Genomic DNA, 57,105 nt, shown 5'->3' on the forward strand with positions numbered 1-57,105 from the left:
TTCCGAAGAAGACAAGATCACGGTATCGCGCGCTCGTCGCATCCAGCAGTTCCTGTCGCAGAACACTTACATGGCCAAGAAGTTCACGGGCGTGGAGGGTTCGACGGTTCCGCTGAAAGACACCATCGAGTCGTTCTCGGCGATCGCCAATGGCGACTTCGACCATGTTGCAGAGCAGGCCTTCTTCAACGTCGGCGGCATCAATGACGTCGAAGAGAAGTGGGCCCAGATCGAGAAAGAGAACGGCTAGTCGTGGCTTCGCCGCTTACCGTGAGTGTCGTCTCGGCCGACCAAGAAGTGTGGTCGGGCGAGGCCACAATGGTCATCGCGAAGACCGTCGAGGGCGAGATCGGCATCCTGGCCGGTCACGAACCTCTGCTGGCCATCCTGGCCGAGGGTGAAGTTCGGGTGACTCAAGACTCCGGCACCCGCATCACGGCCCAGGCCGATGACGGATTTCTCTCCGTCGAGAACAACACCATCACCATCGTGGCGCGCAACGCGGCTCTCGTTTAGCGCAAGCGGGTAGTCGACCTCGTGCTCATCCTCCTCCCGCCGTCCGAGACGAAGCGGGAGGGGGGTGAGGGTCCGCGGCTGGATCTGACCCGATTACGGTTTCCGACGTTGGCGCCGACCCGGCGGCGGATCATCCGCGAGCTTCGATCACTTTCTCGCGACGAGGAAGCGACCCTGAGAGCGCTGAAGATCAGCGCACGACAGAGATCCGAAGTGACGCGCAATCGTCGCGTGACGACATCCCCGACGATGCCGGCTATCGACAGGTACACCGGTGTCGTCTTCGATGCCCTCGATTCCCTGAGCCTGCCGCCCGACGCCCGGCGGTTCGCCGCTTCCCACCTCGTGATCCAGTCGGCGCTTCTCGGCCCCATCGGAGCCATGGATCCTATTCCGGCTTACCGGCTGTCGCACGACTCCAAACTGCCGGGCATTCACCTCGCGAAGACGTGGGCGCAGGTCATGCCCAGCGACATAGGTTCGGCCGGCGATCTCGTGCTTGATTTCAGGTCGGAGGCCTACGTTGCGCTTTCGCCCCTGGCAGCGGGCACGAATTCCTGGTTTCTCCGTGTGGTGACAGAGGCTGAAGACGGCAGTGTGCGGGCGCTCAATCACTTCAACAAGAAGTCCAAAGGGCTCCTGACGCGCGCACTGCTGCTTCATGGCCGCGATCTGACCTCCGTCGACGAGGTATTCGCGGTGGCGGCAACGGCGGGACAGCGTATGGAACTCGGCGAACCGGGAGAAATTCGACTCTTCACGTCAGGGTCCTGAAAAAGGGTTCCTTCGCTGCCCGAGCCGAGCCGTGCTGCCGTGTGCCGCTAGTCTTGCTGCATGATCGCGACCTATGACTCCGACGGCTCCGCGACCGGCACCGCTGCCGGCCTCCTCTTCACTCTCATCTTTTCTGCCTTCTATGTGGTGCTCGTCGCAGCCGTCTATGTGATCGGTTCGTGGTTTCTCAGCAAGATCTTCGTGAAGGCAGGCGAGCCGGCCTGGAAAGGCTGGGTGCCGGTCTACAACTCCTGGACCTTCCTCGAGCTCGGTGGACAGGCCGGTTGGTGGGCCCTCGTCGCCGTCGTTCCCTTCGTCGGCATCGCGTCGAGCGTCTTCATCTGCCTCGCCGCGTACAACATCGGTCTGAGGTTCGCCAAGACCGGCGTGTGGGTCGTGCTCTACATTCTCGTGCCCTACGTCTGGTGGGGAATCGTCGCTTTCGACCGCTCCGTGTGGAATCCCCAGCCCATGGCGGGCATATTCGTCGCACCCGACTGGGCGCGACCCACCAGCGCCGCGCTGCGCTACGTTCCCCAAGCCCGGCCCGTCTACGCGCCATCGCAGCCCGGCGGCCCGCAGAACTCGTCGTACTGAGTCACAGTTTCGCCTCAGCCTCCAGCTCGTCTCCCCGAGCGCAGCCGATGGCATGGTCGTTGACCAGCCCTGCCGCCTGCATCAGGGCATGCATTGTCGTCGGGCCCACGAAAGTGAGTCCGAGGCCGCGCAGTGCCTTGCTGAGTTCGGTCGATGCGTCGGTGGCGGTGAGCACCTCGTCGACGGTTCGGGGACGACCGTGCTTCGTCGGGGCGTGGCTCCAGATCAGGCGATCGAGGGCACCCGGATCGCCGGCAACCAACTGGTCGATGGTTCTGGCGTTCGAAATCGTGGCCCGGATCTTCTGGCGATTTCGGATGATCGAGGGATCGCGGGCGAGGTCTTCGGCTGTGGCGAGATCGAATCGAGCGACGCGTGCGATCGCGAAGTCGTCGAATGCTGAACGGAACGCGGGTCGGCGTCGCAAAATGGTGATCCACGAGAGTCCTGCCTGAAATCCTTCCAGTGCGATCGTCTCGAAGAGCGCCTGGTCACCGTGCAGGGGAGCGCCCCATTCCTCGTCGTGATAGCGGCGGTATTCAGGGTCATCGGAGACCCAGCCGCAGCGCGGAATGCCGTCATCTCCGGTCGTGAGCAGTTCTCGTGTCATGTTTCGACAGTATCGCCGCGCAGTGCGGGGCTGACGACGGTGGCAGGAGCCGTGCATGCTCTGCGCACATCGGCGGCGGTGGGGGAATGTGCGGAAGCTTCTCCCTCACAGCGTCGAAAGGAGGCGCGCTTGTCCCCAGAACCGCGGCTGAGGGCACGGGTGGACGATGAACAGAACGATCCTGTCGTGCATGACTTCTTTGGTTAAAGCGAAAAGGCCCGCCGACTTCTTGGTCGCCCTGCCTCGCATTCTGGGGTATACCCCCACGAACAGCATCGTCGTCCAGACCTTTCAGAACAGGCGTACGGCCGCCTCACTGAGAGTCGATCTTCCCGCAGAATCCGAACAGGCGGAACCGCGGGCCATCGCGGATGCCGTCATCAGGCTCATCAGCCGGGTACCTCGCGTCGATGCCGTTCTCGTGGCGGTCTATACCGACGAGGCCTGGTCTGCGCGGGACAGGCCGCCGCGGCCGGTACTCGTCGAGGCGATCGTCACGCGGATGGCGTCGGCCGGACTCGGCATCGTCGACGCGATGTGCTGTTCGGGTCGCGCCTGGGCGTCATACCTCGACGCAGAGCACGGGGTGTTCGACGACCAAGAGACGATGAGAATCGAGTCGGAACTCGATCGCGTGGGGGCGCCGCGTGATGTCGTGGGCGTCGCCCAGGGTGCGCCGCCGATATCGACGGGGCCGGTCGGGCTACGCGACGAGGTGGCCGCGGCGTCGGCCGCAATCACCCACGATGCCCACGACCGGGAGAGGCTCTGGACGTGGTCGACGGCCTCCGTGCTGTGGACGGACGCGCTCGAATCCACACCCTCCGACATTCCCCCGCAAGCGGTCGCTGCCCTGCTCTGGAGCATCAGGGACAAGGGGGTCCGTGACTGCGTGCTGATGTTGATGGCCTGGGGAAACGACGCCGGCGACCGTGCCGCCGTCGACACGCAGACGCTGCAGGCTGGTGCGGCCGTGCCCGCCGGGTCCATCCTCGAAACATTCGTCGGCGAGGGAAGGATCAGCCCGGACGGATTGCGAGTGGAGGGGGCCGTGCGACTTCTGCGGCGCCTCGTGTCGCTCTCTGCGAGACCGTGGCAGCTGGCGCCCCTCACGATGCTCGCGTGGTTCGAGTGGGCTCGCGGACAGGGCTCCGCTGCGGGAGACTACCTCGACGAGGCGCTGTCGATCGGGCCCGGCTATGAACTGGCCCGTCTCTTCGAACAGCTGGTCGGCATGGGGCGGGTCCCCGATTGGGTAGGCAGGACGCCCGCGTGATCACGGGCAGCAGAGCACCGTTCTCGAGCGGTTCGTGTGTGCGGCGCCGTCGAACTTCTTACGATTAGGCTCGACGTGTGGCAGCAGAACGCAACAACCCGGGCAGGGTCGTGTACGTGGCGGCCTCGTCGCGGGGCGCCCGCACAGTGGTCGTCGCCCCCGGGCTGGTCGCCGTAATTGCAGGCGAATGCCCGCCAGCCGTGCTGTCGCGGCTGTGGGGCGAGATGTCGAGCGTCGCTTCGTCGTTCGAGCGGGTCGTTCAGGTCATACCGTCGCTCGGCGCCGACGCGGTGGCCTCGTTCGCGGTGGCCGCGGTGGAGTCGGAGCATTCGGCGACTCGCATCGTGTCGGTCGTCGCTCGTGGCGATTCGTTCGTCGATGTGCACACGGAGGATGCTGCGCCCCGGCGCTTCTCCTCGCAGGGTCTCCAGCCGTGGCACCTGGCCTCGTTCTCCGGCGTGACCGGCCTGCGCATCGGTGGGGGAGCGCGACCGAGCGCCCTCGCCGACGTGCTCACCGTCTCGGGAACGGAGCTGCCCCTGGTGCTCGGTGCGGCATCCGCCGATTCGGTCGTGTGGATGCTCGACGAAAGTTCTACGATCGTCGACCCTGTGGCGATGCGCGCGAATCCGCGAGGGCACACCGTTGATGCCGAGCGAGATGACAGCGAGATCACGCTCGAGCGTGCCCCCGAGAGGCGTCGACCTCGTCACGGCGGCTCACCCGAGAATCTTCGTGCAGCACCTGTGGCTGCGCCCCGCCTGCGCCCCTGCCGCGTCAGAATCGGATCGCATGCGCCGTTCGAACTGCACGTGCCCGTCTACATCGGGCGGCGCCCTCGGGGGCCCCGTCAGCTCGGAAGCGATCAAGTGATTCTCGTCGAAGTGCCGTCGCCCACGCGCGAGGTCTCCGCGTCGCACCTCCACATCGTGCAACGAGGTCGAGAGGTGGTGGTGACCGACCTGAAGTCCACGAACGGCACGGCAGTCACCCTGCCCGGGTCGCCTCGGATAAAGTTGCAGCAGGGGGATTCGATCGTTCTTCCCCCGTACAGCAGGGTCGAAATCGGCGACGGCAATGTCATCGAGGTACTTCCTGCAGCAGATTGACCGAGCCGAACGCCCCGCGCACCGTCGCAGGCGCCCGTTCCTGTTCCGCACGTCGAGGAGAAGAGCCCCGTGACCCAGATCGGTGACAGCGCCGCCCATGTGAGCGTTGTGCTTCCCGGCGGCGCAGACACGACCCTGACCTTGACCTGGTCGTTTCTGTCAGATCGGGGTAACAAACGCGCCGTCAACGAGGACAGCGTCGTCGCGAACCCTCCGCTGTTCGCGGTGGCCGACGGCATGGGCGGCCACTCCGCCGGCGACATCGCCAGCGCCGCGGTCGTGACCCGCCTCGGAGACATCACGGGCAGGGCCTACGTCGATGCGGACACGATCGATCACGCGCTCGAATCGGCTCTCGCCGACATAGACCGCGTGGGCGACGAAAGCGTCCTCGGCACGGGCACGACCGTCACAGGGGTCGCGCTCACCATCGTCGACGACGAAGCGCAGTGGGCGGTTTTCAATATCGGTGACTCCCGGGTCTATGTTTTCGCCGACGATGTGCTCGATCAGGTCACGACCGATCATTCCGTGGTTCAGGAGATGGTGGCCGCCGGTCTCATCACCCGGGAGCAGGCCGACGTTCACCCCGACAGCAACGTGATCACCCGCGCCGTCGGTTTTCATGAAAAGCCGGTGCCCGACTACTCGCTCATTCCGGTGGAGCCGGGCCAGCGCATCCTCGTCTGCTCCGACGGACTGACGAAGGAGTTGACCGACCACGGCATCCGGCACTACCTCGCAACCGCAGAATCGGCCGAGCTGGCTGCGAGCGAGCTCGTGGCGGCTTCGCTGGCGAACGGCGGCAGAGACAACGTGACCGTACTCGTGCTCGACGTGACCCTGGCGGTCGACGAGATCGAGTCGACTCGACCGAGCGTGCCCACGCCGTGAGCTCCGTGAGATGCAAGACCTGCGGCACCGTCCTTCCTGATGGCGCGATGTTCTGTGGGGAATGCGGCAGTTCCGTGCTCGCCGCGTCTGCGTTGAGCGACACCCAGCACGTGACGCCGTTGCCCGGTCCCGGTTTAGGCGCCGTTTCCGGTCGTCGCGAGGCGGCCGCACCTCCCGCTCGTACGGCAGCGAGCACGGCCGAGGCGCGGGCGAGCTTTCGGCTGGTGTTCAGTACCGGTGAGAGCGTCGTCATTCGAGGACCGGGCTTGATAGGTCGGAATCCGGTGCCCGCCCTGAACGAGCCTCAGCTCGAGATCGTACGAATCGTAGACCCGCAGCTGAGCGTGTCGAAGACTCATCTCGAGTTCGGTATCGAAGACGGCCTGTTCTGGATCAGCGACAGGAACTCCGGCAACGGCACATCCATTTTCGCGTCGAATGACGAACCGGTGGACGCGCTGCCGGGCGAACGGTATGGAGTGGCACGAGGCACGCGCATCCGCATCGGCGAGCAGCACTTCGACATATTCTGAGACTGAGGGTACCTGCGCTCCACAGGAGCTGTTTTGCAGAACCTGTCCACGGATACGGTCCAGTTCGACCCCCTGGGCGTGTGCGAAGGGTCTACTCGGTGCATGCACATGTCTCGACGTCGCTCGACCCGCTCCCGTGACGAGTCCTTGCCGGGTGAAAAACGAGACGATGGCACGGTCGATGTCGAGGTCTCTGTCGACATCTCTGGCGACGATCCGATTGCCACGGACCCTGTCGTCGTCCCCCGCAGGGCCGATCCGCCTCCGAGGCCTCACTTTCCCCTTCTGGGGTCGCTTGCACCGCTCGGCGTTGCCGTCATCGTCTGGTTCGTTCTGCATTCGCCGCTCGCTCTCGTGTTCGCACTGCTCTCGCCGGTTCTGGCCGTAGCGAGTCTCTTTGACGGCAAGGTCAGCGGCCGACGGGCCAGGCGGCGAAACGACGCGGACTTCGTGAGGAGACGCCGCACCTTCACGCGGCGGGTCGAGGCGCTTCACACACGCGAGATCGAGGCGCTCGCGCAGCAGGCCCCGTCCGCGCGGTCGATTTTCGAACGACAGGTCAATGCTTTTACGGCCACGGCGGCAGGGCAGCCGTTGGTCCGCCTCGGCCGAGGTCCGGTGATCAGCGGCATCCGGGTGGAGGGGGTAGCCGACGACGACAATGACGAAACGCGCCGGTTGCGTGCCGACGCGCGTGTGCTGAGGATGGCGCCGGTGCTCGCCCCAGCTCCCGCACGAATCGCGGTCGTCGGGGCGTGGCCGCTCGTCGACGCGCTGGCTCGCGGATACGCAGTGCAACTGGCCGCGGCGATCTCGCCCGACGCAGGGGTATTCCTGGCGAATGCGGAGTCGAAGACCGGGCGCTCCCGCGAATGGGAATGGGCCGAATTTCTTCCTCACTCCGGTGTCGACGCGGTGCAACTCGGAGCGCTCGACGGAGCTCGAAGACCGTTGAGTTCGACGTTCGTCGTGGTCGCAGAATCACTCGACTCCGTGCCGGCCGAGGCGACCGTCGTCATCGCCGTCGAATCCGCCGCCAGGGCCATAGTGCTTCGCCACGCTCGACGCTCGACGCCGTTTCGCATAGAGGGTGAATTCGTCTCGGTCGATCAGGCGGAGGCGCTGTGCGAGAGACTCGCACGGCAGACGAGGAGGGCAGCCCGTGAGGTCTACGAGCTGCCATCGCGGCTCTCGATGTCGGAGCTCGAGAAGCTCTCGGGGCAGCCGGTTGGAGGCGAACGCGTGATGCCGTCGTCGAGCCTCGGGGCGGCGATCGGAGTCGGCGAGAACGGAGAGGTCTTCAGACTCGATCTCGTCGAACAGGGGCCGCACGCGGTGGTCGCAGGCACCACGGGAAGCGGTAAGAGCGAGCTTCTCGTCACGTGGGTGAGCGCCCTGGCGCGCTCCTATGACGCATCGGTGTTCACTGTTCTGCTGGTGGACTTCAAGGGAGGTGCCGCGTTCGACCCTCTGACCGCACTCGACCAGTGTGTCGGACTCATCACCGATCTCGATCCGGGCGGGGCCAAGCGAGCCCTCTCGAGCCTCAGGGCCGAGATCCGATGGCGGGAAAGGATACTCCGCGAGTCGGGAGCACGAGACATCTCCGATGCGCGTCTGGAGGACCGTCTGCCTCGCCTCGTGATAGTCGTCGACGAGTTCGCCGCCATGCTGTCGGAGTTCCCGCAACTGCACGACGTGTTCGCCGACATCGCGGCACGAGGTCGTTCGCTGGGGATGCACCTCGTGCTCTGCACGCAGAGGCCGTCCGGTGTCGTCCGAGACTCCTTGCTCGCCAATTGCGAACTCCGACTGTCGCTTCGCGTGAACAATGCGGCCGACTCGACCGCCATCATCGGAAGTCCCGCGGCCTCGATGCTCTCGCCGGCGCATCGGGGTCGCTGCCTCGTCTCCATCGGCGGGCGGACGCCGGTCAGTGTTCAGATAGCACACACGGATGCCGCGGGAATCGACTCGTCGATGTCGACCGTTACGAGCATCCGAACCCCGTGGTTGCCCGCTCTGTCGCAGGACATCATGCTCGCCGACGTGCCCTCGCCGCCCTCGGGCTTCGCGATCGGGCTGCTCGACCTACCCGACGAGCAGCGACAGCCACCGGCTGCGTACGATCCCGGTGAGCACGGATCTCTGCTGGTTCTCGGCTCGTCGCGGTCGGGTAAGTCGACGCTTCTGACCACGATCGCACACCAGGCGCCGTCGGTGATCACCATCGGCTCGGGGGTCGAAGAGCTGTGGGACTCGGTGCGTGATGTCGTCGCCCTGTGCCGTCGACGTCAGGCGGAGGGAGGGTCGCAGCGGCCGGTCATCGTTCTCATCGACGACCTCGATGCGACGTTGAGATATTTCGAGTCCGAGTATCAGACAGAGCTGGTCTCCGAGCTGACCACGATCCTGAGAGACGGCCATTCGTGCAGCATCACGCTCGTCGCCACGGCCCAGCGATTGGCCGCGCCCCTGACCGCGCTGGCCCCCTTGTTTTCCGAACGCATCCTTCTGAGGTTCGCGAGTCGCCAGGAGTACATCGTCGCCGAAGGCACGGGGAGCCACCACGACCCCCGCCTTCCTCCGGGGGCCGGGCATTGGAGGGGTGCGCGGCTGCAGGTTGCGAGAACGCCGCCCCTGTCGCCGACGCGAATGCCGTCTCCGACGCGGATGGCGCCGCCGTCGCGCCACTCCCGGGATGGTCGTCGACAGCCGCCGCTCCTCCTGCTGGTCGTCGCCTCCCGACCCTCGCTGTACCTCGACCGACAGACGGAGGCTGTTCCGCCGGAGGTCAGGCTCGTCGACGTCGGCGATCGTGCTGCCGTGTCGACCTTTTCACCTGAGACCGATCAGTCGACATGGCTCGTCGGCACGCCGGACGCCTGGGTCGCCGCCTACACCACGTTCGCGGGGCTCCGAAGCCGGATCCCCGTGTACTTCGACGGGTGCACTCTCAGCGATTTTCGCTCGCTGACCCGTCGTCGCGACCTGCCTCCGCCCATGGAGCGCGGTAGAAGCGTGCAATGGCTGCTCACCCCCGATGGCGCGGTCAGCAGATTCGATCTCAGGCGGTGACCCTGATTCGTCCGACGGAAACTCCACCGCCGAGCACCGCGAGGTCGAACCGGCCGAGCAGCGTGTCGACGTCACTGCGGGCGACGGCGCCGGCGCGAACGAGCAGTTCGAGCGCCACGATCGCGGCGGCGCGCAGGCCGCCATCGAGAATCTTCAGTGCGACGGCCACCCCGGATCGGGTCGACATGACCATCACTCCCTCGGCGCCGAGCTTAGCGAAGAGCTGGAGTTCGTCGATGACCAGGGTGTTCTGCTCGTTCGGGGAATCGATCGCCCAGCCGTTCGCGAGCACCGATTCGACGAGCCATGCCGAATCGGCCGTCGCGCCCCGCGCGATGTGAGACACGCCCCGTGCGAGCGCGCGCAAGGAGATCGCGTGCACGGGAGCACCGCACCCGTCGACGCCGGAGGCGGCAATTCCGTCACCGGTCTCCCGCTCTATGACCTCGCGGACGCGCAGCTGCATGGGGTGGGCTGGGTCGAGGTAATCGGTCGTGCTCCAGCCCTGCTGAACGCACGCGAGCAGCATCGCGGCGTGCTTGCCGGAGCAGTTCATATAGATGGGCTGCGCACCACCGCCCGCCCGGATCACGTCATCGCGGGCCGCGCGGTCGCCGGGCCAATCCGGGGGGCAACCGAGGGCCGACTCGTCGAGGGAGGCCAGCCGCAGGATGTCTCGCACGACCTCGACATGGCGAGGCGTTCCGTGATGGCTCGCCATGGAGAGCGCGGTCTGCAGGGGGGTGAGGCGCACACCGGTCTCGCGGACAGCCAGCGCTTGAAACGGCTTGAGGCTCGACCGGGGAAAAACGGGTGCGTTGGCGTCGCCGAGCTCACTCAGCACGTCACCCGAGGGGCCGACGACGACGGCGGCGCCGATGTGACGCGATTCGACGAAGCCGCTGCGCTCGAGAACCGCCAGCTCGACGGCAGCATCGATCGTCACGGCGCCCAGGGGCGCGGCGGGCGCGGCGGCCGCGGATTCCCCGTCGGACGCGGCAGCCGTCATCGGAGGGTAGCCATCGCGTCGTCGATAACCCCGAGGGCGTCGGCGAGGAGTTCGTCGGAGATGGCGAGACTGGGGAGGAAGCGCACGATGTTGCCATAGGTTCCCGCGTTCAGAACCAGAACGCCCTGGGATGCGGCGTAGGACACGATCGCGTCGACAGCTGCGGGGTTGGGCTCCTTCGTCGTCGAACCCGTGCCGGGCTGCACCAGTTCGATCGCGATCATCGCCCCGATGCCCCGGATGTCGCCGATGATGTCGTACGTGGAGGCCAGGGCCTCGAGACCCGTAAGGAGGGTCTGACCGATTCGTGTCGCCTCGGCGAGGAGACCGTCGCTCTCTATCTGCTCGAAGACGGCGACGGCCGCCGCCGCGGCGACGGGGTTGCCGCCGAACGTTCCGCCCAGGCCGCCCGGGAGGGCGGAATCCATGATCTCGGCTCGTCCGGTAACGCCCGCGAGGGGGAGCCCGCCCGCAATGCCCTTGGCACTCAGGACCATATCGGGAACCAGGCCGAAATGCTCGCTGGCGAAGTAGGCGCCGGTGCGGGCCATTCCGCTCTGGATCTCGTCGGCGATGAAGACGACGCCGTTCTCTGTGCACCACTGCTGCAACGCGGGCAGGTAGCCGTCGGCGGGAACGACGAATCCGCCCTCACCCTGGATCGGTTCGACTACGAGGCAGGCGAGGTCGTAGGCGCCGACCGTCTTCTCGAGGTAGCCGATGGTGCGGAGAGCGGCTTCTGCACCGGTGAGGCCGTCGTGGTACGGGTAGGAGTTCGGTGCGCGGTAGACGTCGCCCGCGAACGGTCCGAATCCGGTGGAGTACGGAGCCGCCTTGAAGTTCATGGCCATGGTCAGATTGGTGCGACCGTGGTAGGCGTGTTCGAGAACGGCCACTCCCGTGCGCCGCGTGTATTTACGCGCGATCTTGACCGCGTTCTCGACGGCCTCGGCGCCGGAGTTGACGAGCACCGTCTTCTTGGCGAAGTCGCCCGGAGTGTGCTGGGCGAGGAGCTCGGCGACCCGCACGTACTCTTCATACGGCGTGACGGTGAAGAGCGTGTGTGTGACCTTTCCGAGCTGCGCGGTCGCGGCCTCGATCACGCGGGCAGAGGTGTGACCGACCGTGGTGACCCCGATGCCCGCGCCGAGGTCGATGAACTGGTTGCCATCGGCATCCACGAGGATCGCGCCGTTCGCCCGCTCGATGTAGATGGGCAGGGCGGTGCCGACCCCCACCGGCACGACGGCCAGGCGTCGCTCGTGCAGCGCGACGCTGTGCGGACCGGGGATCGCCGTGACGACCTTGCGCTCTTGGGCGACGGTGTACGAGGAATTCAGCGTGTCAGTCATGATGAGATCGAGTTTACCGTCGCCTCCGACCGCTGCCCCGTTAGGCTGATCGAGTGAAAGCGCAGCATTCCTACACCGTGACCGTAGAGTGGCTTGGAAATCGAGGCACGGGCACGAGTGGCTACCGCGACTACGGTCGTGAGCACCTCATCGGAGCAGAAAGAAAGCAGGCGATCGAGGGCAGCGCCGACCATACGTTCCACGGCGATAGAGACCGGTGGAATCCGGAGGAGATGCTGCTGGCCGCGCTCAGCCAGTGCCACATGCTCTCGTACCTGCACGTAGCGGTGCTGCACGGCGTCGTGGTGACGGGATACACCGACGAGGCGACCGCAAGCCTCGCTCTCGACCGCACGGGTGGGGGACGCTTCACCTCGGCGACGCTGCACCCGAGAGTCGAACTCGCCGATCCGACGCAGGCCGAGCTGGCCAGATCGCTGCACGGCGAGGCGAGCGAGAAGTGCTTCATCGCGAACTCGGTCAACTTTCCCGTGCTGCACGAGCCCGTTCTCGGATGACGACCCGGCACGTCTGGGTGCGAAGGGAGCCGATACCGGCGCCCGACGCGCTTGAACGCGCCGTCGCATCCGTCGCCGGCGTGCCGAGTGACAGAGTCGTGCTCGACTCGCGCTGCGACGACTGCGGCCGGCCGCACGGCAAACCCCGCGTGGTCGTGCCACGAGCGCGCGATGGATCGGAGATCGTCGTGAGCAAGACCTCGGCGGCGGGCATCATCGTCACCGCCGTCTCGATCGACGCCCGCGGTGACGATCTCGGCGTCGACCTCGAATCACTCGTGCAGGTCTCGCGGACGCGCGTCGACGAGGTGGCCTTCGCGGATGCAGAACGCGACCTCATCGACGATGAGCCCGACCAGACCCGCACCCTGCTGCGCACCCGCCTGTGGTCGCGCAAGGAGGCCTATCTCAAGGCGACCGGGCGCGGTCTGCGCCTCGACCTGACGACCGTCGACCTCGCATCCGGCATCGTGCCCGGCGCGGTCATCGTCGACGTGCCCCTAGACGACCCGTCCCTGGTGCTCACCGTCGTGATGCTCGGTCATGAGCCCGTCGCCGCCCTGCTCATCGACTAGCACCCGCCACACGAGGCGCGCTCAGCTCGGCAGCACCGGCAGGCGCTTTGTGAAGAGCCAGCTCTCGAAGAGGTCGTCGAGGTCGACGGCGCTGCGTTCGCGGGCGTGCAGGTAGAAACCCTCTGTCGTGACGTTGCCGTAGCGGTTCTCGGTGGCCCAGGAACTGAGAAGTTCGAAGAAGGCGTCGTCTCCGATGGTCGTGCGCAGCGCGTGAAGGGTCAGGGCGCCCCGCTTGTAGACCCGGTCGTCGAACATCAATTCGGGGCCGGGATCGCCGATCGCGAGGTCTTGTGCGAGATGCGACAACCTGCCCCAGTGCTGGTGCGCGAGCCTGTCTGCCGTCGGCCCGCCTGCCTCTTCCGACCACAGCCATTCGGCGTAGCAGGCGAAACCCTCGTGCAGCCAGATGTCCTTCCACGTCGTCGCGGTGAGGCTGTTGCCGAACCACGAATGCGCGAGCTCGTGGGCGATGAGCCTCTCGGAGCGCCCGAGCCCGTCGATGTGGTTCTTGCCGAAGACGGCGAACCCGTGCGCTTCGACGGGGATCTCGAGGTTGTCGTCGGTGACGACCACCGAATACTCGCCGAAGGGGTACGGGCCGAACGATCGCTCGAAGAGGGCGAGCATGCGGTGCTGGTCGGCGAAGTCCTTTTCGGCGCGAGCCATGAGGTCGATCGGCGCGAAGACGCTCTGCGCCACCGGCAGACGGGCGAGCACGACCTCGCGGTAGGCCCCGATCTGGATGCTGGCCGAGTAGCTGGCCATCGGCTCGACGGTCTCGAACGTCGACGTCGTGCGGCTCGCCCGTCGCACCCGGGAGATCAGGCGGCCGTTCGCCAGGACCGAGTACGACGACTCCGCAGTGATGCGGATGCGATAGGAGGCCTTGTCGCTCGGATGGTCGTTGCAGGGAAACCAGCTCGGCGCGCCCGAGGGCTGCGATGCGACGAGCACACCGTCGCTGAGTTCCTCCCACCCGAGTTGGCCCCAGACGCTCCGCACGGGGCGAGGCGACCCGCCGTAGCGCACGGTCACGACGAACTGGTCGCCTGCCCCGATGGTGCGGGCAGGGGTGATGGTGAGTTTGCGCGCGGATTCGACGAGCTTCGAGGGTGCGATGCCGTCGACGCTCACGCGGGTTGCGACGAGGCCGCAGAAGTCGACACTGAAACGGCTCAACTCGTGCGTCGCCGTGGCCGTGATGACGGCGGTGGCGGCCAGCCGGTTGTTCGCGACCTTGTAGTCGAGGTCGAGGTCGTAGTGCGAGACCGTGTAGCCACCGTTGCCGCTGTACGGAACGTAGGTGTCGCCTATGGTCAGAGACCCGTGACTGGGGTGGGAGCGTGAGTGCGGCATGGGGTCGCTCAAGTATTCCACGGGGCGATGGGGTTGCCGGTCCACCGGCTGGCGACCGGAACGGTCTCGCCGCGCATCACGAGCGATGCTGGTCCCACCGTTGCGCCGTGGTCGATTCGCCCCGCGGGCAAGATGACGCTGTGCGGGCCGAGGGTCGCTCCGGATGCGATCACGACTGTATCGAGCGACATCACGCGGTCGTGAAACAGGTGCGTCTGCACGACGCAGCCGCGGTTCACGCTCGATCCGTCGCCGAGTTGCACGAGATCGGCCTCGGGAAGCCAGTAGGTCTCGATCCACGCTCCGTGGCCGATGCGGGCGCCGAGCGACGCCAGCCACAGCGCGAGGGCGGGCGTGCCCGTCGCGGCGCGGGCGAACCACGGTGCCGCCACCATCTCGACAAACGTGTCCGACACCTCGTTGCGCCAGATGAACGACGACCACAGCGGATGTTCGGTGGCCCGGATTCGGCCGACGATCGTCCACTTGGCGACGGTTGTGACGACTGCCGCGACCGCGCCTGCCGCAAGCATGACCAGGCCCGACAGCGCGATCGTCCAACCCAGGCCGAGCTGGATGTGGAGCAACTCGAGTGCGAGGAGGACGCCCAGGCCGATTGCACCGGTGATCATGACGGGCACGAGCCGGCACAGCTCCCACAGGGCGCGTGCCACCCTCAGCGACGTCGGCGGTTCGTAGGTTCGGCTCTCGTCGAATTCGGCGACGGCACGGCGCAGTCGAACCGGCGGGTTGCCGAGCCACGACGACCCGGACTTGGCCTTGCGCGGCGTCGCCGACAGTACGGCGACGAGCCCGTTCTTCGGAACGGTGCGGCCGGGGCCGGTCATTCCACTGTTGCCGAGGAACGCCCTCCGGCCGATCTTCGCCTCGTCGATGCGCATCCAGCCGCCGCCGAGCTCGTACGACGCGACCATCGTGTCGTCGGCGAGGAAGGCATGGTCGCCGATGGTGGTCATGGCGGGAAGGAGCAGCACCGTCGACGCCTCGACGTTCGTGCCCACCGTGGCGCCCAGGAGCCGGAGCCATACCGGGGTGACCAGGCTCGCATAGAGCGGAAAAAGGAGGGTGCGCGACTGGTCGAGCAGGCGCTCGGTGGCCCAGACCTGCCAGCCCACGCGCGATCGCACAGGGTAGTGACCCGGCGCGAGCCCCATGCCGAGAAGGCGAACGCTCACGACGACGAGCGCCGCGAAGATCAGGCCCGCGGCCACCGTCGCGAAGGGAACCGATGCCAGGGCCCTCAGGGCGAGTTCACCGAGCGAGGCCGAACCGCGCACCATCGCGCCGGTGACCAGGGCGCCGACGGCGAGCGCGACCAGGGGCAGCAGAGACAACAGCACCGAGCCGGCCCCGTAGGCGACGACCCAGACGGATGCGCGCGGCGGCCGCTCGGCGGGCCAGCCCGGGCGGGCCTTGCCCATGCGCTCGGCTGGGGAGCCGGCCCAGCGTTCGCCCCCGGGGACGCGGCCGAAGACCGACGAGCCCGCGGCGATCTCTGCGCCCCGGCCGACCCGAGCGCCCGGCAGCAGGGTGCTTCGAGAGCCGATCGTCGCATCCGCACCGATGGTGACCGTGCCGACGCGCAGAACGTCGCCGTCGATCCAGTAGCCCGACAGGTCGACCTCCGGCTCGATCGCGGCCCGCGCGCCGAGTGTGAGCATTCCCGTGACCGGCGGCAGCGAGTGCAGGTCGACGCCCTCGCCGACCGTCGCGCCCAGCGCCCGCGCGTAGTAGGAGATCCAGGGTGCACCCGCGAGGCTGGCGGCCCCGACGAGTGCGGCGACCTGTTCCGCCAGCCAGAGGCGCAGGTGCACCCGGCCGCCTCGGGGATAGGCGCCGGGTGCGACGCCACGCAAGAGGAGACGCGCGGCGACGACGGAGACGGCCATGCGACCAAGGGGTGTCACGAAAACAAGGAATGCGCCGACGAGCCACCACCACGAGACGGAGGGAAGCCAGTCGATGCCGGCGATGCCGCTGAGGAGCGCGTTGGCGGCGAGCAGGTAGACGCTCCAGCGGGCGCCGACGATGAGGTGGAGCGGAATGCCGAGCAGAGTCTGTGCCCACTGCATGGAGCGCGGTGTGGGGACGACCGTGCGCGGCTCCGTGGCAGCGCTCGGAACCCGTGCGTCGAGTTCGGTCGCCAGCGCGCCGATGCGCGGATGGTCGTAGATGTCGGAAACGCGCGCCTCGGGAAAGCGCGAGCGGATCATGCTCGTGAGCTGGGCGGCGGCCAGGCTGCCGCCGCCGGCCGCGAAGAAGTCGTCGCGTTCGTCGGTGACGGTGCTGCCGAGAACGTCGGCCCATAAGCCGGCCAGCCATCCGGCGGTCTCGCCGAGCTGGGCCGCCGTGGCCGCAGGGCCGGCACCATCTGCGGATGCGAGGGGCCAGGGAAGCGCCGACCTGTCGAGTTTGCCGGAGATGCGGGTCGGAATGGACTCGATGACGGCGAGGGCGGGAACCAGGGCGGCCGGCAGCTCTTCGCGGAGCCGCGTCACGGCTGCGGCGCGGTCGAAGTCGCGCTCAGAGATCGTCGCCTCGAGAGCGAGATAGCCGACGAGAACCTGATTGCCCGCGGCCGTTGTCTGCACCACGGCGGCCGCCCCGGCGACGCCGGACAGGGCCTGCAACGCCGCCTCGATCTCGCCGAGCTCGATGCGCCGGCCGCCCAGCTTGACCTGGTCGTCGGCACGGCCCTGGAAGACGAGTCCCGCACGCTCGAAGCGCACCAGGTCTCCGCTGCGGTAGGCGCGGGGCCAGCCGAGGCTGGGCAGCGCCGCGTACTTCTCGGCGTCTTTCGCCGGGTCGAGGTAGCGGGCGAGGCCCACGCCGCCGATGATGAGCTCGCCGACCTCGCCCTCGCCGACCGGGTTCCCGGCCGCGTCGACGACGGCGAGATCCCAGCCGTCGAGAGGGAGCCCGATGCGAACGGGCGTCGATCCGTCGAGAAGGGCGCCGCAAGCGACGACGGTCGCCTCCGTCGGTCCGTAGGTGTTCCACAGTTCACGCGCCGGTGTGGCCAGTCGCGTCGCGAGCTCGGGCGGGCAGGCCTCGCCCCCGAAGATGAGCAGGCGTACGTTCTCGAGCGACTCCGCAGGCCAGAGTCCCGCCAGGGTGGGAACCGTCGAGACGACCGTGATGCCGTGGGCGATGAGCCACGGCCCGAGGTCGGCGCCCGAACGCACGAGGGAGCGGGGCGCGGGCACGAGGCACGCTCCGTGCCGCCAGGCGAGCCACATCTCCTCGCACGACGCGTCGAAGGCCACCGAGAGCCCCGCGAGCACCCGGTCGCCCTGGTCGAGCGGCTCGCTCTGCAGGAACATCCGGGCCTCTGCGTCGACGAACGCGGCGGCAGACCGATGGGTGACCGCGACCCCCTTGGGAACACCTGTCGAGCCCGAGGTGAAGATGATCCACGCGTCGTCGTCGGGGGTGGGCGAGCCGACGGTGGTGATGGTGCCCGTGCCCGTGCCCGTGCCCGTGCGCACCGGCTCGACTGCCACGCTCGCGCGCGAATCGAGGCGCCGGGTGCCGTCGGCCGAGGTGCGCGGCACGATCGCCCCGTCGGCGCCGATGAAGCCCACGACATCCGCCTCGCCGAACACGAGCTCCGCCCGCTCGTCGGGGTCGTCGGCATCGACCGGAACGTAGGCTGCGCCGAGCGCCAGCACGGCGAGGATCGAGATGTAGAGGGTGCGATCGCCTGACGGGATGCGGATGCCCACCCTGTCGCCGCGCCGCACGCCGGCGATCGAGAGTGCCACGGCGGCCTGCGACACGAGTCGCACCAGCCCGCGGTAGCTGATCGATCCGTTCGCGTCGGCGAGCGCGGCCGATTCCGGATGCCTGGCGGCCGAGTCGCGCAGGATGTCGACGAGGGTTCGCGGGGGCGGTGTTCGTTCGCTGCCCAGAAGGAGTCCGCGGCCAGCGAGGGAGTCGGTCACGGAAGTCTCCTGGGGTTTCGATCGCCGCATGCCCACGCGGCGATCGAACTCTAGGGTTTCGAGGTGGACGAGAGGTTAACGAGCTCGGCGGTAACGGAATCGCCCGCCGTGCAGTTAGCTAGGGATGTGTCCACACCACCCACCCCCGTTGTGCAGCGACTCGTCTTGATCGTCGCCGTGCTCTCCGCCTTCGTGGCGTTCCTCGACGGTACCGTCATCACGGTTGCCCTGCCCGCCATGACGCGCGAACTCGGCGGCGGGATCGTGACCCAGCAGTGGGTGATGGACGCCTACCTCATCACCCTCGGCTCGATCATCCTGCTGGCCGGCTCCCTGTCCGATGCATTCGGGCGCAAGAAGGTGCTGTTCTGGGGCGTGGTGGGGTTCGGCGTCGCGTCACTGATCTGCGCTGTCGCGCCGACGGCCGGCGTGCTCATCGGGGCGCGGGCGCTCCAGGGCGTCGCGGGCGCGCTTCTGGTTCCGAGCTCGCTCGCACTCATCCTCTCGACCTTCTCCGGCCCCGCGCAGGCGAAGGCGATCGGGTCGTGGACCGCCTGGACGAGCACGGCGTTCCTCGCCGGCCCGCTCATCGGCGGCCTCCTGGTCGACCTCGCCTCGTGGCGCCTCGTGTTCGCCATCAACGTCGTGCCGATTGCCGTGACGCTCTTCTTTCTCGCCCGACTTCCGCATGATCGGCCTGCTGCGGTCGGCGCGCGTGTCGACGTGCTCGGGGCCGTGCTCGGCATCGTGGGACTCGGCCTTCCGGTCTTCGCCCTCATCGAGCAGTCCAATTTCGGGTGGACGAGCCCGGTCATCGTGATATCCGCAGTGGTCGGAATCGTGTCGTTCGTGCTCTTCATCCTGCACGAGCGACGAACGACGCAGCCGATGATGCCGCTCTCGCTTTTTCGCGTGCGCAACTTCTCCGTGGGCAATGTCTCGACGCTCTTCATCTACGGCGCCCTGTCGCTCGGTACGTTTCTTCTGGCCGTCTTCCTGCAGCAGGTGGCCGGATACTCGGCCACGCTGGCTGGCCTGAGCATGCTGCCGACGACCATCATCAGCATCGCCCTCTCGACGCAGGTCGGTCGGCTGGCAGGCAGACACGGTTCCCGACTCTTCATGTTCGTCGGTCCGATCATCGGCGGCATCGGCTTCTTCCTGCTATTGCGCATCTCCTCTTCTGCCGACTACTGGAGCGAGGTCTTTCCCGGCATCGTCGTATTCGGCCTGGGCCTGACGATCACCGTCGCGCCGCTGACGTCGGCCATCCTGGGCTCGATCGAGCAGGCTCGGGCGGGCATCGCGTCGGCCGTGAACAACGCCGTCTCGCGCGTGGCAGGTCTTGTCGCAGTGGCGGCCGCGGGTCTCATCGTGGGTTCGAACCTGGATGTCGCCGGCTTCCACCGGGCGGCGATCGTCACGGGCGTGCTCCTGGTCGCGGGAGGCATCATCTCGGGGATCGGCATCGTCAATCCGCGCCGGTCGGATCTGAGTGAGAAGGCGCCGACGACCCCTCCCAGCCGCTGAACAGGAAGATGTTGCGCAGATAGTCCAGACTGGATGCAGATCGTTCACTCTTTTTCGCGCGCCACGTGCCGCGCGTTCTCGTCATCTTCCGTCATTCTGTGAGGCCCACCCGTGCGCAAACTTCCCGTCATCTTCGCCGTCTCGGCGCTCGCCCTGACCCTCGCGGGCTGCGCGGGCTCGCCGTCGCCCAGTTCGACGCCCGACGGCGGCGCGACCGCGGCGCCCCAGGCCGAGGCCGGATCGTGCACCGAGACGCCGAGCGGTGACGCCTCGGACTCGGTCGAGGTGACCGGAGACGCCGGCTCGATCGCGTCGGCGACGTTCGATTCGCCCGTCGACATCGATGCGACCGAGCGCACCGTGCTCTCTGAGGGCGACGGCGAGAAGGCGAACATCGGCGACTTCGGAATTCTCAACTTCACCCTGTTCAACGGCACGTCGGGCGACGAGGTCTTCTCGACCTACGACGAGGGGTCTGCCTCGCTCAGCATGGTCGTCGACGCCACCCAGTTTCTTCCGGGCCTCGTCAAGGGTGTCGAGTGCCTGACCGGCGGGTCGCGGATCGCCGTCGCCGTTCCGGCATCCGAGGGATTCGCCGAAGCCGGCAATCCCGCGCTCGGGATCGCGGCCACCGACCCGCTCGTCTTCGTCGTCGACCTCGGACAGGTGCTCTCGGTGAGCGACCCCGACCAGCTCAAGGCGAACGGCGCCGTACAGCCCGTCGTCGACGGGGTGCCGACCGTCGCCGATGCCGAAGACGGCACCCCGACCGTCACGATCCCCGACACGGCTCCGCCGGCCGAGCTCACCATCACCGTGCTCAAGAAGGGCGACGGCAAGGTCGTCGAGGCCGGGCAGCCCTCCGTGGTGCAGTACCAGGGCAGCGTCTGGGGAACGAAGACCGTTTTCGACCAGAGCTGGGGCAAGACGCCGTTCGCTGTTCAGCCCGGCGGAACGGTCGAGGGCTTCGAAGCGGCGATCTCCGGCCAGACCGTAGGATCCCAGGTCATCGTCTCCATCCCGCCGGCGCAGGGCTACGGAGATGCGGGCCAGCCCGACGCCGGCATCTCCGGCACGGACACCCTGGTCTTCGTGATCGACATCCTCGCCGGCTAGGCAGGGGCGCAGGTGCGAGGATGAGTACGTGAAACGCGTAGTCATCCTCGGTTCTACCGGCTCGATCGGTATTCAGGCCCTCGACGTCGTCCGCTCCAATCCGGAACGGTTCGACGTGGTCGGCCTCGGCGCCGGGCGAAATCGAACGTTGCTCGGCGAGCAGGCTACGGAGTTCGGCGTTGCGGATACCGCGCTGGGCGCCGATGAGGCATCGCAGCTCGTGAGAGACGTCGATGCCGATGTGGTGCTGAACGGCATCACCGGCTCGGTCGGCCTCGGCCCCAGCGTCGCGACGCTGAAGGCCGGGCGCGTGCTCGCCCTGGCCAACAAGGAGAGCCTCATCGTCGGCGGCGAGCTGCTGAAGGCCCTCGCCGAACCCGGTCAGATCGTTCCCGTCGACTCCGAGCACTCCGCGATCGCCCAGGCGTTGCGTTCCGGCACACCGGAGGAGGTGGAGCGGCTGGTTCTCACCGCGAGTGGCGGTCCGTTCCGGGGGCGCAGCCGCGAGTCGCTCGTGGATGTCACGCCGCGTGAGGCCCTCGCGCATCCGACCTGGGACATGGGACTGGTCATCACGACCAACTCGGCCACGCTGGTGAACAAGGGGCTCGAGGTGATCGAGGCGCACCTGCTGTTCGACGTGGCCTACGGCCGCATCGACGTGACGGTTCATCCCCAGTCGATCATCCACTCGATGGTCGAGTTCATCGACGGCTCCACAATCGCCCAGGCCTCGCCGCCCGACATGAGGCTTCCCATCTCGCTCGGCCTCGACTGGCCGAACCGCGTGCGCGGAGTCGGTCGTCCGCTCGACTGGGCGACCTCGCAGACGTGGACCTTCGAGCCGCTCGACTCGGTGGCCTTTCCGGCCGTCGACCTGGCGAAAGAGGTCGGGCGTGCCGGGGGCAGCTACCCGGCCGTCTTCAATGCGGCCAACGAGCAGGCGGTCGCGGCGTTCCACGCCGGTACCATCGGATTCCTCGACATCGTCGACACCATCCGCAGCGTCGTCGAACAGCACGACGCATCCGGCGAGATCACCCTCGAGTCGCTCGCCGCAGCTGAAGAGTGGGCCAGGCGCACGGCCGATTCACTTCTCGCGCGATGACCGCGCGCACTGATTCCGCGGGTTGACCGTGCGGGCGGACTGTCGGGTGCAGCACGGCCGGCGTTCAGCCAAAGGCCAGCGGGCACCTCACAGCGCGCTGTAACGTGTGCACGTGGATACGGTTCTGCAGTTCATTCTCGGCGTGCTCGTCATCGTCGTGGGCCTCGCCGTCTCCATCGGCCTGCACGAAATCGGGCACCTCGTGCCCGCGAAGCTCTTCGGGGTCAAGGTCACGCAGTACATGATCGGCTTCGGTCCGACACTGTGGTCGCGCCGTCGCGGCGAGACGGAGTACGGGCTGAAGGCCATTCCCATGGGCGGCTACATCTCGATGATCGGCATGTTTCCGCCCGCCAAGGCCGGCGGGCCGGTGCGCACCGCCAGCACCGGATTCTTCAACACCCTGGTGCAGGATGCGCGCGACGTGAGCGCCGAGACGATCGGCGACGACGACGCGCGGTCGTTCTACCGGCTGCCGGTGTGGAAGCGCATCATCATCATGGCCGGTGGTCCCGCCATGAACTTCGTCATCGCTATCGTGGTCTTCGCCGTGGTGCTGTGCGGATTCGGCATGTCCACGACCACCATCGGGTCGATCAGCCAGTGCGTGCTCCCCGCCACCAGCGAGCGGCAGACGTGCGAGGCATCAGACACCCCCGGGCCCGGCGTGACGGCCGGCTTCGAAGAGGGAGACATCATCACCGCGATCGACGGCGTCTCGGTGTCCAGTTGGGACGAGTCGACCGCGATCATCCAGAAATCGCCCGATAAGACACTGAGCGTCGACGTGCAGCGGGCTGGCCAGAAGAAGACGCTCACGGTGGTGCCGCTGCTCGCGGAGCGCTACGAGCAGGATGTCTCGGGCAACACAGTGCTCGGCGACGACGGCCAGGCGATCACCCAGAAGGTCGGCTTCGTGGGCATCGGACCGAAGCAGGAGCTCATCCGGCAGAGCCCGGCTGCCGTGCTGCCGTTCATGGGTGAGAACATCGCCAACGTCGTGAACCTCATCGTGCACCTGCCCCAGCGGCTCGTCGACGTGGCGAACGCCGCCTTCGGGCCGGGGGAGCGCGACCCCGACGGCCCCATCAGTGTTGTCGGGGTCGGACGTGCCGCCGGGGAGATCGCCAGCATCGAGCAGGTGCCGCTCGGCTCGAAGGTGGCCAGCCTGCTCGGGCTCGTCGGTTCACTCAACGTGGCCCTCGGTGTCATCAACCTCGTGCCATTGATGCCGCTCGACGGCGGTCACATAGCCGGAGCGCTGTGGGAGGGCATCCGTCGCGGATTCGCCACGCTGTTCAAGAGGCGCGATCCCGGCCCCGTCGACACCGCGCGGCTCATGCCGCTGACCTTCGGGGTCGTCATCGTTCTGGGCGCCATGAGCGCACTGCTCATCTACGCCGACATCGTCAAACCGATCAACCTCTTCGGCTGATTGCGCCGGGCACCGGGCGGGTACTCCCGGGGGAGTACCCCGTGATGCCGCGCCCGGCCGACGCGCCCCGCGGCGAGCGCTCGCTAGCATCGAGAGCATGACCCTGCCGCGTGCGCCCCACGAGCCCCCTGAATGGGGTCGAAACGAATGGGGCGGGCCGGCGGGGCGCCCGGGCTGGGGCGGGCGGGCGGGCGATGCACATCGTCATCTCCACGGCCCGCGTTCCGGATGGCGGGGAGCCTACGGGGTCGGCCCGCGGGGCCCCTTCCTTCCCCCGCAGGCCCGGCTCTGGTTGCCGGTGATCGTCTCGCTCGTCGCCCAGCTCACGATTGTCGCCACGCAGCTCGCGACCTCGCCCGATTCAGGCTCGTCGCCCCTGATCGCGTTCGATTTTCTCTGTGCGATGCTCGGCCCGGTCGCCCTGATCTGTGCTCGCAGGTTCGCAGGCCCCACGGTCGCCGCAGTGAGCGCCATCGCGGTAGCCGACGTGCTGGTCGATTCCTCGATCGTCTCCGCGTACATCGCGGTGTTGTTCGCCGCAGCCCTCGCGGTTGTGCGCGGCGCGGGTGTGTGGGCGGTGGCCTCCGTGACCACGGGCTGGGTCGCCGGGTTCGTGGGAGCCGGCCTTCTCGGCATCCGCTGGGAGCCGGTGCCCGTGGTTTTGCTGACAGCCGGGATCGTCATAGCCCTCGGATTCGGCTCATCGATCCGGACCCGGCGCGAGCGCTTCGCTCAGCTGCGGAGTCTTCAGAGCCGACGTCGGGTCGACGCAGCACAGCAGGAGCGGGTGCGAATCGCCCGCGAGCTGCACGACGTGCTCGCCCACTCGTTATCGTCGATCAACGTGCAGGCGGGAGTCGGACTGCACCTTCTCGAGTCGCAGCCCGACAAGGCCGGCGAGGCGCTGGCCAGTATCAAGGCGACCAGCAAGCAGGCGCTCGACGAGGTTCGTGACGTGCTCGGAATCCTGCGGGGCGACGCGACGAGCGAGCCGCAGGCTCCGCGGATTCCCGAGGCCGACCTCGGCAGTCTGCCCCGGTTGGTCGAGAACATCCGCTCAGCCGAGCTCGAGGTCGAGTTCGACTCGCGTCTTGCCACGGCGCCATCGGCGGCCGTGCAGCTCGCCCTCTACCGTATCGCCCAGGAGGGCCTCACGAATATCGTTCGGCACTCCGGCGCGACGATCGCCCGCGTCGAGTTGCGCGAGACCGACGACGGCGTCGTGCTTCGCGTGACCGACAATGGCCGGGGAGTGGCCGTCGATGTCGGCGCCGTCGCCGGCAAGGGCCTGCTCGGCATGCGCGAGCGCGCCGAGCTGCTCGGGGGTCATCTCGAGGCCGTCACCGTCTCGCCGCACGGGTTCGCCATCACTGCCACGATTCCCCGTTCGGCGAGATCCACCCCGAAGTCGGCACCCCCCACATGATCAGAGTCGTCATCGCCGATGACCAGCAGCTCATCCGCGCCGGGTTCTCGGCTCTCCTCGCGAGCGAGGCCGACATCGACGTCGTCGGCGAGGCCGCCACGGGCTCCGAGGCCGTCGACCTCGTGGCGCGACTGCGCCCGGATGTCGTGCTCATGGACATCCGAATGCCTGACGGCGACGGCATCTGGGCAACCGGGCAGATCGTGGCAGACCCCCTGAACGCGGCGACGCACATCGTCATCGTCACGACCTTCGAAATCGACGAGTACGTCGTCGACGCCATCCGCGCGGGTGCGTCGGGTTTTCTCGTGAAGGACACCGAGCCGGTGGAACTGATCCGGGCGGTGCGCGTCGTCGCGCGAGGCGATGCGCTGCTGTCGCCGGGTGTGACGAAGAGGCTTCTCGAGCGGGTCTCCGGCGGCCTGTCGGCGGTCCTCGACACCCGCGCCCTTTCGGTGCTCACAGACCGGGAGCGCGAGGTGCTCACTCTGGTCGGCCACGGGCTGACGAACGAGGAGATCGCGACGAAACTGTTCCTCAGCCCCTTCACGGCCAAGACGCATGTGTCGAGGATCATGCAGAAACTCGGCGCCAGGGACCGTGTTCAACTGGTCGTCACCGCCTACGAGACCCACCTGGTGCGCACGGGGTGGAACGCCGGGTAGCACGGCCCCGGCCTCGCCCCTTCTGGCGACGCCTACACTGAAGAGGTGGCTGCTATCAATTTGGGAATGCCGAAAGTGCCTGAAACCCTCGCACCTCGGCGCAAGTCCCGTCAGATCAAAGTCGGCAAGGTACTCGTAGGCGGTGACGCTCCCGTCAGCGTGCAGTCGATGACGACCACGCCGACACCGAACATCAACGCGACCCTTCAGCAGATCGCCGAGCTCACAGCATCCGGATGCGACATCGTTCGCGTCGCCGTGCCGAGCCGCGACGACGCCGAGGCCCTTCCGATCATCGCGAAGAAGAGCCAGATCCCGGTGATCGCCGACATTCACTTTCAGCCGAACTACGTGTACGCCGCAATCGACGCGGGCTGCGCGGCCGTGCGGGTCAATCCCGGAAACATCCGCAAGTTCGACGACCAGGTCGGCAAGATCGCGGCCGCCGCGAAGGCGGCAGACGTATCGATCCGCATCGGCGTCAACGCGGGTTCGCTCGAACCGAGCATCCTGCAGAAATACGGAAAGGCGACCCCGGAGGCCCTCGTCGAGAGCGCCGTCTGGGAGGCGAGCCTCTTCGAGGAGCACGACTTTCACGACTTCAAGATCTCGGTCAAGCACAACGACCCGATCATCATGGTCAAGGCCTACAGACTTCTCGCAGAGCGGGGCGACTGGCCCCTTCACCTCGGCGTGACCGAGGCCGGGCCCGAGTTCCAAGGAACGATCAAGAGCGCGACGGCCTTCGGCATCCTCCTCTCCGAGGGAATCGGAGACACCATCCGCGTGTCGCTGTCGGCACCGCCCGCCCAGGAGATCAAGGTGGGACTGCAGATTCTGCAGTCCCTCAACCTGCGGGAGCGCAAGCTCGAGATCGTCTCGTGCCCCAGCTGCGGGCGCGCACAGGTCGACGTCTACAAGCTCGCCAACGATGTGACCGACGGCCTCGAGGGCATGACCGTGCCCCTTCGCGTCGCCGTCATGGGCTGCGTCGTGAACGGACCGGGCGAGGCCCGCGAGGCCGACCTGGGCGTCGCATCCGGCAACGGAAAAGGTCAGATCTTCGTCAAGGGCGAGGTCATCAAGACCGTGCCCGAGGCCGACATCGTGGCCACGCTCATCGAAGAGGCGAACCGCCTGGCCGCAGAGATGCCGCCTGCCGACACCTCAACGGGCAGCCCCGTCGTCACCGTCGGGGCCCGATGAGGCTGAAGCCTCTGTCGCCCGCCGAGATGGAGAGGGCCGGCACGATCGTGCACGCCATCGAGTCGTCGTACTCGGCCACGGTCGTGGGGCAGGTGACGCTGCGTCGTGCCCTTCTGGTGGCGCTCGTCGCGGGCGGTCATGTGCTGCTCGAGAGTGTTCCCGGGCTCGCGAAGACGACAGCGGCCACGACGCTGGCCCGGGCCATCCACGCGCAGTTCACGCGCATCCAATGCACCCCCGACCTGCTGCCGAGCGACATCACGGGCACCCAGGTGTACAACGCCCGTACCAGCACGTTCGAGACCCAGCTCGGGCCGGTCCATTCCAACTTCGTGCTTCTCGACGAGGTCAACCGATCGAGCGCCAAGACGCAGAGCGCGATGCTCGAGGCCATGCAGGAGCGTCAAACGACCATCGGCGGCACGGTGTACCCGCTGCCGGAGCCGTTTCTCGTGATGGCGACGCAGAATCCCATCGAGCAGGAGGGCACGTACCAGCTGCCCGAGGCGCAGATGGACAGGTTTCTGCTGAAGGAGATCATCGACTACCCCACGATAGAGGAGGAGCTCGAAGTGCTGCGACGCCTCGATGCCGGGGTCTTCGACGCGGCGAGCCAGCACGAGGGGTCGGTCTCGCTCGACGACGTGCTCTTCGTGCAGGATGCCGCCTCGCGGGTCTACGTCGACGACGCGATCCGCAACTACATCGTCTCGATCGTCTACGTGACCCGCAATCCCCTCAACTACATCGGCGAAGAACTCGCCGGCTACGTCGAATACGGCGCGAGCCCCCGGGGCACGATCGCATTCATGCAGGCCGCGCGTGCGCTCGCCCTGCTGTCGGGCCGGGCACACGTCGTGCCCGACGACGTCAAGGCCATCCGCCACGCCGTGCTGCGACACCGGGTGATACTGAACTTCGAGGCCGACGCGGAGGGCGTGCGAGCCGAGGCCGTCATCGACGCGGTCTTCGCGTCTGTGCATACGCCCTGAGCCCGATGGACAGCCTCCTCGTGCGGATCAAGTCGCGGATGTTCATCCACGCGCATCGCAAGGCGCTGCACCTGCTCGACGGAGAGTACGGCTCGCTCGTCACCGGGCGCAGCATGGACTTCGAAGACCTGCGCAGCTACGTGGCAGGTGACGAGGTGCGCGACATCGACTGGAAGGCGACGGCCCGGCACGGCTCCACGCTGGTCAGGCGCTACACCGCACTTCGCCGCCAGACCGTTCACTTCGTGCTCGACACGGGTCGAAATCTGGCCGCTCACGCGGCCGATGGCGAGCCGAAGAGCGAAGTCGCGCTCACGGTCGTCGGCGTTCTCGGCTACCTCGCGGTGCGTCACGGCGACGACGTGTCACTGATCGCAGGCGACTCCGAACGCACCGTCAGGCTGCCGGCCCGCTCGAGCGAGAATCACCTCGAACGCGTTCTGCGGTCGATCGACTCGGCTCACGGGCTCGACGCGCCTCCCAGTGACCTCGACCGCACGCTGCGACTGGTAGCCCGCACCGTGCGCCGGCGGGCCATCGTCGTCGTGGTCACCGACGACGCGGTTCTGGGGCCACAACAGACGAAGCTCGTGCGCAGGCTGCGCGCCCAGCATGAACTGGTCTGGGTCACCGTGGGTGATCTGGATCCGCTCCGGCTCGCCGGGGCCGTCGCCGTCGACGACGGCTGGGCGGTTCCCGAGGCGCTCCGCGCAAACCGTCGCCTCACGGCAGAGCTGACCCGCTCGATCGACGACGGGATCCGGCAGCGGCAGTCGATGTTCGACGACCTCGGCGTCTCGCATCGCCGCATCGGGCGGGTCGACGATGTGATGCCGTCGCTTCTGCACCTGTTGAAGGCACGCTCGAATGCCTGACACCGAACTCGTACCTCCGATCGGCTACGGCTATGGCTGGCTCGTCATCGGCATCTTGATCGTCGTGCTCGTCATCGCCACGATCCTGCTGATCCTCGTGGTGCGAGCGCGCGGTCGCGACGCGTCGCCGCAGCCGATGCGGACCGGGGGCCTGGCCGGCGTGAAGGCCGAGTACCACGAGAGGGTGAGCGGGATCGAGGCGGAGTACGTCGCCGGCAGACTGTCGGTGCGCGCGGCGCATCAGCGCCTGAGCGCCGTCGTCCGAGGTTTCGGCCAGGCCGTCAGCGGTATCGACGCCCCGATGATGACCCTCACCGAACTGCAGGGCACAGCGTTGCCGACGGTCACAGCCGCGGTCGCCGAGTACTACCCGGCGTCGTTCGAGTCGGCGGATCGCAGTGAGATCTCGTCTGCCGTAGTACAGGCGAGGCAGGTGATCGAATCGTGGGGCTAGCCAACGCCTGGATCCTTCTCGGGCTCGTACCCGTCATCGCCGCCGTCGTGGTTCTGCCCCGGGTGCTCCGACGACGACGGCGAACGGATGCCGCGGTTCCGGTCGCGCACATCGGTCGGCTCACGCGCCTGCCGGGCTTCGTCGCGGCCGTGACGAGGATGCGATTGACCACGACCGCCGCCATCGTGCTGGTCGGCATCCTTGGGGCCACGGCGGCCCTTCTCGCCGCCCGCCCCATCGTCACATCGACCGAGAAGCCCGCCACGTTCACCCGCGACGTCGTGCTCTGCCTCGACGTCTCCGGGTCGATGACCGACGTCGACATCGACGTGCTCGCCCGATTCACCGAACTCTCCGAGGGATTCGAGGGCGAGCGTCTCGCGCTCGTCATCTTCAATTCCTCCGCGGCCCAGGTCTTTCCGCTCACCGACGACTACGACTACATCGCCCAGCAACTCGAGGCGGTGCGCTCGAGCCTCGACGGCACGGGAGAGTTCAGCGATGCGTTCGGCGGAACGCTGACGGGCGAGGGAGCGTCGCTCATCGGCGACGGGCTCGCCTCGTGCGTGCTCGCGTTCGATCGAACAGGCGAGCAGCGGTCGCGCTCCGTCGTGCTGGCCACCGACAACGACATCAACGGCACTCCGATCATGACCGTCGACGAGGCCGGCGCGTTCGCGGCGTCACGCGACGTGCGGGTCTACGGCATCGACCCGAGCGTGGCGAAGGCGGGCGACTCCGACGATTCGGCAGAGTTTCAGCGGGTCGTCGACTCGACCGGGGGCGAGTACTTCGTGCTCGAGTCGGCCGACACGGTGCCGACGATCGTCGACAGCATCGAGGCCACCGAAGCCGCCCTCGTCGACGAGAAACCAAAAGTCGTCGTCACCGACCAGCCCACGCTGCTGGCGGTGCTCGCCACTGTGCTTCTCGGCGGGCTTCTCGTGCTCGTCTGGAGGGCCCGGCTGTGAGCCTCTCTCCCGTTCTTCCGCTGCCTCTGCTCATCGCCGTGTTCTCCGTGCTCGCGGCCTTCGTAGTCTGGCAACTCGTGCTGCGCGAGAATCGGCCCCGACGGTTGTCGTGGTCGCTGCGGGGCGCGATGGTCGTTCTCGTGCTGGTGATCGCCTTTCGCCCGGGAGTTCCGGGCTACGGCGGTGCCGAGGCGACGACGGAGACCGACGTGTTCTTCGTCGTGGACACCACCACGAGCATCGTGGCAGAGGACTACGCCGGCGAGAGGCCGCGACTCGACGGCGTGAAAAGCGACATCGCCGACCTGGTCGAGTCGTACCCGGGTGCGAAGTTCGCCCTGCTGACATTCGACAGCTCGGCGGTCCTCCGAGTGCCGCTCACCTCCGACGCGACCGCCATAGCGAATGCCGGTGAGGTTCTGGCACCCGAGATCACCAGCTACTCGGCGGGAAGCAGCGTCGCGCAGGCGAAAGATCTGCTCGCCTCGACCCTGCAGCGGGCACACGAATCCGAACCCGAACGTTCGCGCGTCGTCTACTACTTCGGCGACGGCGAGCAGACCTCGTCGTCGCCGGTCGAGAGTTTCGACGAGTCTGCGCCGCTCGTGAACGGAGGACTCGTCTTCGGGTACGGCACGGAGGCCGGGGGGCCGATGCGCGTTCAGACGGGATACTACGACGACGACAAAACCGACGACGGCTACGTGACGCTCGACACGGGCTCCGAGGCCCGCTCGTCGATCGACGAGCAGAACCTGCGCACGATCGCCGACCAGCTGGGTATCGACTACGAGCATCGCGGCGCGCCGGGCAACCCGCCCGTCGCCCCGGCGGGTTCCTCTTCGACGACATCCTCCTCCGACGGGACCGCCCGCGGCACGGTGGAGCTCTACTGGATTCCGGCCGCCGCGCTGGTGCTGCTCGCCGCGGCGCAGGCCGTCACGGTACTCCGTCGACTCCGTGATCTTCGCGTCGCCGGCGGCAAGCACGGGCACGACGAATGATGCGCCGACGCACGAAGGCCGGCCTCATCGCGCTTCCGGGCACGGTGATCGCCACGGTCGTCGCGGTGAAGCTGATCGGCATGGTATTCGTCGCCGGACAGGTCGCTGCGGCCTATGAGCGCGAGGACTTCGCCTCTGCAACATCGCTGGCACGATGGCTGACCGTCGTCAACGTCATCGAACCGTGGAAGGCGCACCTCGCCGTCGGCGACGGCCTCGCGGGCCAGGCGCTCGATTCGGATGCGCAGCTCGAGTTCGAGCGGGCCCTCGGGCTCGCCGCCCCCGAAGACCAGTGCCCGGTGCGGGTCAACCTCTCGCTCGTGCTGGAGCGACAGGGCGACGCGGTCGTCGAGGGCGACCCGACGAGCCGAGATGAGGCATCCGCGTTCTACGATGAGGCGCTCGAGGTCATCGACGAGGCCGATGAGTCGTGCCGGCGGCCGCCGAGGAGCGGCGAAGACGGCACCGATGACGAGCTGTCTCAGACGAAGCAGCGGTTGTCGGAGAAGAAGGACGCCCTGTCGGAGCCGTCGGAAGGCGAACTAGAGGCCGACGACGGCCAGCCGAAACCCGACGGGTCACCGAGCGACGCCACCGTCGAGCAGCTCGAGGAGAAGCTCCGTGACGCCGGCCAGGATCGCAGCGACCAGCAGACCGCCGAGCGCACCCCGGCCGACCCGGACTACGTCGAGAAGCCGTGGTAACTTCAGGCCCTCGTATGTTTGACCGCGCAGAACACAGGCAATTGTGAAGTTGCGTCGCTAGTTTCATGAATCTTGCCGTAAACCCTCCGGGGCCCGACACAGGAATGTGACTCTCATCAGCTCGTTACGCACCCCGTCATCCATCGCCCCGCGACACGGTCGCCTCGGCAACCGCTCCAGCGTCTGGGCCGTCCTTCGAATTCTCGGCATCGTGACGGCCGTGGCGCTCGTGAGCACGGTGTCGATCGCGGCCATCGCGGTCAATGGGCTCGCGTCGACGGTGCAGGCCAACACCGTGACCCTCGGCAACGAAAAAGAGGTGTCGCAACTCGTCGATGTGGGGGCCATCGAGGGCGGTGTCAATGTGCTGGTCGTCGGCAGCGACACACGCATCGACCAGCTCACGACGGAGGGCGACGACACGGAGGGCGCCCGCAACGACGTCACCATGCTCCTGCACATCAGCCAGGACCACCAGAACGTCAGCGTCATCAGTTTTCCCCGCGACACCATGGTCGACATGGCCGAGTGCACAGATCCCGACACCGGCGACACCTACGAAGAGACGTCGTACCAACAGCTCAACACTGCCCTCGGGCGAGGCGGGCAGCGCGGTGGCCTCGGCTGTGTCGTCGCGACCGTCGAGCAGATCACTGGCCTGACGATTCCCTACGCCGGGGTCATCTCGTTCGATGGCGTGGCCGCGATGACGTCGGCCATCGGCGGTGTCGACGTGTGCGTGTCGGAGCCGATCGACGACGATTACAGCAACCTCCACCTCGAGGAGGGAAACCACACGCTCTCGGGAGACCAGGCGCTCGCCTTCCTGCGCACCCGCGAGGGAGTCGGCGACGGAAGCGACCTGGCGCGGATCAGCTCCCAACAGGTCTACCTGTCGGCGCTCGTTCGCAAGATGCTTTCCGACGGAACGCTCTCCAACCCGGTGACGTTGTACACTCTCGCCAACGCGGCACTCAGCAATATGTTCCTGTCTACCGAGCTCGGCAAGGTCGACTCCATGGTCTCCATCGCGAAGGCGCTGCAGGGCGTGCAACTCGACAAGGTGGCGTTCCTCCGCTACCCGGTCGCAGAAGATCCCAACGATTCCAACCGCGTGGTGGTCAATGAATTCGACGCCGAGATTCTGAACGCGGCACTCCTGAACGACACCTCGCTCGACCTGAGCCAGGTCGCGACGGCCGATTCCGCGACAGCGGCCGACGGGTCGAGCGACGAGCCGGCCGTCGATCCCGCCGCTGACCCTGCGACCGATCCGGCGGCAGACCCCGCGGCGACGACGACACCGGATGCCGGGGGAGCCACCGTGCTGCCCGACTCCTTCACGGGCCAGACCGCAGCAGAGGTCACCTGCTCGGTCGGCAACTGACCGGCGCTGTCGGGTCGACACGTCGCCGATCAATAGACTGGTGGGCGTGTCAGTTCGCCTCAGCAACTATTTCCTCCGTACCCTCCGCGAAGATCCTTCCGACGCAGAGGTGGCGAGCCACCGCCTCCTCGTGCGCGGCGGCTACATCCGCAGGCAGGCCCCGGGCATCTTCGCGTGGCTTCCCATCGGCCTGCGCGTCAAGGCGCGCATCGAGAACATCATCCGAGAAGAGATGACGGCGGCCGGCGCGCACGAGGTGCACTTTCCGGCGCTGCTTCCCAAGGAGCCTTACGAGGTCACGGGACGCTACACCGAGTATGGCGACGGCATGTTCCGACTGAACGATCGGCATGAGGCCGGCTACGTGCTCGCCCCCACCCACGAAGAGGTCTTCACCCTGCTGGTCAAAGACCTGGTGAACAGCTATAAAGATCTTCCCCTGTCGATCTATCAGATCCAAGACAAGTACCGCGACGAGGCGCGTCCGCGCGCGGGCCTGTTGCGCGGGCGCGAGTTCACCATGAAAGACGCCTACTCGTTCGACGTCACCGACGAGGGTCTCGAGGCGTCGTACCAGGCGCAGCGCGCGGCCTACGAGCGCATCTTCTCCCGCCTCGGCCTCGAATACGTGATCGTCAAGGCCGACGCGGGAGCCATGGGGGGCTCGAAGAGCGAGGAGTTCCTGCACCCGACTCCCATCGGCGAGGACACCTTCGTGCGCAGCGCCGGCGGGTACGCGGCGAACGTCGAGGCGTTCACCACGACGCCTCCTGCGGCGCGCCCGTACGACGGACTCACCCCGCCCGACGTGCACGACACTCCCGACACGCCCACCATCCAGACGCTGGTCGACGTCGCCAACGCAGATCATCCGCGGCCCGACGGCCGCTCTTGGACGGCTGCGGACACGCTGAAGAACGTCGTGCTGGCCCTCCGCAACCTCGACGGCAGCCGCGAGCTGGTCGTGGTCGGGCTGCCGGGCGACCGCGAGGTCGACCTGAAGCGCGCCGAGGTCGCGTTCGCGCCGGCCGAGGTCGAAGCCGCCGTCGAGAAGGACTTCATTGCGAACCCCGGGCTGGTCAAGGGCTACATCGGCCCGTGGTCGGTCGACGGGCCCGTTCTGGGCACGACGGCGGCCACAGGCATCCGCTACCTGCTCGACCCGCGCGTCTCGGATGGCAGCGGCTGGATCACGGGCTCGAATCAGCATGGCCGGCACGTCTTCGGGCTCGTCGCCGGGCGCGATTTCGCCTGCGACGGCACGATCGAAGTAGCCCAGGTGCTGGCCGGTGACGAGGCGCCCGACGGCTCCGGCCCGGTCGAACTCGCCCGCGGCATGGAGATCGGGCACGTGTTCCAGCTCGGTCGCAAGTATGCCGAAGCCCTCGGGTTGAAGGTTCAAGACGAGAACGGCACGCTCGCCACGGTGACGATGGGTTCCTACGGCATCGGCGTCACCCGGATCCTCGCGATCATCGCCGAGCTCAACAACGATGCCAAGGGACTCATCTGGCCCAAGGCCGTAGCTCCATTCGACGTGCACGTCGTGGCGACCGGCCGCGACGCTGCAGTCTACGAGACCGCCGAGACGATCGTCGAGGCGATCGAGGCATCCGGGCTCGACGTTCTCTACGACGACCGGCCCAAGGTGTCGCCCGGCGTCAAGTTCGGCGACGCCGAACTCCTCGGGGTTCCGACGATCGTGATCGTGGGCCGCGGCGCCGCCGACGGCGTCGTCGAGCTGTGGGACCGCGCGTCGGGTGAGCGCACCGAGGTGGCGATCCCAGAACTCGTATCCCGCCTGCGCTGAATATCAGTGCGCGGTACCGCGGAGCTGATCCGTCGGGTAAATTGGTCTGTTGGACCTGACGCCATCCGCGTCAGGGGACCACGAACTTAATACAGAAGGAGGCCGGGTTATGGACATCGACCTCAGCGTGCTCAGGCTCTTGGAACGCGAGCGGGACATCCCGTTCGACGAACTGGTGGCAATCATCGAACAGGCGATCATGACCGCCTACATCAAGCACACGACTCCCGTTTTGCCGGTGGATGCGCCGAAAGACACCCCGGCGCCGGTCGCCGCCACAGCCCGGGTGCACCTCGACCGCAAGAGCGGACACGTGAGCATCTATGTGCCCGAGCTCGACGACGACGGGGCCGTGATCGGCGAGAGCGAAGACAGCCCGAGCGACTTCGGTCGAATCGGAGCGTTCGCGGCGAAGCAGGTCATCAACCAGCGGCTGCGCGACATCGCAGACGACGCGGTGCTCGGAGAGTTCAAGGGGCGCGAGGGCGACATCGTCGCGGGCATCATCCAACAGGGTCCGAACCCGCGCATGATCCACGTCGACCTCGGAACGATCGAGGCCATCCTTCCCCCCGAAGAACAGGTGCCCGGCGAGGACTACTCGCACGGCTCGCGAATCCGGGTCTACGTCACGAGCGTGTCGAAGGGCACCAAGGGTCCGTCGATCACGGTGTCGCGCACGCATCCCTCGCTCGTTCGAAAGCTCTTCGCACTCGAGGTTCCTGAGATCGCATCGGGTGCCGTCGAAATCGTGTCGCTTGCGCGCGAGGCCGGTCACCGCACCAAGATCGCCGTGCGCGCCACCGAACCCGGTATCAACGCGAAGGGCGCCTGCATCGGAGAACTGGGTCAGCGGGTTCGAGCCGTCACCAGCGAGCTCGGCAACGAGAAGATCGACATCGTCGACTTCTCGACCGACCTGCCCACCTTCGTCGCGAACGCGTTGTCACCGGCGAAGGTGTCGAGCGCATTCGTCATCGACGAGTCACTGAAGGCCGTGCGCGCACTGGTTCCCGACTATCAGCTGTCCCTCGCCATCGGCAAAGAGGGGCAAAACGCCCGCCTCGCCGCGAAGCTCACCGGCGCCAAGATCGATATCCAGCCCGATTCGGTGATGGACGAGGCCTGAGGCCGATCATCACGGGGATCGATTCGGCGGAGGTGTAGTATGGAACCCGTAAGAACGTGCGTCGGTTGCCGCGCGCGTGCCGATCGATCCTCACTTCTGAGGGTCGTCGCCCGGATTCCAGTCGTGGTCGTCGATGAGACGGCCGTCCTGCCCGGTCGGGGCGCGTGGGTGCATCCTCGCATCGAGTGCGTCGAGAAGGCGCAGGCACGCAAGGCCTTCGGTCGGGCGTTGCGCATCACAACCGCACTCGACACGTCTTCCGTTCTCTCATTTCTCGAGCGGCAGGCAACTCATCCATCAATCCGCAGACATTCAGTTTCTACAGAACAGGCTGAAACGTACATCGTGACCAACTAATGAGTGACAACTAATGAGCGGCTCCAAATGAGCCCCGCGCACAACTAATGGTCTGCCCCTGTTTGGGAGCGGATCCCAGACAGGAGAATTGTGGCTGCAAAACCACGCGTACACGAAGTCGCCGCCGAGCTCGGCGTCGACAGCAAGCTAGCCCTCGCGAAGCTGAAAGAAATGGGTCAGTTCGTCAAGGGCCCCTCATCGAGCATCGAACCGCCGGTCGCACGTCGCCTGAAGGAAGCCCTTCTCGCCGACGGTGCCGGAAGCGCCGCCGCATCGGCGCCCGCGCCCGCCAAGTCCGCCCCCTCGGCCGCTCGCCCCGGGGGAGCACGCACGACGGCGACGCCCGGTCCCGCACGCCCGGCGGCCCCGGCCCCGGCCGCGCCCACTGTCGAGACGCCCTCGCCCGCTGCCGCTCCGGCAGCCCCGGCTGAGACCCCCGCCGCGGCTCCCACCCCGGCGCCGGTTGTCGAGACGAGCCAGCCCTCCGCGCCCGTCTCCACGGGCGAGACCGCTCCCGCCGGTGGCGCACCACGCCCGGGAGCCCCGCGCCCCGGCAACAACCCCTTCGCAAGCCAGCAGGGCATGCAGCGTCCGGGCGCACCGCGGCCCGGCAACAACCCGTTCGCGAGCCAGCAGGGCATGGGAACGGGCGCACCCCGCGCCGGAACCGGCGGAGGCTCGACCGGTGCAATTCCGCGTCCGGCTGCTCCCCGTCCCGGCGCACCCCGTCCGGGCGCACCGCGTCCCGGCGGCGCAGGCCAGGGCGCACGCCCCGGTGGATTCGGCCAGCGTCCCGCAGGAGCCGGCGGCGGATTCCGTCCCGGCGGCGCGGGCGGTGCGCGTCCCGCGGGCGGTGGCTTCCAGCGCCCCGGCGGCGCTCCGGGAGCGACACCCGGTTTCGGTGCCCCCCGTCCCGCGGGTGGCGGCGGTCGCGGTCGTGGACCAGGCGGCGGCACGGCCGGAGCATTCGGTCGTGGCGGCGGTCGTGCCAAGGCACGCAAGTCGAAGCGCACGAAGCGGGCCGAGTTCGAGCTGCGGGAAGCCCCGTCGCTCGGCGGCGTCAGCGTTCCCCGCGGCGATGGTTCGACGGTCGTGCGACTGCGCCGCGGCGCATCGATCACCGACTTCGCCGACAAGATCGACGCGAGCCCCGGAAACCTCGTGACAGTGCTGTTCCATCTCGGTGAGATGGCGACGGCCACGGAGTCGCTCGACGAAGCGACCTTCGACATCCTGGGCGAGGAGCTCGGCTACAAGATTCAGATGGTCTCCCCGGAGGACGAGGATCGCGAGCTGCTGAGCGGCTTCGACATCGACATCGACCAGGAGCTCGAAGACGAGACCGACGACGACCTCGAGATCCGTCCGCCGGTCGTCACCGTCATGGGCCACGTCGACCACGGTAAGACGAGGCTCCTCGACGCGATCCGCAGCGCCAACGTCGTTGCGGGCGAGGCCGGAGGAATCACCCAGCACATCGGCGCCTATCAGGTCTCGGCCGAGCACGAAGGCATCGACCGCCGCATCACGTTCATCGACACCCCGGGCCACGAGGCGTTCACCGCCATGCGCGCCCGTGGTGCCCAGGTCACAGACATCGCCATCCTGGTCGTCGCGGCCGACGACGGCATCATGCCGCAGACGGTCGAGGCGCTCAACCACGCCCAGGCGGCCAACGTGCCGATCGTGGTCGCGGTGAACAAGGTCGACAAGGTCGGCGCCAACCCGGCCAAGGTGCGCCAGCAGCTCACCGAGTTCGGCCTCGTCGCAGAGGAGTACGGCGGAGACGTCATGTTCGTCGACGTGTCGGCACTCAACAACGTCGGCATCACAGAACTGCTCGATGCCGTGCTGCTGACCGCCGATGCCGGCCTCGACATGCGGGCGAACCCCAACAAGGATGCCCGTGGCGTCGCGATCGAGGCGAAGCTCGACAAGGGCCGCGGCGCCGTCGCGACCGTGCTCATCCAGTCGGGAACGCTGCACGTCGGCGATCCGATCGTCGCCGGAACCGCGTACGGAAAAGTGCGCGCCATGCACGATGAGGATGGCAACACGGTCACCGAGGCCACGCCCGCCCGCCCCGTGCAGGTGCAGGGACTCTCGACGGTGCCCCGCGCCGGCGACACCTTTTTGGTCACCGAAGACGACCGCACCGCCCGGCAGATCGCCGAGAAGCGCGAAGCCGTCGAACGCAACGCACTGCTCGCCAAGAGCCGCAAGCGCATCTCGCTCGAAGACTTCACCCGTGCACTCGAAGAAGGCAAGGTCGAGTCGCTCAACCTCATCATCAAGGGTGACGTCTCCGGTGCCGTCGAGGCACTGGAGGAGTCGCTGCTCAAGATCGAGGTCGATGATTCGGTGCAGCTGCGCATCATCCACCGAGGTGTGGGTGCCGTCACTGAGTCCGACGTCAACCTCGCCACGGTCGACAACGCGATCATCATCGGGTTCAACGTGCGTCCCGACACGAAGGCGCGCGAGCGCGCCGCCCGTGAGGGCGTCGATGTGCGGTTCTACTCGGTCATCTACTCCGCTCTCGAAGACATCGAGAACTCGCTCAAGGGCATGCTCAAGCCCGAGTTCGAAGAGGTGCAGTCGGGTGTGGCCGAGATCCGCGAAGTCTTCCGCTCCTCCAAGTTCGGAAACATCGCCGGCGTCATCGTGCGCAGTGGAACGATCACGAGGAACGCCAAGGCGCGGGTCATCCGCGACGGCATCGTGGTGGGCGACAACCTCGCCATCGAATCGCTGCGTCGCTTCAAAGACGACGTCACCGAGGTTCGCACGGACTTCGAGGCCGGTATCGGTCTCGGCAAGTTCAACGACATCCAGATCGGCGACGAGATCGAGACCATCGAGATGAAGGAGAAGCCGCGCGTCTAGTCCCCACGGACTGTCGACACCGCAGCTTCTGACGAGAGAACGGAAAGCACCATGGCTGATCCCGCACGCGCGAGAAAAATGGCGGAGCGAATCCAGGTCATCGTCGCGAAGACGCTCGAGCGGGGGGTGAAAGACCCCCGCCTGGGCTTCGTCACCATCACCGACGTGAAGGTGACGGGCGACCTGCAGCACGCATCGGTCTTCTACACGGTGTACGGCTCAGACGAGGAGCGCGCAGACAGCGCGGCCGCCCTGAAGTCGGCCACGGGAATGCTGCGGAGCGAGGTGGGCAAGAACATCACGGCCCGCCTCACTCCGAGCCTGGAATTCATTCCGGATGGCATCCCCGAGAACGCGCAGCTCATAGACGGCCTGCTCGCCGAGGCGTCGAAGCGCGACGCGGACACGCTGACGCAGGCTCGCAAGGCCCAGTACGCCGGCGACGCCGATCCCTACGTCAAGCCGAGGCAGCTGGGCGACGACGAGCCCGACGAGTTCGATGGTGACGAAGAAGACGACGAGCCGGTGACGACTCCGCGTCACTAGGGGTTTTTCACCCGGCGTCAGAGACGCTCGAAGACAGCGGCGACTTCCTCGACTCCGAGGAAGTCGCCGCTTGTCTCTACCCGGTGCACGAGTTCTGTGAGTGCTGCATTGATCGGCGCCGCCAGTCCCACCTCCCGGGCCGCCCGAACCACCGCACCGTTGAGAAAATCGATCTCGGTCGGTTGACCCCGTGTGATGCTCTGCAAGGTCGAGCCCGAATTCGGGGTGTCGCCCATTTGCGCGGCCATCACCCGTGGAAGAGCGCGGCCGATCGCGATCGGCGCGATGGAGAAGCCGCGGAGCAACTGCTGGTTCAGTCCCTGCAGCGAGGCGAAGTGCACGCCGGATGCGAATCCGATGCGTACGGCCTCGCGCATGCTCGAGGCCACGATACGACCGAGCATCGGATGCCGCAGGGTCTCCTGGGCGGACAGGCCGGTGATGGCCGGCATCGCGTTGACCTGGTTGACGATGAGCTTCGACCACTGCGCACCCCGGAAATCGGTGATGAGCCGTGTCGGCATGGCCCCGCCGAGCACCGACACGACGCGTTCAGCGACGTCGCGGCGTTGTGGATCGTCGACGCCGATGAAGGTGGGGCCGGCCGCCGTGACGTCGACGAGGCCGGCTCGACGGTAGTTCGCGGCGTAGAGGGCGATCGCGCCGATGACGGGGGAGTCGGGCAGCAGGTCTTCGGCGACGCGCACCCCGTCGAGTCCGTTCTGCACGATCACCGCGGGAACGCCGGCCAGGCGATCGGAATTGTCTGTGATCGCGCGGCCTGCGTCTTGGGCCTTCGTGCAGACGAAGGCCAGCTCCGGCGTCTCGGTGAGCCGTTCCGATGCGCTCGGGCGGGCCAGGTGCGTGCCCCAGCCGCCGCTGAGGGCGAGACCGTCTGACTGCAGGGCCTCGAGCTGCGCGCCGCGGGCGGTCACAGAAACCTCGTGTCCTGCCCGGTCGAGCAGGGCGGCGATCGTGCCTCCGATTGCCCCGGTTCCGATCACGACGATACGCACCCGTTCAGCCTAACTTCGTGGCAGCGCGAGACCGGCAGAGGTCGTCTCCACGAGGCCGTCGCGGATGAGCCCGGCGACGGCCCGCTCAAGTTGCGCGGCATCGGGCCAGAGCTCGCGCACCGCCCGAAGGTCGACGCCCACGGACTCGTCGCTTCGGCGCAGCAGCGCGAGCACGAGGCCCCTGACCTGCCTGTCGGATCCCGCGAACTTCTTCTGCACCACCTTCTTCGGACCTTCCGTCTCGGGGAAGCTGGCCCGCCTCCACGCGCAGGCGTCGCGGATCGGACAGATCGAGCAGTCGGGGCGCCTCGCGGTGCAGACGATGGCGCCGAGCTCCATGATGGCCGCGTTGAAACGGCGCGCGTCGAGATGGTCGACGGGCAGCAGCTCGGTCATGGCCGCGAGGTCACGGCGCGCGCTCGGCGGGCCGGCGTCATCTTTGCCCAGCACCGAGCGGGCGATGACGCGACGCGTGTTGGTGTCGACGACCGGATGCCTGTGGCCATACGCGAACACCGCCACGGCTCGCGACGTGTAGTCGCCGATGCCGGGGAGCGCACGCAGCTCATCGATGTCCTGCGGAACGAGGCCGCGGTGGTTCGCTGTGATGGCCGTGGCGCACGCGTGCAGGTAGAGGGCGCGACGCGGATAGCCGAGCGACTGCCACGCCCGCACCGCCTCGCCCGACGAAACGGCGGCCAGGCGCGCGGGCGTCGGCCAACGATCCAGCCATTCGGCGAGGCGGGGAATGACCCGAGCCACGGGCGTCTGCTGCAGCATGAATTCGCTCACGAGGATACCCCAGGGCGAAAAGTCGGCCGCCCGCCACGGGAGATTCCGGCCCTCGACGGCGAACCAGTCGATGAGGGATCGAGCGTAGACGCTCGTCTCGGCACACGGCTCGGGCGGTGCGTCGCCGGCGGCGTTCAGGGTCACCCAAACAGCCTAGTTCGATAGAATCTCGTGGTGTCCACAGACCCCGCAGCGCGTCGCTCGTTCTTCGATTCATTGGCCCAGGAGATCCTTCACAACTACGGCCGCGGGCGGGCGGTCGTCGCGGTCGACGGCGGCGTGGCAGCCGACGAGTTCGCCTCTGAACTGGTGGCCGCCATCGCGCGCGCGGGCCATTCCGGCGTCAGCGCATCCATCGACGATTTCGTCACGCCCCGATCGACGCGCGGCGACGAAGCGCACACAGCCCAGGCCTATTTCGCCGCGCGTTACGACTACGCGACCTTCCGTCGCGTGCTGGTCGATCCGTTCCGCCAAAACGGCGGGGCGGCGTACGTGACGGCCGCGTTCGATGAGCAGGCCGACCGGGCGATCGAGCCGGTGTGGCGCACCAGCCCGGCCGACGCCGTCCTCGTCGTCGCGGGACCGTTTCTCTCCCGCGCAGAACTGCGCGGCGTCTTCAACTACACGGTCTTCCTCGAGACGCCGGCCGTCTCAGACGACGGAGTGCGCCAGGACGCCCTCCAGCTCTACGCCGGCGTCGCGGAGCCTCGGTTCGCAGCCACGGCGATCGTCGACACCACGACGCCCGATCTTCCGCGTCGGATCTTCGCCGACAGCTGCTGACCCTGAGGCGCGCGCCCGCCGTCTAGGCTTGGCGAGTGCCCGATCCGTTCACCCGACCCCGAGCCGAGCCGTCGACCCGCAGCGGCATCCTGCTCGTCGACAAGCCCGGCGGCATGACCAGCCACGACGTGGTGTCGGCCGCCCGACGCCTCGCGGGTACCCGCAAGGTCGGGCATGCCGGCACCCTGGATCCGATGGCCACGGGGCTTCTCGTGCTCGGAATCAACAGCTCCACGCGGCTTCTGACGTTCGTCGTGGGCCTCGACAAGGAGTATCTGGCGACGATCCGTCTGGGCGAGGCCACGACCACCGACGATGCCGAAGGACAGGTGAACTCGAGTGCGGCGGCCGGCATCGTGACGGCGCTCCGACAACACGAGATCGACGCACGAGTCGACGAACTCACGGGCGATATCGAGCAGACGCCGAGCACGGTCAGCGCCATCAAGGTCGACGGCAAGCGCGCCTACGCGCTGGCGCGCGAGGGCATCGACGTGCAGCTGAAGCCTCGCCCGGTGACCGTGAGCGAGTTCGAGGTGCTGTCTTGCACGCCGGCGACCTCGGCGACCGGCGCCGACGTTCTCGACCTCGCCGTTCGCGTCGTCTGCTCCTCGGGAACCTACATCCGCGCCCTCGCACGCGACCTCGGCCGGTCCCTCGACACGGGCGGACACCTGACGGCGCTCCGACGAACGCGCATCGGCCCCTTCACCGTCGACGCCGCCGCCGACCTCGACACGGTCGTCGTGGCCGACGCCCTGCTGTCGCCGGCGCACGCGGCATCCGAACTCTTCTCCACGCTCCACCTGAGCGACGAACAGAGCATCGACCTCGGGCACGGCAAACGGCTCGCCCTCCGCGATGCGCCGGATGAGACGGGCCCCGTGGCCGCGATCGCTCCCGACGGCCGCCTGGTCGGCCTCGTCGGGGTGTCCGCCGGCGCGGCGAAGATCCTCGCCAACTTTCCTGCCGACGAGCCGCAGTCGGGGCCGGTCGAGTCGTGATCGAGTGGTTCACCACCGTGCAGGTGGCCGTCGCGGTGATCGCGGGCGTGCTCTGCCTGGCCCTGGGATTCGCCGCACGGAAGCCGGATGACATCACCCTGGGCGCGACCGCCCTCGTCGAGTTGCTGCTGATCGCCCAGCTCGTCACGGCGATCATCGCCCCCGCGACGGGCAACGAGCCGAAGGGCGACGTGCTCGAGTTCTACACCTACCTGGTCTCGGCGCTTCTGCTGCCGCTTGCCGGGGGGTTCTGGGCGCTCGTCGAGCGCAGCCGCTGGAGCACGGTCGTGCTCGGAGTGATCTGTCTCGCCATCGCCGTGATGGTCTACCGCATGAACGTCATCTGGCTGGTGCAGCTCGCGTGAACAGGCGCGTTCCGCGCCCGGTGCACCGGTAAACTGAATCGGCCATGGCACAGGATCTGACAGTCACACAGCGCACCGGCCGCTCCTCGGGAGCCGGACGAGTGCTCATCGTCGTCTACGGCATCCTGGCCCTCGGGGCCACCGGCCGATCGTTCGTTCAGATCGCCGGTCTCATCCGCGACTCCGAGCCCGTCTCGCTGGCATACTGGCTCTCGGCTCTCGCGAGCGTCGTCTACATCGTCGCCACAATCGCCCTCATCGCGCCCGGCCGAACCTGGTACCGCATCGCGTGGTCGACGATCACGTTCGAACTCGTCGGCGTTCTCGTCGTCGGAACGCTGAGCCTGACGCATCCCGAATACTTCGCCCGGCCGTCGGTGTGGTCGTGGTACGGCAACGGGTACCTCTTCATCCCCCTCGTTCTGCCCGTCATCGGCATGCTCTGGCTGCGCGCGCACCGGCCGGTTCGCGACCGATCGGGCGCCCCATCGTGAAGATCTTCACCGACCTCGCGTCCGTGTCGATCGAGAAAGCGCGCTCCGCGGTCACGATCGGCAAGTTCGACGGTGTGCACGCCGGTCACAGGGCCGTCATCCAGCAACTCCTCGATGTCGCCGACGACAACGCGCTCGAGAGCGTCGTCGTGACCTTCGATCGACACCCTCTCGACCTGCTGGCACCGGGCAGCTGCCCGGCCACGCTCGTCGGCACGGAGCGCAAGCTCGAATTGCTGTCCTCGACCGGAGTCGACGTCGCGCTCGTGCTCGCATTCGACAGGGCGTTCGCCGATCAGACGCCGGAGCAGTTCGTCTCGCGAATCCTGGTCGATGCGCTGCACGCCGGCATCGTCCTCGTGGGCCGGGATTTTCGCTTCGGAGTGCGTGGCTCGGGAGACGTCGACGAGTTGCGTCGGCTCGGCGAGCTGCACGACTTCACCGTGCGGCTGATCGACGACGTTCGGCTCGAGGGGGAGCGTCGAGTATCGTCGACCTGGATCAGAGAACTGCTGCGCGAGGGCGACGTGGAGGGCGCCGCGGGATTGCTCGAACACATTCCGACCGTGCGCGGTGTCGTGGTGCATGGCGCCGCCCGCGGTCGCGAACTCGGATTCCCCACGGCCAACCTCTCGCCTGAGTCGCAGGGACTCATTCCTGCCGATGGTGTGTACGCCGGATGGCTGACCGACGAGGGTGTGCGCCACCGCGCCGCCATCTCGGTGGGTAATAATCCCACCTTCACGGGCGTGCCGCAGAAACAGGTCGAGGCGTTCGTTCTCGATGCCGATCTCGACCTCTACGACCACGTCGTCGATGTCGAGTTCACCCACCGCATACGGGGCATGGTCAAGTACACGGGTGTCGGGCCCCTGATCGCGCATATGAATGACGACGTCGTGCAGGTTCGCCGGCTTCTCGCCTGATTCCCGGCACCGGGGCCAACGTAGGTTCAGACCGAGCGGTAGATGAGCGCCGCGGCACCGATCAAAGGTCCGTCGGTGTCGAGTCCCGTGGGAAGCACCTCGACGCGGCGGGCGTAGTCGAATCGCGAGTAGCGGTCGATCCCGGTGCGGATGATGTCGAACAGGTCGGGTGTGACTCGGGCGAAACCGCCGCCGATCACCACGAGTTCCAGATCGAGAAGGGTCGACACGGAGGCGATGGCGCGCCCGATGGCGGTTCCGCTTCGGGTGACGGCGGCAACGGCGATGCGGTCTTTCTCCGCATAGGCCCGAGCGAGGTCTTCGCCGGTGAAGCCCTCGAAACCCCGCGCCTGCGCCCAGGCGACCGTGTGCGGGCCGGCGGCGATCTCCTCGAGCGTGCACGGCGCATCCACATCGGTGAAGCCCGGCACCTCGACCTGTCCGATGTGTCCGGCATTCCCCGAGAATCCGGCGACCACGGCGCCTCCCGAGATGACCCCGCCGCCGACGCCCGTCGACACGATCATGCCCATCATGTTGTCGCGGCCGCGGCCGGCGCCGACCCAGTTCTCGGCGAGGGTGATGCAGAGGCCGTCGAGTCGCAGCACGGCCGGAACGTCGTGACCGAGTTCACGTGCAACCCGTGCGACCGTGTCCCGCAGCGGAAAGTCGCGCCACACCTGCAGGTTGACGGGGGAGACCAGCCCCTTCTCCCGGTCGATGGGGCCCGCGGCGCCGATTCCGATGCCGCGAATCGACATACCCGCCGGGAGCACCCGGAGCGAAGACGCAGCCACCGTGCCGACGGCGTCGGCGAGTTCTTCTGCGGAGCGGTCGCGGCCAGTCGGATGCCGGAAACGACTGCCATCGACGAGTGTTCCGGTCTGGTCGACGAGGGCCGATTCGACCTTGGTTCCGCCGAAATCGACGGCGAGCACGACGCTCGCGGAATCTGCTCGTGGATCGGCGGTCGACGCGGTCGAAGTGGGGCTCTCTGCTGGCACCGAACCAGCCTAGGGCACCCCACCCACTCGGTGGCGTTGCGGCGAGCCGTCTCTGTCGGGGGTGCCGGATATGGTGTGGGCATGGTCCTCGACGCGCACGCAGCCACGCTGAGACCCCGTCGCGCCGTCGACTCGGCGATCGCGGTGCGATTCTCGCCATCCCTCGTCTGGGCGTGCCTCGTCGACCCCGTGCTCATCGACGGGTGGCTCGCGCACGTGCTGGTCGACGATGCGGTCGGAGGCCGCTTCGCCGTCGTCTGGCCGACCGGCGAGCCCCACGTGGCCGACTGGTTCGGAACGATCGTCGAGATCGAGCCGTCGCGGCGACTCGTCGTGTCGTTCGCTCCCCACACCAGGCTCGTGTTCGAGATCGAGGCCGGCCGCACAGACGCACGGTCTTCTCTCGTGCGGGTGAGGCACGAGTCGTTTCTCACCGCAGCAGAAGAGCGGGCGCTTCATGCGTTCTGGCACGAGCGACTCGACAACCTGCGCGAACTGCTTCGCGGTCGCCCCGTCGAGTTCCACCCGCCACAGCGCAGCTGAGCGTTACCGTTGCACCGAGTTCATGGTTGCAGAAATGCATTTTCTCCGCGTGAAAGGGGGTGCCGCGTATCATGGCAGGTGAGCAAAAACGGAGGCATGATGACTGAGAAGCCCGTGACCGCATTCGTCGGCGACAGCATAACCGCGGCAGGATCCTGGCAGGACTGGTTCGCCGACCTCGACGCCCGCAACTTCGGAGTCGATGGCGACACGACCGACGGACTGCTCGAGAGGCTCGACGCGGTCATCGAGAGCGACCCGCAGACCATCGTTCTGCTCATCGGCACGAACGACCTGGCCGAGCGTCGCAGCATCGAACGGATCGTGCGCAACATCGAGAGCGCCCTCGTGCGGCTGCACCACGAGTTGCCGGATGCGCGGATCCTGCTGCAGTCCGTTCTTCCGCGCGGCCGCGAGTACGCCGAGAACGTGCGAGAGATCAACCGGCACATCTGGCAGTTCGCCGCAACCCAAAGGGTGCACTATCTCGACCTGTGGCCGATTATGGCCGACGCCGACGGCGAGTTGAACGGCGATTACAGCGACGATCGGCTGCACCTCACCGACGCCGGCTACGACGCCTGGCTGTCCGAACTCCGACCCGCGCTCGAGCGAGTGAACGACCTCCCTCCCATGTCTCGCCCGATCAGACTGCCCGACCTCTCCGCGCAGTGACGCGTCGCCGGCGTCCGGAGCCTCCGCAATGACCGTCGATCGACGCACCTTTCTGCTGGGCTCGGCAACGGGGGCGGCCGTCCTCGCCCTGTCGGCCTGCGTCGGCCCGCCGTCTCCGGCACCGTCCCCGGCAACGCCGACTCCCACTCAGACACCAGGACAGGTTCCGCGTCCGAACGGGTTCATCCGCTCCAACTGGACGGCTGATCCCTTCTCTCTCGGCAGCACGAGCTACATTCCCGCGGGCGCATCGCCGGATGCGCGAGCGGCCCTCGCGCAGAGCGTGTCCGATCGCGTCTTCTTCGCGGGTGAGGCCACCAGCACCGAGTTCCCGTCGAGCATGAACGGCGCCCAGAGTTCCGGCACGCGTGCGGCCGGCGATGTGCTGCAACTGGCGTCTGACGGCGAACGCATCGGCATCATCGGCGCCGGGCTCGCCGGGGGTGCCGCGGCCAAGGCGCTCGTCGCGGCAGGCTACGAGGTTCTCGTGTTCGAGGGGCGCGACCGGGTGGGCGGCCGGGTGGATGCGCACGGCCCCGGCGACTGGCCGCTGGTCGTCGACCTCGGCCCCTCGTTCGTGCGCGGAGTCGATTCGTCGACCCTGACAGACCAGCTCGCGGCGGGCGACGTCGTCACCGTGCCGGTCGACCCGGCGTCCCGAGTGCAGCTGACCCCGGCATCCGACACCGTACCCGCCAACGGCGTCGGTGCCGACGCCGTCGCGGCGGCGCTCGCGTGGGGAGCGGCACAGAGCCGCGACCCGAGCCTTGCCGCGTCGCTCGCCGGTGCGGGCGGATCCTCGATCGATACGGCGACCGACGAGATCGGAGTCAGCCCCGCTTCTCGCGTGTTCGAGTACGTCGACCGCACGGTGGTCACCGCGCTCGGTGCGGACTCGGTCGAGGTCTCGACCTGGTACGCACTCGACGAGGCGGCGACGGGCGAAGGCGGAGATGCTTTCGTCGTCGGCTCGGCCCAGGCGCTGGTGATTGACGCCCTCGACGGAGCAGACGTCGCACTCTCTACACCGGTGCGCGACGTGACGATCGACGACGATGCCGTCCGGCTGAAGATGGCCACGGGCGAGTCGATCCGAGTCGACCGGGTGATCGTCACCGTGCCCCTCGGCGTGCTGCAGTCCGGTGCGATCACGTTCGACCCGCCCCTGCCCTTCGCCCATCGCGCCGCCATCGCCGCCCTGGGTTCGGGCGCCGTCGAGAAGGTCTGGCTGCGCTACGACACCCCGTTCTGGACAGAGACGGCGACGTTCTGGAGCCTCGTCGTCGATTCCCCGCCGTTCAGCGCACCGAAGACATCGGCTGCGACCGCCACGGCGACCCCGTCGCCGCATGCGCCGGACGAGCCCGTGTTCACTCAGTGGATCAACCTCATGCCGGTGACCGGAGATGCCGTGCTGATCGGTCTGGTCGGGGGCGCAGCCGCCCGGGGCCTGTCCGCACTGGCAGACGACGACGTACGCGACATCGCGCTGGCCAGCCTTCGCCCCTTCCTGTCCGCGTCCTGAGGGCGGTTGGTCAACGCCGGCGAGCCAGCGCGACGAGGCCCGCGGCCAGCCCCGTGATGACGACCAGGATGGCGCCCGAGTAGGCGGCGAATTCGGCGGGGCCCGACACCTGGCCGGGGTCGAGAAAGAAGTATGGGTACCATCCGACGATGGATCCTCGGATCATTGTGAACCCGCCCCAGACCAGCGGATAAATCAGAACGAGCCACACACGCCGCCAGGGAATGGGAGTACGGCCGGGGGCGAAGAACCAGTCGAGAAGCACGTAGGACGGGATCCAGAAGTGCAGCAGTTGGCTCGACCACGGCACCACGATGCGGTAGTTGTAGTCACCGGCCTGGCTGACGATGAGCCCGAAAACGATACCGGAGATGATCGTGAAGGTCGCTGTGAGCATCCGCGCCGTCATCAACCAGCCGGGATCTCGTGACTGCCTGAACGACAGCCATGCGCCGAGGGCGAGTACGACGACTCCGGCGGCGTTGCTCTGATTGGTGAAGTAGGCGAAGTAGTTCGCGGTCGAGAAACTGCTGAAGCCGAGGATGTAGCGGAAGTCGCCGACGAGTGCGACGATCCCCACGATCGCCACAACGACGCGCGCCACCCCGAAGGCGGTGCGCGCTCTCCTGTGGCCGAACGCCGGCTCGGTACGCAGCCGCACGGCGACTAGAGACGCTCGATCAGGGTTCTGTAGAACCGTATCCCCGACAAGAAGGTGGCGACGTGCATCCGTTCGTCTGTCGCGTGCAGGGTCGCACGCTCGGCCGACGACATCTCGAACGGCGTGAACCGGTAGGCGTGCGCACTGATCGCCGTGAAGTGCCGGGCGTCGCTGGCGCCGAGCATCACGTAGGGCGAGACGATCGCACCGGGATAGACGGCGGCGATAGCGTCTGACAGCAGCTGCCACACGGGCCCCGACGACGGAGACACGGGGGACGGCTCACTCGGGGCGGTCGCCTCGATCAGCACGAGCGGGTCATGCACGGCGCGCCTGATGTGCGTGAGGGTCTCGTCGACCGAGGAGCCGATCGCGATGCGGGTGTTGACGACGGCGACGGCACGCTCCGCGAGGGCGTTCGCCGAGTCGCTCGCACGGAGCTGCGTGATGGCGGTCGTCGTTCGAACCATGGCGTTCGTCTCGTCGCTCAGACGGCTGAAGAGCGCGATGAGCGGGCGGCGAAAGGTGCCTACCCTCGTGAAGATGAAACGCAACAGGGGAGTGGAGTGGGCTCCGATCGTGCGGATCATCTCGAGATTCGGCGAACTGAGCGAGGCAGGAAACGGTCGGGCGTCGAGGCGCATGAGCGCCCGGGCGAGCCGAGCCGTGGCAGTTCTGCGCGGGGGAGTCGAGGCGTGTCCGCCGGACTGTTCGACCGTCAGCGAGACGTTCACCATGCCCTTCTCGCTCACACCCACGACCGCGCCCCCAGACGATCGCGTCGGCGCCGGCTCCGGTCACAACGGCGGCGAACGGCGGATGTGTCCACCTCGCCGCGTCGTCGGCCGCGACCACGTCGTAGTGGGCCATCAGAACGACCTCGGCACCGGCATCCCGGCCCGCCCAGTGAAACAACAGCGCGTGCCCGTCGATGACATCGGCGGAGAGTGTGGCGTGCGCCAGTGGGTAGAGCTGCTCGAGTGACGCGATGAACTCGTCGAACCGCTCCTGATCGACGAGGGACTCGTCGACGCGGGAGACCGTCGGGATCTTCAGCAGGGTTCGCAGGTGCTCGAGCGAACTCGCGTCGTTCTGCCCCTCGGCCGCCTCTTCGTGCACACGACGATTTTACGTGGCGCTCTGCGGCCCCGCGCCACGTTCGGGTGAAGAAGCGGGGGTCAGCCCAGTCGGTCGCGAAGTGCGGCGACGGGGTCGGCCGACTGCAGCACTCCCGGGCCGAAACGGAGGACCGTGACCGTGTGCGAGACAGGACCGGCGCCGGCTGACAGGCGGGTGGCGATGGTGGCCCGCTCCCAGGTGAGAATGGCTTCCTGAACCAGCTGCACTGTGAGCGCCAGAGGTTGCGTGTTGCCGACGCGCTGGGCCGGCAACGCATAGCCGCCGAGCGCCGCGAGCGCGTCGTAGATGTCGGACACCTCTCTCTGCGGGAGAGGGGCCGATGCCTGCGGCTGAAAGACCGCGACGAACAGTCGGGCGGCCAGTTCGACTGGATCGGCGTTCCACACGCCTTCCGGGCCGGAGAACAGAGCGGGGGACGGGGCGCCGAAGGGCACAGGAGAGGTCATAAGGAAAATCTAGCGTCGTGGCCCGTCGCGGACAATCGCCGTGGCCGTGAATGTCGGCTTCGTCGTCCAGACTGGATGCATGACACCCGATTCTCCCGGCCCGGTGCGCCCCGGCCGCGCCGTGCTCGCCGGCGCCAGCGGATTCATCGGCGCGATCCTCACGCGTGAACTTCGTGCCGAGGGGTACGAGGTCGCTCTGATAGGCCGTACTTCGCCAGCCGTGGCTTGGCACGACCACGCGGCGATCGACGCCGCGATCGACGGCGCCTCGCTCGTCATCAACCTCGCCGGCAAGAGCGTCAACTGCCGCTACACCGAACGCAACCGCGCCGAGATCAGGCGCTCCCGCGTCGACACGACGAGCACCCTCCGGCAATCCATCGCCCGCGTCGCGTCGCCTCCGGCACTCTGGCTGAATTCCAGCACCGCAACCATCTACCGGCACGCCGAGGATCGCCCGCAGACCGAGTCGACCGGTGAGATCGGCACGGGCTTCTCCGTGTCGATCGCCACAGACTGGGAGGATGCCTTCTTCGCGGGCGAGCTTCCGCAGACCCGGCGGGTCGCCCTGCGAATGGCGATCGTGCTCGGTCGAGGCGGCGCGTTGGCCCCGCTGGTGCGCGTGGCCCGGCTCGGGCTCGGCGGAACCCAGCACGACGGCTGGTGGTTCCGTTCGCTCTTCGGTTCGGCCGGTCGTCGCAGGGCGGGGGTGTGGCACGAGAGGCGAGGCACGAAAGGCCTGCAGAAGTTCAGCTGGATCCACATCGACGACGTCGTGGGCATTGTGCGGTTCATTCGCGACAGGCCGAACATCACGGGCGTCGTCAACGTCAGCGCTCCGGAGCCGAGCGACAACAGGAGACTCATGGGGCTGCTGCGGCGGGGCGTCGGAGCCGCGGTCGGGCTGCCTGCGTACAGGTGGATGCTCGAGCCGGCGATGTGGGCACTCCGAACGGAGACGGAGCTCATCCTGAAGAGCCGGTGGGTTCTTCCCGAGCGGCTGCAGAACGCCGGCTACGTTTTTCGGTACAGCACTCTGGAGCACGCGCTCGATGAACTCGCGCGGCCGGCCCCCGCGACCACGCGTTAAGCTGGCGGCACGATGTCCCAGCGCTATCCGAACCCGTCCTTCGCCCGTCTTGCGCTCGCGCCCGGGCTCCTCGCGGCCATCGTGCTGCTCGCGGGCGTCGCCCTGATCGACAGCGACTGGTTCACGATCTTTCGCTACGCGATCAGCATCCTGGCCGCGATCATCGGCGTCTTCGCGTTCCAGGCCAGGCAGTGGTGGTGGCTTCCCGCATTCGCGGCCATCGTTGTTCTCTGGAATCCCATCGTGCCGGTGGAGCTCGATTCGCTTGCATGGCAGATTCTTCACCTCGCGGCGGCGGTGGTCTTCGTGGCCGCCGGTCTGCTGATCAGAGTTCCCCAGACGCCCGATCCGGCATCCGCCCGTCGCTGAACGAGCCCCCCCGTGCGGTGTTCGCCAGGCGATTGCGCGTGCCCTAGACTGGCCTGAAGCCGGGCCGCTTCACTCTCCCCGTCGACCGTGACAATGTCATGTTGCTCGACGCCACACCCGGCCCGCACGACCGCACCGATCCCGGCTCGGGATCGTCACTCGGCACCGTCGTCCACGCTGGGAGCACGGACGGCGAGGCCCACACTCCACAGGAGGAGCATGTCTCGATCCGGCGGACGCCGATCATCCAAGAGCGTCGACAACACCGGCCTCATCCCGATCCTCGCCCGCAAGGTGCGAGAGGTCGAAGCGGCGGCGCAGCGCGGCAAGGTCGCGCCCTCGAACCGCACCAAGTTCCTCGTCGTCGCCCTGCTCGCCCGCGAGGAGCGCACCTCTGTGCGGAACAATCCCGACCTGTCAGACGTGGATCGCGCCGAACAGATCAAGCGCCTCGACGGCATCGGGTCGATTCTCGCCAAGACGGCGGCGCGTGACACGTCGCTCATCACGCTGCTCGAGAACGATGCGCCGATCTCGCCCGTCGCACAGAAGCTGCGCCGACAGTACCTCGAAGAAGCCGGAGTGGACGTGCCCGACGAGGTCGTCGAAGCGCCGAAGCAGGCCACGATGTTCTCGCCCGAACTCGCGGAGCGCCAGGTGATTCCGCAGTCGGTCAAGGCGCGTCAGCTCGCCAATCCGTTTCTCGCCCCCGACTTCTCATCACTCGAGGCGCAGAAGCACTCCTCGCACGGGCGGCTGTCGAACTGGGAGCTCCTCGGACCGCTTTTTCGGGCCTTCGAATACGGCGCCGGCGGCCAGGTAGCCAGCATGGACCTGCCCGAGGCTCCCCGCATCGACCGTCTGTCGCCACCCGGGCAGGAGCTCATGCGGCACCAGGCCCGCTTCGTCGCGAGTGTCGCACAGGGCCACAGGTCTTTTCTGCTCGCCGATGAGCCCGGCCTCGGAAAGACGGCCCAGTCGCTGCTCGCCGCATCCGTCGCCGATGCCTACCCTCTGCTCGCCGTCGTGCCGAACGTCGTGAAGATGAACTGGGCCCGCGAGGTCGAGCTCTGGACTCCGCACCGCCGTGCGACGGTCATCCACGGCGACGGCGCCGGGCTCGACGCGTTCGCCGACGTGGTGATCGTGAATTACGAGGTGCTCGACCGGCACCTCGCGTGGCTGAGCACCCTCGGCTTCAGGGGAATGGTCGTCGACGAGGCCCACTTCATCAAGAACCTGTCGTCGCAACGGTCCAAGCACGTGCTCGCCCTCGCCGAGCGCATCCGTTCGCAGGCGCCCGGCGGCAACCCGCTGATGATGGCCCTCACCGGCACGCCGCTCATCAACGACATCGACGACTTCCGTGCGATCTGGCAGCTTCTGGGCTGGATCGACGGCAGCAAGCCCACCGCGCAGCTGATGGAGAAGCTGGAGGAGACCGGGCTCACGCCGGCCGATTTCGGATTCTTCTCCGAGGCCCGGGAGGCCGTGATCGACATGGGCATCGTGCGGCGTCGCAAGCTCGACGTCGCGGCCGACCTCCCGGCCAAACGGGTCGTCGACCTCCCCGTCGAACTCGACGACGACCTGGGCCGTTCGATCCGAGAGGCCGAGGCCGAGCTCGGCCGCCGCTTGGTCACCCGCTATACGCGGCTCCTCGCAGCACGCACGAAGTCCGATCCCGACGCCGACGTGTCGACCGACAATCTGATGCGCGCCGTCGCGCGTCAAGAGATCGAGGAGTCGAAGGCCCAGGGTGGCAGTGGAGACAACGTCTTCACGATGGTGCGCCTCATCGGACAGGCCAAGGCGTCGCTGGCGGCCGACTACACGGCCCAGCTCGCTCGATCCGTGGGCAAGGTCGTGTTCTTCGCCAAGCACATCGACGTGATGGACCAGGCAGAGGAGGCCCTCGCCAAGGCCGGCCTGCAGACGGTCTCCATCCGGGGAGACCAGACGGCGCTGCATCGCCAGAGAGAGATCGATGCGTTCAACGACGATCCCTCGGTGGCTGTTGCCGTCTGCTCGCTGACCGCCGCGGGTGTGGGGCTCAACCTCCAGGCGGCATCCAACGTCGTGCTCGCAGAGCTGTCGTGGACCGCGGCCGAGCAGACCCAGGCGATCGACCGGGTGCACCGCATCGGGCAGGAGGAGCCGGTGACCGCGTGGCGCATCGTCGCCGCCCAGACCATCGACGCGAAGATCGCCGAACTCATCGACAGCAAACAGGGCCTCGCTGCTCGGGCGCTCGACGGAAGCGACGAAGAGGTGTCGAGCGGAGACAGCGTGCAACTGGACGCGCTCGTGCATCTGCTCGAGCAGGCACTCGAAGGCTGACCGTTCTGTAGCCCACGACGTCGACGATGGCAAGCCGCAGGCCCGGGTCGCCCCCTGCAGCTAGCGTCGCCTTCGAGAACCTCGATCCTGGAAGGCTGACATGCAATCGTTGTGGCGCTCGAACGCACGCACCATCGAGACCGATCCAGCGCCGCCTTCGGACGTCGTCGACGACATCGTGGTGGGCGCGGGCCTCACGGGTCTCGTCACGGCCCTGCTCCTGGCCAGGGAGGGGCGTCGCGTGCTGGTACTCGAGGCGCGCGACATCGGTGCCGTCACGACAGGCAACAGCACGGCGAAGGTGAGCCTGCTGCAGGGAGCGCAGCTCCAGAAGATCCGCGCACGAACCTATCCCGCGATCGTTCGGGCCTACGTCGACGCGAACAGGGCGGGCCAGGATTGGCTTCTCGACTACGCCGCGTCGCGGGGCATTGCCGTGCAGCGCAGAGACGCGGTCAGCTACGCCTCGCATCCCGAGGGCTTTCGCGTCGTCGAGAAAGAGTACCGGATCGCCCGCGACTCGGGGCTCGACGCCCGACTGAGCTGGAACCTCGACCTGCCCTTCGACACTTACGGCGCCGTCGTGCTGCGCGGGCAGGCGCAACTCGATCCGCTCGACGTGCTCGCCTGCCTCGTCGAAGACATCCGGGCGTTGGGGGGCACCGTGCTCGAGCGGGCGAGAGTCACAGGCGTCGCCGCGTCTCGACCCGTGGTCGTGTCGAGCACGGCCGGAGACTTCGAGGCACAGCGCGCCCACCTCACCACGGGAACCCCGATTCTCGATCGGGGGCTCTACTTCGCGAAGCTGTCGGCGACGCGGTCGTACGCGGCGTCGTTCAGGGGCGTCGAGCACATCCCCGACGGCATGTACCTGTCGGTCGACGACCCGAAGCGGTCGATCAGAGCGGCGCCGGATGCCGACGGCGAGCTTCTGCTCGTCGGCGGCGGAGGCCACGGCGTGGGCCGGGCGGTGTCGCCGCGGGCGATCGTCGACGATCTGCTCGACTGGACCCGAGCACGCTTCCCGGGCGCCGAACCCACCCACGAATGGAGCGCCCAAGACTATTCCACGCCACACGGCGTGCCCTTCGTGGGATGGCTGCCGCGTGGGCGCGGACGCATCTTTCTCGCCACGGGCTACGACAAGTGGGGAATGACCAACGCGGCGGCCGCCGCACTCACGCTGACCGGAGACCTGCTCGGCAAGACGCCGCCCTGGGCGAAGATCCTGCATCGCCGCGCCACCTTGCCCCCGGCCATCGCGGCGTCGATCGGGGAGAACGCGGCCGTCGCCGCGTGGGCAGCACGGGGGTGGTTCACTGCCCTTACCGCCGGTGCGCCTCCAGCGCAGGTGCCGGAAGGGGAGGGCGTTCTCGGTCACCGGGGTCTGCATCCCCAGGGCGTGTCCCGGGTCGGCGATACGGTGTGCGCGGTGAGCGCCGTGTGTCCGCATCTGGGCGGTGTCGTGTCGTGGAACGACGCGGAGAAGTCGTGGGACTGCCCGCTGCATGGATCGAGATTCTCCGCGTCGGGTGAGAACCTCGAAGGTCCGGCGACGCGACCCCTGCGGCGTGTGAACTGACGAGAAAGAAAGGGTTTCGGACTCGTCCGTTCTGGAAGATCCGACGTTCTCAGGTCGCCGTTCACGTCTCGTTCACATTCGTGTGCCACGCTTGACCGCCCTCATTGGGGCGTGTGCAGACGAGGTGATGATGAAGAAGCCCAGCGTGTCCCAGGCCCTCAAGGCGATGTCGTCACGACGACCGGGATCGCATCAGCATGCGTATCCTGCCGAGCAGGCCGCTGCGTCGCCGGCCGAGCGTCACACCAGCACGGTCGACAACGCCGTGTACTCCGACGGTCGGCGCGTGCTCTCGCCCGACAGCCTCGAAGACACCCTGGCCGGATGCGCCCGGTTCACCGACTCGATGGCGTGGATCGGGCTCTATCGGCCCGATGAAACCGAGTTGGCCGCCATCCAGAAGGAATTCGACCTGCACCCCCTCGCCGTGGAAGACGCGATCGGAGCACACCAGCGCCCGAAGCTCGAGCGCTATGGCGACACCCTCTTCGTCGTTCTCCGTGCGGCCAGCTACTCCGACGAACGAGAAGAGGTCGACTTCGGCGAACTCCACATTTTTGTCGGCCCCAACTTCGTGGTATCGG

The 57,105-nt window shown here is 67.6% G+C and carries 54 protein-coding genes and 2 pseudogenes (1 of these 56 only partly in view); 45 read left to right on the forward strand and 11 right to left on the reverse strand.

Annotation, left to right across the window (positions count from 1 at the left end):
• The 4 genes and pseudogenes from ACE5CZ_RS00390 to ACE5CZ_RS00405 form a co-directional block, all read left to right on the forward strand.
• Positions 1-250: pseudogene (locus tag ACE5CZ_RS00390) on the forward strand (F0F1 ATP synthase subunit beta); the annotation flags it as partial.
• Positions 251-252: 2 nt separating this feature from the next.
• Positions 253-516, forward strand: coding sequence for a F0F1 ATP synthase subunit epsilon (locus ACE5CZ_RS00395; protein WP_374945373.1), 264 nt, complete (start codon positions 253-255; stop codon positions 514-516).
• 21 nt (positions 517-537) lie between these two features.
• A complete protein-coding gene (locus ACE5CZ_RS00400) occupies positions 538-1,290 on the forward strand; it encodes a YaaA family protein (protein ID WP_374945374.1) in 753 nt (250 codons plus the stop codon).
• 60 nt (positions 1,291-1,350) lie between these two features.
• Positions 1,351-1,887, forward strand: coding sequence for a DUF5684 domain-containing protein (locus ACE5CZ_RS00405; protein WP_374945375.1), 537 nt, complete (start codon positions 1,351-1,353; stop codon positions 1,885-1,887).
• Position 1,888: 1 nt separating this feature from the next.
• Here ACE5CZ_RS00405 and ACE5CZ_RS00410 read toward each other — a convergent pair whose 3' ends face one another.
• Positions 1,889-2,497, reverse strand: coding sequence for a DNA-3-methyladenine glycosylase I (locus ACE5CZ_RS00410; protein ID WP_374945376.1), 609 nt, complete (start codon positions 2,495-2,497; stop codon positions 1,889-1,891).
• Between the two features lie 190 nt (positions 2,498-2,687).
• Between ACE5CZ_RS00410 and ACE5CZ_RS00415 the strand changes: the two genes are divergently transcribed.
• From ACE5CZ_RS00415 to ACE5CZ_RS00440, 6 genes and pseudogenes are all read left to right on the forward strand, one after another.
• Complete coding sequence (locus ACE5CZ_RS00415) at positions 2,688-3,773, forward strand: DUF4192 family protein (protein WP_374945377.1); 1,086 nt, start codon at positions 2,688-2,690, stop codon at positions 3,771-3,773.
• A 77-nt stretch (positions 3,774-3,850) separates the two neighbouring features.
• Positions 3,851-4,882: an FHA domain-containing protein gene (locus ACE5CZ_RS00420; RefSeq protein WP_374945378.1), complete on the forward strand. Its 1,032-nt coding sequence runs from the start codon at positions 3,851-3,853 to the stop codon at positions 4,880-4,882.
• A 69-nt stretch (positions 4,883-4,951) separates the two neighbouring features.
• Positions 4,952-5,776, forward strand: coding sequence for a PP2C family protein-serine/threonine phosphatase (locus ACE5CZ_RS00425; RefSeq protein ID WP_374945379.1), 825 nt, complete (start codon positions 4,952-4,954; stop codon positions 5,774-5,776).
• Positions 5,777-5,781: 5 nt separating this feature from the next.
• A pseudogene (locus tag ACE5CZ_RS00430) lies at positions 5,782-5,847 on the forward strand (zinc-ribbon domain-containing protein); the annotation flags it as partial.
• A 3-nt stretch (positions 5,848-5,850) separates the two neighbouring features.
• Positions 5,851-6,309: an FHA domain-containing protein gene (locus ACE5CZ_RS00435; protein WP_374945457.1), complete on the forward strand. Its 459-nt coding sequence runs from the start codon at positions 5,851-5,853 to the stop codon at positions 6,307-6,309.
• Positions 6,310-6,411: 102 nt separating this feature from the next.
• Positions 6,412-9,387: an FtsK/SpoIIIE domain-containing protein gene (locus tag ACE5CZ_RS00440; protein WP_374945380.1), complete on the forward strand. Its 2,976-nt coding sequence runs from the start codon at positions 6,412-6,414 to the stop codon at positions 9,385-9,387.
• Here ACE5CZ_RS00440 and ACE5CZ_RS00445 read toward each other — a convergent pair.
• Both ACE5CZ_RS00445 and gabT read right to left on the reverse strand, forming a co-directional pair.
• Positions 9,377-10,396, reverse strand: coding sequence for an asparaginase (locus tag ACE5CZ_RS00445; protein WP_374945381.1), 1,020 nt, complete (start codon positions 10,394-10,396; stop codon positions 9,377-9,379). The genes ACE5CZ_RS00440 and ACE5CZ_RS00445 overlap by 11 nt on opposite strands.
• A complete protein-coding gene (gene gabT / locus ACE5CZ_RS00450) occupies positions 10,393-11,748 on the reverse strand; it encodes a 4-aminobutyrate--2-oxoglutarate transaminase (RefSeq protein ID WP_374945382.1) in 1,356 nt (451 codons plus the stop codon). The genes ACE5CZ_RS00445 and gabT overlap by 4 nt, the downstream gene beginning before the upstream one ends.
• Positions 11,749-11,801: 53 nt before the next feature.
• On the opposite strand from gabT, the gene ACE5CZ_RS00455 reads away from it, so the two are divergent.
• Both ACE5CZ_RS00455 and ACE5CZ_RS00460 read left to right on the forward strand, forming a co-directional pair.
• Positions 11,802-12,266 carry an OsmC family protein gene (locus tag ACE5CZ_RS00455; RefSeq protein ID WP_374945383.1) on the forward strand — a complete coding sequence of 155 codons (465 nt, stop codon included), beginning with the start codon at positions 11,802-11,804 and terminating at the stop codon, positions 12,264-12,266.
• Positions 12,263-12,841 (forward strand): 4'-phosphopantetheinyl transferase family protein, encoded by a 579-nt coding sequence (locus tag ACE5CZ_RS00460; RefSeq protein ID WP_374945384.1) that lies wholly within the window; start codon positions 12,263-12,265, stop codon positions 12,839-12,841. The genes ACE5CZ_RS00455 and ACE5CZ_RS00460 overlap by 4 nt, the downstream gene beginning before the upstream one ends.
• A gap of 21 nt (positions 12,842-12,862) precedes the next feature.
• Here the strand turns inward: ACE5CZ_RS00460 and ACE5CZ_RS00465 are convergent, their stop codons facing one another.
• Together ACE5CZ_RS00465 and ACE5CZ_RS00470 are read right to left on the reverse strand one after the other, a co-directional pair.
• Positions 12,863-14,197: a M1 family metallopeptidase gene (locus ACE5CZ_RS00465; RefSeq protein WP_374945385.1), complete on the reverse strand. Its 1,335-nt coding sequence runs from the start codon at positions 14,195-14,197 to the stop codon at positions 12,863-12,865.
• Between the two features lie 8 nt (positions 14,198-14,205).
• The gene (locus tag ACE5CZ_RS00470) at positions 14,206-18,192 is read right to left on the reverse strand and encodes a Pls/PosA family non-ribosomal peptide synthetase (protein ID WP_374945386.1); all 3,987 of its coding nucleotides are present in this window, start codon (positions 18,190-18,192) and stop codon (positions 14,206-14,208) included.
• Between the two features lie 96 nt (positions 18,193-18,288).
• Between ACE5CZ_RS00470 and ACE5CZ_RS00475 the strand changes: the two genes are divergently transcribed.
• From ACE5CZ_RS00475 to rbfA, 19 genes are all read left to right on the forward strand, one after another.
• Positions 18,289-19,692, forward strand: coding sequence for a DHA2 family efflux MFS transporter permease subunit (locus ACE5CZ_RS00475; protein ID WP_374945387.1), 1,404 nt, complete (start codon positions 18,289-18,291; stop codon positions 19,690-19,692).
• Between the two features lie 111 nt (positions 19,693-19,803).
• Positions 19,804-20,808 carry an FKBP-type peptidyl-prolyl cis-trans isomerase gene (locus ACE5CZ_RS00480; RefSeq protein ID WP_374945388.1) on the forward strand — a complete coding sequence of 335 codons (1,005 nt, stop codon included), beginning with the start codon at positions 19,804-19,806 and terminating at the stop codon, positions 20,806-20,808.
• Between the two features lie 28 nt (positions 20,809-20,836).
• Positions 20,837-21,916 (forward strand): 1-deoxy-D-xylulose-5-phosphate reductoisomerase, encoded by a 1,080-nt coding sequence (gene dxr / locus ACE5CZ_RS00485; RefSeq protein ID WP_374945389.1) that lies wholly within the window; start codon positions 20,837-20,839, stop codon positions 21,914-21,916.
• Positions 21,917-22,028: 112 nt separating this feature from the next.
• Positions 22,029-23,351 (forward strand): RIP metalloprotease, encoded by a 1,323-nt coding sequence (locus tag ACE5CZ_RS00490; protein WP_374945390.1) that lies wholly within the window; start codon positions 22,029-22,031, stop codon positions 23,349-23,351.
• A 97-nt stretch (positions 23,352-23,448) separates the two neighbouring features.
• Positions 23,449-24,777, forward strand: a complete 1,329-nt coding sequence (locus ACE5CZ_RS00495; RefSeq protein ID WP_374945391.1) for a sensor histidine kinase — start codon at positions 23,449-23,451, stop codon at positions 24,775-24,777.
• The gene (locus ACE5CZ_RS00500) at positions 24,774-25,442 is read left to right on the forward strand and encodes a response regulator (RefSeq protein WP_374945392.1); all 669 of its coding nucleotides are present in this window, start codon (positions 24,774-24,776) and stop codon (positions 25,440-25,442) included. Before ACE5CZ_RS00495 ends, ACE5CZ_RS00500 begins: the two co-directional genes overlap by 4 nt.
• A gap of 66 nt (positions 25,443-25,508) precedes the next feature.
• On the forward strand, positions 25,509-26,648 hold the full coding sequence (ispG, locus tag ACE5CZ_RS00505) for a flavodoxin-dependent (E)-4-hydroxy-3-methylbut-2-enyl-diphosphate synthase (protein ID WP_374945458.1): 1,140 nt from the start codon (positions 25,509-25,511) through the stop codon (positions 26,646-26,648).
• Positions 26,645-27,640, forward strand: a complete 996-nt coding sequence (locus tag ACE5CZ_RS00510; protein ID WP_374945393.1) for an AAA family ATPase — start codon at positions 26,645-26,647, stop codon at positions 27,638-27,640. The genes ispG and ACE5CZ_RS00510 overlap by 4 nt, the downstream gene beginning before the upstream one ends.
• A gap of 5 nt (positions 27,641-27,645) precedes the next feature.
• Entirely contained in the window at positions 27,646-28,515 is an 870-nt protein-coding gene (locus ACE5CZ_RS00515) for a DUF58 domain-containing protein (RefSeq protein ID WP_374945394.1), read from the forward strand.
• Positions 28,508-28,969 carry a hypothetical protein gene (locus ACE5CZ_RS00520; RefSeq protein ID WP_374945395.1) on the forward strand — a complete coding sequence of 154 codons (462 nt, stop codon included), beginning with the start codon at positions 28,508-28,510 and terminating at the stop codon, positions 28,967-28,969. The genes ACE5CZ_RS00515 and ACE5CZ_RS00520 overlap by 8 nt, the downstream gene beginning before the upstream one ends.
• A complete protein-coding gene (locus ACE5CZ_RS00525; protein ID WP_374945396.1) occupies positions 28,960-29,940 on the forward strand; it encodes a VWA domain-containing protein in 981 nt (326 codons plus the stop codon). The genes ACE5CZ_RS00520 and ACE5CZ_RS00525 overlap by 10 nt, the downstream gene beginning before the upstream one ends.
• The gene (locus tag ACE5CZ_RS00530) at positions 29,937-30,944 is read left to right on the forward strand and encodes a VWA domain-containing protein (protein ID WP_374945397.1); all 1,008 of its coding nucleotides are present in this window, start codon (positions 29,937-29,939) and stop codon (positions 30,942-30,944) included. Before ACE5CZ_RS00525 ends, ACE5CZ_RS00530 begins: the two co-directional genes overlap by 4 nt.
• Positions 30,941-31,648, forward strand: a complete 708-nt coding sequence (locus ACE5CZ_RS00535; protein ID WP_374945398.1) for a hypothetical protein — start codon at positions 30,941-30,943, stop codon at positions 31,646-31,648. The genes ACE5CZ_RS00530 and ACE5CZ_RS00535 overlap by 4 nt, the downstream gene beginning before the upstream one ends.
• Before the next feature lie 106 nt (positions 31,649-31,754).
• Complete coding sequence (locus ACE5CZ_RS00540; protein WP_374945399.1) at positions 31,755-33,035, forward strand: LCP family protein; 1,281 nt, start codon at positions 31,755-31,757, stop codon at positions 33,033-33,035.
• A 46-nt stretch (positions 33,036-33,081) separates the two neighbouring features.
• Complete coding sequence (locus ACE5CZ_RS00545; protein ID WP_374945400.1) at positions 33,082-34,845, forward strand: proline--tRNA ligase; 1,764 nt, start codon at positions 33,082-33,084, stop codon at positions 34,843-34,845.
• 109 nt (positions 34,846-34,954) lie between these two features.
• The gene (gene nusA / locus ACE5CZ_RS00550) at positions 34,955-35,974 is read left to right on the forward strand and encodes a transcription termination factor NusA (RefSeq protein WP_374945401.1); all 1,020 of its coding nucleotides are present in this window, start codon (positions 34,955-34,957) and stop codon (positions 35,972-35,974) included.
• Between the two features lie 39 nt (positions 35,975-36,013).
• The gene (locus tag ACE5CZ_RS00555) at positions 36,014-36,331 is read left to right on the forward strand and encodes a YlxR family protein (protein WP_374945402.1); all 318 of its coding nucleotides are present in this window, start codon (positions 36,014-36,016) and stop codon (positions 36,329-36,331) included.
• A 90-nt stretch (positions 36,332-36,421) separates the two neighbouring features.
• On the forward strand, positions 36,422-39,217 hold the full coding sequence (gene infB, locus ACE5CZ_RS00560) for a translation initiation factor IF-2 (protein WP_374945403.1): 2,796 nt from the start codon (positions 36,422-36,424) through the stop codon (positions 39,215-39,217).
• 51 nt (positions 39,218-39,268) lie between these two features.
• Complete coding sequence (gene rbfA, locus ACE5CZ_RS00565; RefSeq protein WP_374945404.1) at positions 39,269-39,763, forward strand: 30S ribosome-binding factor RbfA; 495 nt, start codon at positions 39,269-39,271, stop codon at positions 39,761-39,763.
• Positions 39,764-39,780: 17 nt separating this feature from the next.
• Here rbfA and ACE5CZ_RS00570 read toward each other — a convergent pair whose 3' ends face one another.
• Entirely contained in the window at positions 39,781-40,779 is a 999-nt protein-coding gene (locus tag ACE5CZ_RS00570) for a ketopantoate reductase family protein (RefSeq protein ID WP_374945405.1), read from the reverse strand.
• A 9-nt stretch (positions 40,780-40,788) separates the two neighbouring features.
• Positions 40,789-41,715 (reverse strand): A/G-specific adenine glycosylase, encoded by a 927-nt coding sequence (locus ACE5CZ_RS00575; protein ID WP_374945406.1) that lies wholly within the window; start codon positions 41,713-41,715, stop codon positions 40,789-40,791.
• Positions 41,716-41,745: 30 nt separating this feature from the next.
• Here ACE5CZ_RS00575 and ACE5CZ_RS00580 point away from each other — a divergent pair, with 30 nt between their 5' ends.
• Genes ACE5CZ_RS00580 through ACE5CZ_RS00600 form a run of 5 tightly spaced genes read left to right on the forward strand, consistent with a single transcriptional unit; the run spans position 41,746 to position 45,146 of the window.
• The gene (locus ACE5CZ_RS00580; RefSeq protein WP_374945407.1) at positions 41,746-42,357 is read left to right on the forward strand and encodes a hypothetical protein; all 612 of its coding nucleotides are present in this window, start codon (positions 41,746-41,748) and stop codon (positions 42,355-42,357) included.
• A gap of 35 nt (positions 42,358-42,392) precedes the next feature.
• Positions 42,393-43,361 carry a tRNA pseudouridine(55) synthase TruB gene (truB, locus tag ACE5CZ_RS00585; RefSeq protein ID WP_374945408.1) on the forward strand — a complete coding sequence of 323 codons (969 nt, stop codon included), beginning with the start codon at positions 42,393-42,395 and terminating at the stop codon, positions 43,359-43,361.
• Positions 43,358-43,726, forward strand: a complete 369-nt coding sequence (locus tag ACE5CZ_RS00590) for a hypothetical protein (protein ID WP_374945409.1) — start codon at positions 43,358-43,360, stop codon at positions 43,724-43,726. Before truB ends, ACE5CZ_RS00590 begins: the two co-directional genes overlap by 4 nt.
• A gap of 44 nt (positions 43,727-43,770) precedes the next feature.
• Positions 43,771-44,220, forward strand: coding sequence for a hypothetical protein (locus ACE5CZ_RS00595; protein WP_374945410.1), 450 nt, complete (start codon positions 43,771-43,773; stop codon positions 44,218-44,220).
• Positions 44,217-45,146 carry a bifunctional riboflavin kinase/FAD synthetase gene (locus ACE5CZ_RS00600; RefSeq protein ID WP_374945411.1) on the forward strand — a complete coding sequence of 310 codons (930 nt, stop codon included), beginning with the start codon at positions 44,217-44,219 and terminating at the stop codon, positions 45,144-45,146. Before ACE5CZ_RS00595 ends, ACE5CZ_RS00600 begins: the two co-directional genes overlap by 4 nt.
• Positions 45,147-45,172: 26 nt before the next feature.
• Here the strand turns inward: ACE5CZ_RS00600 and ACE5CZ_RS00605 are convergent, their stop codons facing one another.
• Positions 45,173-46,150, reverse strand: a complete 978-nt coding sequence (locus tag ACE5CZ_RS00605; RefSeq protein ID WP_374945412.1) for an ROK family protein — start codon at positions 46,148-46,150, stop codon at positions 45,173-45,175.
• Positions 46,151-46,231: 81 nt separating this feature from the next.
• On the opposite strand from ACE5CZ_RS00605, the gene ACE5CZ_RS00610 reads away from it, so the two are divergent.
• From ACE5CZ_RS00610 to ACE5CZ_RS00620, 3 genes are all read left to right on the forward strand, one after another.
• Positions 46,232-46,693 carry an SRPBCC domain-containing protein gene (locus ACE5CZ_RS00610; protein ID WP_374945413.1) on the forward strand — a complete coding sequence of 154 codons (462 nt, stop codon included), beginning with the start codon at positions 46,232-46,234 and terminating at the stop codon, positions 46,691-46,693.
• 78 nt (positions 46,694-46,771) lie between these two features.
• On the forward strand, positions 46,772-47,368 hold the full coding sequence (locus ACE5CZ_RS00615; RefSeq protein WP_374945414.1) for a GDSL-type esterase/lipase family protein: 597 nt from the start codon (positions 46,772-46,774) through the stop codon (positions 47,366-47,368).
• Between the two features lie 28 nt (positions 47,369-47,396).
• Entirely contained in the window at positions 47,397-48,893 is a 1,497-nt protein-coding gene (locus tag ACE5CZ_RS00620) for an FAD-dependent oxidoreductase (RefSeq protein ID WP_374945415.1), read from the forward strand.
• 10 nt (positions 48,894-48,903) lie between these two features.
• On the opposite strand, the gene ACE5CZ_RS00625 is transcribed toward ACE5CZ_RS00620, so the two are convergent.
• Positions 48,904-49,497 (reverse strand): Pr6Pr family membrane protein, encoded by a 594-nt coding sequence (locus tag ACE5CZ_RS00625; RefSeq protein WP_374945416.1) that lies wholly within the window; start codon positions 49,495-49,497, stop codon positions 48,904-48,906.
• Between the two features lie 62 nt (positions 49,498-49,559).
• Complete coding sequence (locus tag ACE5CZ_RS00630; protein WP_374945417.1) at positions 49,560-50,291, reverse strand: M20/M25/M40 family metallo-hydrolase; 732 nt, start codon at positions 50,289-50,291, stop codon at positions 49,560-49,562.
• Between ACE5CZ_RS00630 and ACE5CZ_RS00635 the strand changes: the two genes are divergently transcribed.
• The gene (locus ACE5CZ_RS00635) at positions 50,290-50,538 is read left to right on the forward strand and encodes a hypothetical protein (protein WP_374945418.1); all 249 of its coding nucleotides are present in this window, start codon (positions 50,290-50,292) and stop codon (positions 50,536-50,538) included. The two genes, ACE5CZ_RS00630 and ACE5CZ_RS00635, sit on opposite strands and share 2 nt — an antisense overlap.
• A gap of 194 nt (positions 50,539-50,732) precedes the next feature.
• Here ACE5CZ_RS00635 and ACE5CZ_RS00640 read toward each other — a convergent pair whose 3' ends face one another.
• On the reverse strand, positions 50,733-51,140 hold the full coding sequence (locus ACE5CZ_RS00640; protein WP_374945419.1) for a hypothetical protein: 408 nt from the start codon (positions 51,138-51,140) through the stop codon (positions 50,733-50,735).
• A gap of 79 nt (positions 51,141-51,219) precedes the next feature.
• On the opposite strand from ACE5CZ_RS00640, the gene ACE5CZ_RS00645 reads away from it, so the two are divergent.
• The 5 genes from ACE5CZ_RS00645 to ACE5CZ_RS00665 all read left to right on the forward strand — a co-directional run.
• On the forward strand, positions 51,220-52,230 hold the full coding sequence (locus ACE5CZ_RS00645; RefSeq protein ID WP_374945420.1) for an epimerase: 1,011 nt from the start codon (positions 51,220-51,222) through the stop codon (positions 52,228-52,230).
• 12 nt (positions 52,231-52,242) lie between these two features.
• Complete coding sequence (locus ACE5CZ_RS00650) at positions 52,243-52,599, forward strand: DUF6804 family protein (protein WP_374945421.1); 357 nt, start codon at positions 52,243-52,245, stop codon at positions 52,597-52,599.
• Between the two features lie 219 nt (positions 52,600-52,818).
• On the forward strand, positions 52,819-54,939 hold the full coding sequence (locus ACE5CZ_RS00655; protein WP_374945422.1) for a DEAD/DEAH box helicase: 2,121 nt from the start codon (positions 52,819-52,821) through the stop codon (positions 54,937-54,939).
• A gap of 100 nt (positions 54,940-55,039) precedes the next feature.
• Positions 55,040-56,521: an FAD-dependent oxidoreductase gene (locus ACE5CZ_RS00660; protein WP_374945423.1), complete on the forward strand. Its 1,482-nt coding sequence runs from the start codon at positions 55,040-55,042 to the stop codon at positions 56,519-56,521.
• Positions 56,522-56,687: 166 nt separating this feature from the next.
• Positions 56,688-57,105, forward strand: partial view of a magnesium and cobalt transport protein CorA gene (locus tag ACE5CZ_RS00665; protein ID WP_374945459.1) — the 5' portion only. The gene runs 680 nt beyond the window's last position; 418 of the gene's 1,098 nt are visible here — the first part of the coding sequence; the start codon lies at positions 56,688-56,690; its stop codon lies off the right edge, out of view.

Source organism: Agreia sp. (assembly GCF_964263775.1).
Lineage (GTDB): Bacteria > Actinomycetota > Actinomycetes > Actinomycetales > Microbacteriaceae > Agreia.

Coding starts and splice junctions, on each gene's coding strand:
- ACE5CZ_RS00405 (WP_374945375.1), top strand. CDS start 1,351: ATGATCGCGACCTATGACTCCGACGGCTCCGCGACCGGCACCGCTGCC.
- ACE5CZ_RS00410 (WP_374945376.1), bottom strand. CDS start 2,497: ATGACACGAGAACTGCTCACGACCGGAGATGACGGCATTCCGCGCTGC.
- ACE5CZ_RS00415 (WP_374945377.1), top strand. CDS start 2,688: ATGACTTCTTTGGTTAAAGCGAAAAGGCCCGCCGACTTCTTGGTCGCC.
- ACE5CZ_RS00440 (WP_374945380.1), top strand. CDS start 6,412: ATGCACATGTCTCGACGTCGCTCGACCCGCTCCCGTGACGAGTCCTTG.
- ACE5CZ_RS00445 (WP_374945381.1), bottom strand. CDS start 10,396: ATGACGGCTGCCGCGTCCGACGGGGAATCCGCGGCCGCCGCGCCCGCC.
- gabT (WP_374945382.1), bottom strand. CDS start 11,748: ATGACTGACACGCTGAATTCCTCGTACACCGTCGCCCAAGAGCGCAAG.
- ACE5CZ_RS00460 (WP_374945384.1), top strand. CDS start 12,263: ATGACGACCCGGCACGTCTGGGTGCGAAGGGAGCCGATACCGGCGCCC.
- ACE5CZ_RS00465 (WP_374945385.1), bottom strand. CDS start 14,197: ATGCCGCACTCACGCTCCCACCCCAGTCACGGGTCTCTGACCATAGGC.
- ACE5CZ_RS00470 (WP_374945386.1), bottom strand. CDS start 18,192: ATGCGGCGATCGAAACCCCAGGAGACTTCCGTGACCGACTCCCTCGCT.
- ACE5CZ_RS00495 (WP_374945391.1), top strand. CDS start 23,449: ATGACCCTGCCGCGTGCGCCCCACGAGCCCCCTGAATGGGGTCGAAAC.
- ACE5CZ_RS00500 (WP_374945392.1), top strand. CDS start 24,774: ATGATCAGAGTCGTCATCGCCGATGACCAGCAGCTCATCCGCGCCGGG.
- ispG (WP_374945458.1), top strand. CDS start 25,509: ATGCCGAAAGTGCCTGAAACCCTCGCACCTCGGCGCAAGTCCCGTCAG.
- ACE5CZ_RS00510 (WP_374945393.1), top strand. CDS start 26,645: ATGAGGCTGAAGCCTCTGTCGCCCGCCGAGATGGAGAGGGCCGGCACG.
- ACE5CZ_RS00515 (WP_374945394.1), top strand. CDS start 27,646: ATGGACAGCCTCCTCGTGCGGATCAAGTCGCGGATGTTCATCCACGCG.
- ACE5CZ_RS00520 (WP_374945395.1), top strand. CDS start 28,508: ATGCCTGACACCGAACTCGTACCTCCGATCGGCTACGGCTATGGCTGG.
- ACE5CZ_RS00535 (WP_374945398.1), top strand. CDS start 30,941: ATGATGCGCCGACGCACGAAGGCCGGCCTCATCGCGCTTCCGGGCACG.
- nusA (WP_374945401.1), top strand. CDS start 34,955: ATGGACATCGACCTCAGCGTGCTCAGGCTCTTGGAACGCGAGCGGGAC.
- ACE5CZ_RS00555 (WP_374945402.1), top strand. CDS start 36,014: ATGGAACCCGTAAGAACGTGCGTCGGTTGCCGCGCGCGTGCCGATCGA.
- rbfA (WP_374945404.1), top strand. CDS start 39,269: ATGGCTGATCCCGCACGCGCGAGAAAAATGGCGGAGCGAATCCAGGTC.
- ACE5CZ_RS00595 (WP_374945410.1), top strand. CDS start 43,771: ATGGCACAGGATCTGACAGTCACACAGCGCACCGGCCGCTCCTCGGGA.
- ACE5CZ_RS00610 (WP_374945413.1), top strand. CDS start 46,232: ATGGTCCTCGACGCGCACGCAGCCACGCTGAGACCCCGTCGCGCCGTC.
- ACE5CZ_RS00620 (WP_374945415.1), top strand. CDS start 47,397: ATGACCGTCGATCGACGCACCTTTCTGCTGGGCTCGGCAACGGGGGCG.
- ACE5CZ_RS00635 (WP_374945418.1), top strand. CDS start 50,290: ATGCCCTTCTCGCTCACACCCACGACCGCGCCCCCAGACGATCGCGTC.
- ACE5CZ_RS00630 (WP_374945417.1), bottom strand. CDS start 50,291: ATGGTGAACGTCTCGCTGACGGTCGAACAGTCCGGCGGACACGCCTCG.
- ACE5CZ_RS00640 (WP_374945419.1), bottom strand. CDS start 51,140: ATGACCTCTCCTGTGCCCTTCGGCGCCCCGTCCCCCGCTCTGTTCTCC.
- ACE5CZ_RS00645 (WP_374945420.1), top strand. CDS start 51,220: ATGACACCCGATTCTCCCGGCCCGGTGCGCCCCGGCCGCGCCGTGCTC.
- ACE5CZ_RS00650 (WP_374945421.1), top strand. CDS start 52,243: ATGTCCCAGCGCTATCCGAACCCGTCCTTCGCCCGTCTTGCGCTCGCG.
- ACE5CZ_RS00655 (WP_374945422.1), top strand. CDS start 52,819: ATGTCTCGATCCGGCGGACGCCGATCATCCAAGAGCGTCGACAACACC.
- ACE5CZ_RS00660 (WP_374945423.1), top strand. CDS start 55,040: ATGCAATCGTTGTGGCGCTCGAACGCACGCACCATCGAGACCGATCCA.